The sequence below is a fragment of the Methylomonas sp. LWB genome, from assembly GCF_001856095.1.
Taxonomy (GTDB): Bacteria; Pseudomonadota; Gammaproteobacteria; order Methylococcales; family Methylomonadaceae; genus Methylomonas; species Methylomonas koyamae_A.
Genome location: NZ_MKMC01000012.1, coordinates 285,109 through 342,779 on the forward strand (window position 1 = coordinate 285,109; position 57,671 = coordinate 342,779).

Below are 57,671 nucleotides of genomic sequence, written 5' to 3' on the forward strand. Positions count from 1 at the left end.
GGCCACAGTCCCACTGAAACCGTCGTGGCGATGATGGCCGGTCAAAAGCGCGACACCGGCCTGGATTTGGTCAAGCTGGAACGTATCGCCGATTATTTCAGGGAAGTCCGTAAAAAATACGCGCAATTCGAAGGCAGTTTGAAAGGCGTGGACGGCCGCATCCTGATTTCGCAGGTACCCGGTGGCATGCTGACCAATATGGAAAGTCAATTGAAGGAGCAGGGGGCTTCCGATCGTTTCGACGAGGTACTGCTCGAGATTCCCAAGGTTCGCAAGGATCTCGGTTACATCCCCTTGGTAACGCCAACCTCGCAAATTGTCGGTACTCAGGCCGTGTTGAACGTGTTGTCCGGCGAACGTTACAAAACCATCAGCAAGGAAACCGCCGGGGTATTGAAAGGCGAGTACGGTGCGACGCCCGCGCCTGTCGATAAGGCATTACAGGCCAGAGTGTTGAATGGCGGTGAGCCGATCACGTGCCGGCCGGCCGATTTGTTGGAGCCGGAAATGGATAAGTTGATCGCCGAGGTTAAAGCCAAGGCGGCGGCCGATAACGTCAAATTGGCCGAGAATGTCGAGGAAGATGCGTTGATCGACGGTTTGTTTGCTCAAGTCGGTTGGAAGTTCATTCAAAACCGAGGCAACCCTGCCGCGTTCGAACCTGCTCCCGGCGCCGAGCCCGCGGCTGTCGTTGCCGCAGCGCCGGCACCGGTTTGCTCGGAAGGCCTGGCCGAGAGTTACACCGTCAACGTGGACGGCAAGAATTTCCACGTGGTGGTCGCTCCGGGCGGCGGCGCGGCCGAGATCGTTGTACAGCCGATTGCCAGCAAATTGGTCATCGACGAAAGCGGCCCGATGTTGGCGGCTACCGCGCCCATCGTCAGCGGCAAGGGCGTGGTCGAGTCGCCGCTGGCCGGCGTGGTATTGCGAGTTAATGTCAACGTCGGTTCGCATTTGTCGGAAGGCGACGTGGTGTTGATCATGGAAGCCATGAAAATGGAAACCGAGATTCGCGCCAAGGTGGCCGGCATCGTTAGCGCCGTCAACGTCAGGCAGGGCGACTCGGTGGCGGTCGGCGACATCCTGGTCACGTTGTAAATATTCGTCAGGCCTTTATCGAACCAATCAAGAGCTCCATGGAAAATATCAGACTATTGTGGGAAAACACCGGCATCTATAACGCGACCGGATCGCAGGTCGCTATGATGGCGGTCGGATTTCTATTGCTGTATTTGGCCATTAAAAAAGGGTTTGAACCCCTGTTGTTGCTGCCTATCGGTTTCGGCGCGGTACTGAGCAATATTCCAGCCGCCGGCATGATAGACGAGGGCGGTATCTTGTACTACATGTATTACGGCATTAAAGCCGGCGTGTTTCCGTTGTTGATCTTCATGGGCGTCGGTGCGATGACCGATTTCGGCCCGATGTTGGCCAATCCGAAAACCTTGTTTTTGGGGGCCGCCGCCCAGTTCGGCATCTTCGCCACATTGTTCGGCGCGTTGGCTTTGAATGCGGTCCCAGGCATGCAATTCAGCTTGCGGGAAGCCGCCGCGATCGCGATTATCGGCGGCGCCGACGGTCCGACCGCGATTTACGTAGCGTCTAAATTGGCGCCGGAATTACTCGGTGCCATCGCGGTCGCCGCCTATTCCTACATGGCGCTGGTGCCGTTGATTCAACCGCCGATCATGCGTGCGCTGACCAGTGAAGCCGAACGCCGGATCGAAATGCAGCAATTGCGTAACGTCGGCAAGACCGAAAAAATTGTGTTCCCTTTGATGTTGCTGGTGTTAACCGCCTTCTTGCTGCCGTCGGCCGCGCCGCTGGTCGGAATGTTTTGTCTCGGTAACCTGATGAATGCCTCGGGTGTCGTCGATCGCTTGAGCAAGACCGCCCAGAACGAATTGATTAATATCGTCACGATCTTTTTAGGCTTGTCGGTCGGATCCAAACTCAGCGCCGAAGCCTTTTTGAAAGTCCAGACCTTGGGCATCCTGGGTTTGGGGGCGATCGCGTTCGCGATCGGTACCGCTAGCGGCGTCATCATGGCCAAGATCATGAACCGCTTCAGTAGTACCCCGATCAACCCGTTGATCGGCGCCGCCGGCGTCTCGGCGGTACCCATGGCGGCCAGGGTCGCCAACAAAATCGGTCTGGAAAGCAACCCACATAACTTCTTGCTGATGCACGCAATGGGGCCGAACGTGGCCGGGGTTATCGGCTCGGCGGTTGCGGCCGGCGTCTTGTTGAGTTTGGTGCGTTGATAGTCTGACCAATTTTATGACAGCCGAAGCCGAGGCTCGAAAGCCGAGTGTTCTTTGGCTAACCTCAAGCTACCCGCGCTACCAAAACGATAGTGCATCGGTTTTTCTACGCTACTTGGCCGAAGCGCTTGCCAAACAAAATTTCGATATTCGGGTGTTAGCACCCGATCATCCGGATCAATGTTCATACGACTCCGCCGTTTCCCTCCAGCATTTTCGTTACAGTTTCAATCGACGTAAACAGGCGCTGGCGTACGGTTCTGGCATATTGCCAAATCTGCGAGTTAGACCGACGCTGATTTTTCAGGTGCCTGGGTTCGTCGCGGCGATGTTTTTCCGCGCCGCCAGAGAAATCGTCCGTGATAAACCCACGTTGCTTCATGCCCACTGGATTTTTCCGCAAGGCACACTGGCTGTGGTGTTAGGCAAACTGTTTAAGATCCCGGTGTTAGTCACCGCGCATGGCGCGGATGCGTTCGGATTAACTGGGCCTGGGCTGGCGGCGATAAAGCGCTGGACCGTCCAGCAGGCATCGGCTTGGACTAGCAATACCCAGGCGACGGCCGGAGCAGTGGCTTGCAAGCATTGCGGTGCGGTTATTTTACCGATGGGCATACCCTTCGACTGCTTCGCGGCGGTTTCTAAACCGATAGTGACCGATAAAAGTCATCCCGAAAAATACGTGGTGTTGTTCATCGGTCGCTTAGTCGAAAAGAAGGGCGTGACCGATTTAATCATGGCGTGCGCCCGGCTGCCAAATGAGTTACACGAGCGAGTCGAGCTAAGGATTATTGGTGATGGCGAGGAACGGCAAGCGCTCGAAATGCAAGCCCTACGCTTGGGTATCTCGCACCATGTGACATTTCTCGGACGAATCGCGAACCACGAGTTACCGGACCACTACGCAAATGCCGATATATTTGTTGCCCCGTCGATAGTCGATTCGAGCGGCGATACCGAAGGGCAGGGCGTTATATTGCTGGAAGCCATGGCGGCTGGGGTACCTGTGGTCAGCACCAGAACCGGCGGAATCGGCGAAGTGATCGAACACGCCGTGAATGGTATTTTGGTTGAGCCTAATTGTCCGGAACAATTGGCCGAAGCCCTGACGACCTTGATTCAAGATCGGCAATATCGTCAACGATTGAGTGACGCGGGGAAAATCACCGCGAGTAAATACGATTGGAAAGCGGTTTCCGAGACGTTTGCGACGGTTTACCAGAAACTTGTAAGTGTGGATGCGGTTAGCTAGCCCTCTCCAAGAAAACTTGGGCGATTTTCAAGCTATTAGCGACCACTTGATGCATGTCGTAATAAATATATTGGCCGCAACGGCCGATAAAGGTCATATGCTTCAGTTGTTCCGCTTTAGCTTTATAGCGCTTATATAACTGTTGCGGCTCGCCGGATACCGTCTTAACCGGATAATAGCGCTCGAAACGATTGTCCTCGTCGCGGCACGGCATTTCCTTGGTCAGCAACACCTGTTCGGCGCCTAAATTACAACCAGGATATAAACGCCAGTCGGTTTGCCGGGTATAACATCCGTCATCGGTAAAATTTATGGTGGGTGTCGGTTGATGATGTTTCGCTACCAATTGATGCTCAAACTTGATGGACCGATAAGGCAAGCGCCCGAAACATTCATCGAAATAAACATCGATCGGCATCGAATTGAATACGTGGAAATACTCGTGTTCCATAGCTTTATCGAATTCGCAATTTAAAACAATGGAAATCGCCGGGTGGTCCAATAGCTTTTTGAACAGGCCGATATAACCATCCGCCGGCATAGCCTGAATACTATCGTTAAAGTAATCTGCGTTGTCGTCATAGCGTATCGGCAAACGTTTCAACACTTCGGCCGGTAATTCCGTTAAATCCAAATCCCACATCTTACGCGTGTAACGGCCGAAAAATAACTCGGTTAAATCCGGGCCGAATACGTTTTCCGCTACTTGTCGCGCGTTACTTGGGTTTTCATAGGGAATCCGCAACGAGTTTAAAAACGCTCTGACCGCGCCTTCATTCGCGAAATTTTGCGAATAAACACGGTTAATGGTGGTTCGATTAATCGGCAAAGGCACATAACCCACGTCATCGACCCAGGCCTGAACTTGATGTCGGTAAGGCAACCATTCGGTGAAACGCGACAAGTAATCGAAAATTCGCTGATCGTTGGTATGAAAAATATGCGGACCGTATTGGTGAACCCGTAAATTAAATTCGGGATTAATAGGGTCGTAAGCGTTGCCGGCGATATGGTCGCGTCGGTCGATCACTTTCACGTTAAACCGCCCGCTATCGGCCAACTGCCGTGCAATCACAGCGCCGGCAAACCCGGCGCCAACGATGAGAATATCCGCTATCATGAGTTAATCCATTCGATAAGGCGACGAGCTTGGTCTGCCCAACTCGGAATCGGCAGGCGAACTGTATAGCCGGAGTTCAATAAATAACTAGCCTTGTTGCAGAAGTCGGCCAGATCATCCTGTGTATATAAACATTCCGGGTGATCGCGAAAAACTTGTCCCACCGCGCCGACATTCGTGGCTAAAACCGGCGTTTCGGTGGCGAGAATTTCGTAGGTTTTCTGCGGAAAGGCGTATCGGCCGAACTCGCTATCGCGCAGACAAATCATTGCCAAGTCAAGCGCGCTATAAAAGCCGTTAATTTGACGATGCGCCAATAGACCCAAATAGTGAACTCGCGGATGATTGGGGATAGGGCAGCTAGGGTCAGTTGGTCCGGCCAACACTAAATGAACCGAACTGTCGTTATCGGCTAATTGCAAAAAGCCGGCGTAGAGCAAATCGACACCGCGATTTTTGTCCAGCGAACCGGCTAAGCCAATTAGTTTTGCATGAGCAGGCAAATTCAGGTGTTGCCTGCATAGAGTTTTGTTCTGTGGAAAAAAGTCATTGCCAGCGATCGTGCTTTCCAATGTGATAACGTTGTGATGCTGATATCGCTGCCGGATAAAATTTGAAAGTGGTTCGCTGACACAACTAATGCCTTCGGCGTTTCTTATCGCCAGACGATATAAAGACAAAAGTCCGGGCAATTTTGCCAGCCCGAAACTCTCATAATTATCGTAAAGATCGAGATAATAGGGTATCTTAAAAAGTTTGGCGAATAGAGCGGTTATAACGGCATGAAGACAGTCGGAGCTACCCAATAAAATATCCGGTTTAAATTGCTTAATAAGCAAAAATGTGTTGGCAAAGTACCTCGGCAAACCGGGGACTATTAACCTGCCGGCATCGAAGCCATGCCACTCCAAAGAATTCGAGCTATTATTTATGTGTATAAAATGACCGGAAGTGCAGCGATGGTAGCCAAGACAAATTCCTCGGATATTGTGCCCAATTAATGCTAATTGTTTTGGCAGTTCGTAAAGCCTAGCATAACGGTCGTCGATGACGTCGTTTTGCATATAGTGGCGCTTGCATAGGAAAACAATTCTCATTTAAATTGAGAAATATATTTTCCAGCAAAAAAAATACAGCGATAAATAATAAATGCTGTGTTTTTAATTTTGCTGTTTTTAATGACGCGTGATCCGTTTTCTGTTAAGAGAATAGCAAAGCTAGAAAATAGCATAAATATATTTAACTGATTGCCAACTGCGATAGAAGGCCTAATAATCGATTTTAATAACGCTAACGAAAACTTAGTGGCGGACAAATTGGTGTCTATGACATAATGTATTGTGTTATCGCCAAATGCTGAATAGCTTAGTTGACCATAATTATGATCATAAATTACCAAATAATTGTTATCGGGAATTATATCTGGTTTAAAGTGTGTGGCCGTGGTTGGGATGTAAGCCTGGGAAGGCCATTTTCCTCGAATATCATTTTTAAAATCAGTAATGGCTGATTCAACAGAATAAGAATAATCGACAATCCCCATGTAGTGGTAAAATTCCTGCAGTTCTTCGTAAATTGCTAAAAGCTTGGCTAGGGCACTTTTAGATTTTGAGTATTTGTTGAAAAAATATAACTTATTTCTAACTCTGTAGTAGACCCTCCACGCATTGGATGGCTTGTAGCCATTGAAATGATGCCAAACAACAGAATTTGTGTTGCAGAGTATCATTTTGCCGAAGGACTTTATTCGTGTTGACCATTCTATGTCATCCCAGAAGATAAACATCTCCGGATCGATTTTTCCATAAAGTTTGACATCGGTCATCCTGGCGAGCATGGAGCAAGCAGCGCAGTAATCAACCTCGATAGTGCCGGATGTCGATTTATCTAAATGCCTGGGTTTGCCATGATTGTTTAATGTAATGTTGGCCTTGTTCCAGTTAATATTGCCACCGCATTCTTGAACAATGTCACTGCCGACTATTAATATTTGTGAACCGCAGATGCTGGCATCTGGAGTGCTTTCCAAAGTATTGACCAAATACAATAATGCATCTTTATCGACGATTACATCGTTATCCAGTAGCCAGCAATAGGTATACTCGTTATCTTGTGCGTATTGCAAGCCTATATTAAAGCCGCCGGCTCCTCCGGTATTTTCTGGATTTTTTATGATAATGGTGTCTGGAAAATATTCCGCGATAGCGTCGCTTGTTTGGTCGGTAGAGCAATTATCGACCACAACCACGTCGTAATTTGGATAACTAAGAAGTTTTAATGAGTTTAGCAGCTCCAAAACGAACGCTTTTTTATTCCATGTTACGATGACAATTGCAACTTTAGAGGTCTGCATAATCGTTATTTAGAACTTTTTGATAAATTTTTAAATGTGCCGCCAAGAATAGTTCCTTCGTGTAGCGTTCTTGTACTTTTTGCAGACCGGCAGTACGCCATGCAGCTAATAGTTTCGGATTATTAACGGCATAATTTAAGCCATCGACTAAACCTTGTACATCGCCGGTTTTCGCTAACCAACCTGTTTTGTTGTGTTCGATAATTTCTGGAACTCCGCCAGTTGCAAATGCAATAGCCGGTGTGCCGCAAGCCATGGTTTCAATAGCAACACAACCGAATGAATCAGCAAGTGTTGGGAAAAGAAATACGTCTGCTGCTGCATAATATTGGGCTAAAAGCTGGTCGTTGTATATATAGCCTGTGCTATAGAAGCTCAATCCTTGAAAAAAGTCCAATTGATTTTTATCGGATTTTCCTATCGCTAAAACAAACGGCGGTGGATTCATTTGCTTTAATGCTTCAATAGCTAAATTCGAGCCTTTTCTAGCTTCTGATAAGTTTGTTGCAGTTAATAAAACAATAAACCGATCCTGGGGCAGGCCAAGAATGGTTTTAACTATTCCTCTATCCAATGGTTTATAGATATTTGTATCCACATAGTTAGGAATTACAACCGGGGTAATCTTGAAATCGACGGCCTTCATTGCCTCGGTGGCCAGCCATCTCGACGGAAATATAGGCACAATCGGCCATTGTTGCAATAATCGCCGTTTATACTGTTGCATATAGCCAGTAAAATCAATTGACGTACCCAAAGGTAATAAATCTAATTGTGGGCAATTATTGCAATGATCGTAGTGAGCTTTGCAATCCATGGGATATATACAACCACCTGTAAATGGTGAGCAATCATGGAATGTCCATATAATAGGTTTGCGTTTTACAAGCCAAGAAAGCGCCAAAGGGGAAAATGTAAATGAAATATCATGAAAATGATAAAGATCATAGTCAACCGTTTTACGCTGTAAATGAATCCAAAGCTCTGGGGTGATAAAGTCCGGAAGTCCAATAGTCCTGGATGCTATTGATAAAGCACCTTGTATCAGTGAAAGCCATTGCCCGCCGTGTAGTTTAAACGTGTACCAATCGGAATTAATACCTGGGCGACCAACCCAATGATGTACTTCAAATTTATGATCGTTATTTAGTAATTGAACTAAGCCGCCAGCTATCCGGCTGGCGCCTCCGCCTGTGGCGTCCGATTTACTGATAACAGCAATATTTTTCATAATATAAATATTACAATAGTCAGCGGGGGTTAAAGCTTGCTAAAATATGAATTAATATAGTTGCCCCAGAATTTAATGACATTACCGAGTATAATATGATTCTTCAGGCGATCAATTAAGGATTGAAGGTAAATTTGTCTATGTAGGATATGAATGAAATTGTCGTATTTATTGGTTGCATTTAATATGAAATTATTGTAAATCCATGATGCGAGTTCTTGGTTGGACTTTTCGTTGTCAAAAACGGTTTTTGACTTATTATGAACTCGATAGTTGGATAGTACTTTATTTTCAATAATTGGCGAGGTACGCTTCGTCATTTTCCACCATAAGTCAACATCCATAACATAATGAAGAGAAATGTCAAGATGTCCTATTAACTCCAGCATTTTCCTGTTCCAGAACGTAGATTGCTGCGGGAACCAATTCCCAGTCCAACATAGAAAAGTTTCCTGCGTAACATCTTTCGGCGGATTGCGAAAACCCACACGATTACTTGACTCATCGATAATGTTAGCTATGCCTATTAACCAGTTGGCATCGTTCAAATTAAATTTATCGGCAACGTAAAATAATGTATCGTTTGCAAACGTGTCGTCTGAATTAACCCACGCAATTATGTCGCCGGTACAGGCCTCCAATCCTTTGTTGATAGCGTGGCTTTGGCCTTCATCCTTCTCACTAACCCAGTAGTGTATCCAATTTTCGTATTTTTTTATTATTTCAATTGAATTGTCAGTGCTGCCACCATCAATGACAATATATTCCAAATTTGGGTAGTTTTGTAATAGAATGGAGCGTATTGTTTCTTCAATAAACTTTCCTTGATTTAACGACGGTGTAATAATGCTTATTTTTGGCCACGGACTGTCTTTTGAGCGAGCATCAAGAATAAGTTTAGATTCATGTGTCCATGGCCAACCCTTCTTGTTTTCATTAGGTAGTGGAAGTTCTTTCAGTAGCGCCTTCATCGATATTGATGTGTAATTATTTATGGTCGATAGAGGACGACATTGCATTGTAAGGTCTTGCCGGATTTTTGGTCGGTAAATTCTTGATCAATCGACCAAATACTAAACCCCTCAATTTCAAGATGCTCGATCATTTCTTTCCATAATTTTTGGCCTGAATAAAGTTCGACAAAAGACACCTCCAGCATGACGCCTTGAATAAATGGCAATGTGTTAACGGCACCATTCAACACCTCCCATTCCATACCTTGTGTATCAATTTTCAAGAATATATTATTATTGCTGGTTATATATTTAGATGCTATTGAATCCAAAGTCTGTGTCGTACATTTTTCAGTGCCAATATAGCCTGAGTCTTGAGCTGAGTTTAAATGCAACGCAGTCATTTCTAGTAAGCTGGATGATACCGAGTTACCGGCTATGTTGATATTAAATTCGCCATTGTTATCGCCCAAAGCTGCACGAGGATGGATTAACCAGTCGGAATCGTCTTTAGCATATTCGCGAAGTTTTTCATGTGCTTCCGATAATGGTTCAAAACTGATGATTCTTCCTTTATAACCTGCTTGGCGAAGCGATCTTGCAAATTGACCGATGTTAGCACCGACATCAAATACAGTATCAATGTTGAAATGGAATAGACTTTTGGACAATTTATCCGATGAAGAAATATCTGGTCTGATCCTATGTAAGTCTAAGCCAATAGTATTAAAAGCCAAACGTATTGTTCTTTCGATGGCATATTTGATCATTATAGTTTTATTGGTTGTCATTTTAAGACCAGCATTTACGTCTTTGCTTGAATTCAAGCAATAGATTCTTTAGACTGTTTTCAGATTCAATTTGTTCGCACCGCATCTGGTTAAGACGTTCATACCCAGCTTCTACAAGGGTGGCGCATATTTTTGGATCGGTGCAAGCAATCATGGCATCCGCTAAGTGTTTTGGGTCGTCTGGATTAACATAGATGGCGGCATTTTTGGCCTGGCTCTCCAAATGAGAAGAATAGATTAATGGTTTACCGAGTGTCCACGCTTCAAGTGGCGGTAAATTAGTCGGGCCAAAGTAGGTTGGCATTACCACGGCTAAACATCCTTCGTACAATCCTCTCATATTTTCGGGCGGGACAAAGTCTACAAAATGCACTTGTTTGGTGAGTAAATATTTTTCCACCAAGTTGATAATGTGTTGCTTATTACCTTTATCGGTTCCGGAAAATACGATATTGAATTTTACTCCAATACTATTAAGGTGGCTCAAGGCTTCTAAAATGCGAGCGTGATTTTTATGTGGCCAAAATTGAGCTGGGTAAAAGAAATACCCTTCTTCTAAGTTATAGATTTTTAATACCGAAGCCGTATCAATTGACTGTTCTTTTTTTATGAAAGGAGATGGCGAGAAAGGTGACGATAATATTCTTTTTTTATCTATTCCATATCGTATTTCTATGGAGTTGGATAATTGAATTGAGTCGGTTGTAATTAAAAACGCACGGGACAAGTTTCTTTTAAAGTGGTTTTCTCTGCTAAAAAACTCGTTAGAATATCCTACTTCTGGAAATTCCAACATGTCTCTGTGACACAAGTCGAATACTGTTGATATATAGTTTAATTTTTTCAACGCTCCGGGAGTTGAAGATTGGGTTAAAAAATAAACTAAGTCAACATTGTTATTTATCAGTGTTTTCTCAAACGGAGAGCAGAAGTTGGTATGATCGAGTAAGATTTGGCCAAGAAGACTCCGCGTGGCCCGAAAAACAATTCGGTCAATAAATGAAAGCTTCAATAACTTGGCGCTTAGTCCTAGTTTTTCCAAATGCTCGACGTTATCAAGGTGAACGGTATATATTTCAAAATCAAAATTACCTTCGCCGATCTTGTTCATTTGTAGTATGGCATTTAACGACTGGTTAAACCCTCCGCCTATGGTTATTTTGTCCTCAAGAAAGGCTATTAATTTCATTCGTAATGCTTAGCTAGTAAAATCTGGATTCCAGACCAAGTTTGGCTATCGAGTTCTTTATCATCCATCCAAGAACAACTCATCAACTCCTGGAACTTAGAACTATGAAACGTTAGCAGTTCTGGTAAAAACAAATATCGCATTTTATGAGTTTCGTACAATTGCTCTACTGCACCCGATAACTTGTTTTCGATAAAAATAGTATAGTTAACATCAACTATGTTTTTATTGATATGCATTACGGGCTCCGCAATTCTGGTGATTTTGACGGTTTCATCATCAAAACGCTTAACTCGTACCTCGGGTTGTAGAGTTAATACTGCTGGCCCATACCAAAAATCAAATAAAAAAACACCGCCAGGTTTTAAATGAGATGCTGCTGTTGTAAAAGTATTTTCTAAATTGGTATTTGTAGTTTGGTAATTAATAACATGAAACAGTGAAATTACCGCGTCAAAATATTCTTCTAATCGTACAGTACGCACGTCGGCTTGCAGAAAAGTGAGTCTAGATGAAATTTCTTTTGGTAATTCCGCTTTTCGTATCTCCGCGCGCTTCAGCATACTATCACTTATGTCTACGCCGACTACATTAAAACCCTTTCGTGCTAAATGCACGGCATGGGCTCCGGTACCGCACCCAAGTTCCAGAATGGTTTTTGCCTGTGGCTTATAACGGTGAATATGCGAGACGACATATTCCGCCTCTGCTGCATAATCCTTGTCAATGTAGAGTAAATCATAATAGCGGGCATAACTATCAAAAACGAAGCTCATCGCACGATCTCATAAACTGCCTGTACAACTTCCCGCGCTTGGTCGTCGGTTAAGGCTAATCCACTGGGTAGATAAAACCCATACTTACATAATGTTTCCGCGACTGAATAACTTTCATTGTTGAATAAATTCATCTTTCTGAACACGGGTTGCATATGCATGGGATAAAAAAACGGTCGTGTTCCTATCCCTTTGGTAGAAAGCTGTTTCATGGCATGTGCGGCATCAATCGCCAAAGATTTATCTAATACCACTCCAAACACCCAAAAAATATTTTCGGCATAAGCGGTTTGTACTGGCGGCAATTGTAATCCTTTTACGTCGGATAATAAGTTGCTATAGAGCAGCCCTATTTCGCGTTTGCGTTTGATAAATCCGTCAAGTCGTTCCAATTGCGCAATACCCAGTGCGGCTTGCATATTGGTCATGCGATAGTTCCAACCTAAGCGGTCATGTACGAAACGCTTTGCGGGTTGAAAACATAGATTGCGTAAACTGCGTGCTTGTTCGGCGAGATGGTCGTCGTCCGTGACCACCATACCGCCTTCCCCGGTAGTGATATGCTTATTCGGGTAGAAGCTGAATGTACTGATGTCCCCAAAACTGCCACAAGATTTTTTGCAATATGCCTGTCCAAGGGCCTCGGCGGCATCTTCAATAATCTTGAGTCCATGTTCTTGCGCCAGAGTCTGTAACGGCAGCATATCAACCGGTAAGCCATAAATATGGACAGCCATGATCGCCTTCGTACGCGGTGTGATTTTAGCGGCTACTTGTTTGACATCCATGTTCCACGTTAGGGGATCGCTATCGACTAACACCGGTGTCGCGCCAGACCTAATGATTTGATGAAGGCACGAAATGATGGTAAAAGTTGGAACAATGACTTCATCACCTTTACCAATATTCAGCACTTCGACTGCAATATCAAGTGCCGCTGTACCGTTTGTCACTGCAACGGCATGTTTGCGTCCGATTCGTTTGGCAAACTCCTCTTCAAAACGTTTGACAAAAGGTCCTTCGGACGAAATCCAGCCGGTTTCTATGCATTCCAACAGGTAATTTTTTTCGTTGCCGTCCAGCAATGGCTCGTTAACGGGAATCATTTTACATCTCTCAATTTGATTTGATTCTGGGCGATTGCATCGAAACGTGTTTTGTCCTGATCACCAGCATAAGGTCCTTGTTTTACCTCGATAATTTCTGTCGGCTCGAGCATTTCGAATCCGTGGCCACCGATTGACAATAAAATCACATCCCCAGCTTCCAGGACAGTGCTTTCTATATACACTTGTTGTTCGCTATAAAAATCCACTCGCAATTTGCCGCTCTTGATGAACAATACTTCGTTAGTGTAGTGGACTTCCCGTGTTACGGGGTTGTGTACGTGAGGTGGGATGACGTACCCGGACGGTCGATTCATATAACCGATCTGTTGGGAATAGGTGCCAGGCGTAAAAAATTCGATGCCTTCTTTTTTAAAAGAATGGCGAATGATAACCGCGAGTTCTTGTCCGTTGCTTTCAATCCGATCAATCATATAATTACCTCTTGATATTTATTTGGATGAGACCGCGAATTAAAACCATGCTTAAATCAGGTTCAATAATAATTTGTCTTGTGAACCCAGGCGCGAACTTCCGGATCGATTTGATACGCTTTCTGGTGATAAGCAAAACCTTTTTTATATCCTTCTGTTATGGCTTGATTCAATAAATGCAGTTCGTCGTCATGGCATTTAAAGGCTGGAAGTCTGTCGCGGATAGTCTTAATTGATGCTACTATTTTTCTTGTCAACTTTTCAGGCAGAGAAAGTTTCTGATTAGATTGGTGCGTGCTCCTGAGTTGTGTATATGAGTCCGATATTGCTTGGAGAAATGCGCGTTTCCCAAAGTAGTCTATAGTCATGCGTTCAGGAGGCACGGCATGGTGCACACTTGCTCTGGAATCAAACATGCAAATCAGCCCTTGATTTAGAATAAATTGCGATACATGCGTCTCGCCATCTCCTCGAAATCGAATCAGCTCCTGGGGCATGGCATCTGGATGAAAGCCACCAGCTGCTAGTAATATTTGTTTTCGTATCGAAAAGTTGCATCCCCAAACCAGAAAATGACTGAATTCACGTCGGCCCTCCGGAAGAGAAAGTATGCTTAAAGCCGGAATTGACTGCCCACCGAATAGCGGTTGGTGCCAAAGCTTTTCCAGCCATTTTGGAAGCGGGGCCATGAAAATAGGATAATTGTTCCCTCCCACCATAGCCACACTGGGTTCGGCAAAATTTTCAGCAATGGCTTCCAGCCAGAAAGGTGTGGCTTGTATGTCATCGTCCGCATAGACTAGTATATCGCCCCGCGCTTCCAGTAATCCACGATGGCGAGCTACATGTAGTCCGGGAGCAGGATCAAAAACGTACCGACAATTCTTTAATTGCTGCCGAAATGAATTTGAAATCTGCTTCGTGGCGTCAGTCGATCCGTTATCAATTATTAATATCTCAAATTGTTCGGCGGATAACGTTTGAGACACCAATGACTGTAATGCCAGCTGTAATAAATTAGCGCGATTTCGCGTCGGTATAATGACACTTAGCATAAGGCATATTTGATAGTGCCCCACCACATATTTGGTAAACAACCAAAATTGCCGACTACCGGTTTGACATTTTCTTCAATTACTCTTTGTACGCCTTCCGCCCACCCCCAATCATGAAAGATCACGATAGAGCCAGGCATCAAAAAATGTTTATACGCCTCCCAATCCGCTTTGACTCCTTCGTAAGAATGATCCCCATCAATGAATAACACATCAAGGTGGTTTGTCTGAGTCGCCACCTCTTCAACCATTTCTGTGCTGAAACCTCGCATTGGAATAATGAGGTTTGCATAAGGTGCGATGTTTTTAGTAAATTCAGAAAAAGTATCTCTTAGACCTTCCGTCATTGCGTTGTTATTCCATGTGTCAACGCAATAAATCACGCCACAGTTCGATTTTTTTAATGCGTTGCCGAAACAACAAGCGGATGCGCCGAGATATGATCCGATTTCCAATATAATCGATTTATTTTTTGCTAAATTACTTAGGTATATTTTCTCTTGAGTTGTTAGATGAGATTGAATCCTAAATGCCAAGCTTAACTGAAAATTGGTCAATTTGAGAAACAATTCTTTAACTGACGATGTTATTCTTTTCATTGCTATAGTTAAAATTCGTAGCCTGGACAGCGGTTTATTACGAAATTGTGCGGCGTTTCAAAATGCTTGTCTAGGTAAGCAATAGATAGAACTCTAAACCAAGTTGACAGCATCGATCCTTCGTTTGGTTTGCTAGACATTTGTGAATGTCCATAGGTAAATCTTTCGTATAATCGAAAGACAAAACCACCGTCATCCACTTGATTACATAATATCCAGTTTAATGATTTATATAGCCGAATGTCTATTTCTTTCTTGTGATTTTTGGTAAAAGGTGAAAATCGAATTAGTATATCAATTGAATCCATATCTTCACACGCACTTGAATTTATTTGTACACCAAATCCGCCTAGTTTATTTTGAGTCGCCAATACATGTTCGACCACTAAGGCATGGTGTTGAATTTGAATGCCATCATAGAAGAAAAGTGGAAATAAATGGTAAGCAAATTGAACCACTCTTGATAGCTGGTCGGGATTATTGGTATCAAAATGGCCCCACATGCCGGTTTGCTTGTTGATGCGCGATAGCAGATAGCTTTGAAGGTAATTTACGGCTGCTCGTGCTCTATCGTCGTTCCACGCGTCTCGCTGATACTGCAATAAGCAACCAATATTCATGATTTTATTATCTATGTCATCCGCATGAGTACAGGACTTTGACCATTCATGACTGTCGAGCCATTGTTTTATTCTATCTGCGTCGTAGTAATCTTCGAGAAAATAAAATGGATATTTGGGTTTTCCACCCAAGTTTGTGTAAGCGCTAATCATGTGTAACGCGAGATGTCGACTTCCCCACCAATCGGCGGTTCGATATAATTGTGAATCAACAACAGGGTCGTAAAATAAACCATCATTCGCATCTTGGAAACTATCAAAGTATGCTATCCATTGAGCTTTTTGTTGGGTAGACAAGTCATTCAGTTTCCCAAGCAAGGAAAGCGTCATGCAGGCATACGCAGAGGCATATAGTGTAGGTTTATTACAGGAAGTAGAATATTTATATTGGAAGTTGGTGTCATAGCTTAGGCTTGATATAAAGCTTATTACTGATTCACGGAATGTTTGTCGGTTGAAATCGTCGTTATATGCTTTTTTAGCGTGGACTCGGTGGAAAACTTTTAGCGTTATCAGTAAGCGCGTTGCCCTGTAAATAACATAATTAGCCAAGCGCTTAACGGCTTTTTTAATCACTTTAAATGCCTTTTTGCTACCAATGTCAGGGTGGTTTGAATAAGCCCGCGTCTCTCTACAGCCCAGAGGGATATAAATAATAAAATTATATCGATTAAAATATTTTTTGTTTCATAAGAAGCAATATTCGACCATTGGAGGGCGTGAGCAATTGCGACTAAAGGGAGACAAACTAGACTGATTTTAGCCACATAAGTTACAGTGGGTATTATGTTGAGGTTGACGACTCTTTTGGCCACCCAAAGGTGTGCGCCGCAGGCCGCTAGAGCCAGGGCTAGTCTTGTCCAAATAAATGCTTGTAAGCCGTGCTGAATACTCAAGAAATAGCCAACTATATAAAAAACAAGCGTCAAAGACATGGTAATTGTTTCGTTTGCGGGAGCGCCTACCGCACGATAGGCCTCGCCGTTTGCGCCAATTATCCAGGAGTAACCATGCATCAGGGCCATTACTGAAATTACCAATTCTATTCCTTTCCATTTTTCACTGAATAGCGCGTTTGAGATAAAGGAAGCATTCGTAAATAAAAATACCGCCATGGGAATAGATAAGAAGGTTATAATCTGAATGACTTTGAATAACGTAGTTCTTACGCGTTCTCTATCAGTTTGTATTTCGGAGAAATGGCTATAGAGTACAGGCATTAGCGGTCCGAATATGCATCCATATATCATCGTAACAATCGCGTTTCCAGTTCTGTATAACCCTAATTCATGCGAGCCTAAATACAGGCCGATAATTAACGAGTCGGCCCAGATATAAAACCATGACAGAAGGCCGGTTGTGGCAACCCAGCCACCAAAGTTCGAAAGTTGTTTTACGATGTTTATATCTATACCGACGACAGGTTTCCAATAACTGATTTGCCATATTATTAATACCTGCATTAACTGCCCAACCAATGTGCCGGAAATCAACGCCCAATACCCCTTGCCATGCCATGCCAATGGAATGGAAATAATCGCTGGGATAGCTACAGTGACTAGCCGTACCCAAAACAGATGTTTGAATTGCATGTCTTTCTGTAATAAAGCTATGTGGACGGATGTCAGCGCTGAAAGCATGACTTGTAGCGTCAAGACATCAATGACCAATTCGACTCTTGGGTCGTGGAATATGTTCTCTGAAATCAAATTTGAGAGTGCTAGCAAGGCGCTAGAGACAAGGATGCCGAGAGTGATGTTGATCCAAAACGCGGCATTGGCCGCCTCATTTCTATCTCCTTGGTATTGAATGAGAGCTTTGCTCGTACCGGCTTCCCAAAATATTTGGGAGAAACTGATTACCATTGATGCAGCAGCTACTATACCATAGTCCTCAGGAGTAAGTAATCGAGCAAGTATTACAAATACAATTGGCTGGATTGCTTTAGACGCAATTTCCGACAGAAAAGACCACTTGAGTGCGTGTATTAGTTGCATAGAACTATCGATTCGTGATTTGGCTTTGCCATCTGATAGGTAAACTGTTTGTTGGGCGGAGCAAAGATCTAGAGATTTGCGCAAGCGTAGTATCAGTGATGGAGATTGAGTGATTACGTCAAATGCCACCGTGGTTATTGATGGTTTGATGACCGCCATCTCGCCCCGAGTCGCCAAGGGTTTTATTGGGTGTGATGATGGTTTGTTGTCGGGTCGTCATTCGATCTTGATGATTAACTGGTGGCTTGTTGTTGAACGGTTTTGCGACAGTCTGTCTTAGTTAGTGTGTTCTAAGCTTGGGCGTCGGATAAGTGTAGTAGAAAATTATCCGGGGGCAGCTTATTTTTACTGGTAGCCATCGATTCGAATTTGTTCTGCGCTTAATTCATTTGCTTCTAAGCCAGTATTTCTATTTCCAAGCCAGTGTGAGGTATTAATGTCTGGAAGTCGCTGTCGAAAGTAATCAGTTTATTACAGTGTTGTTCAGCAAATTTAAGGTGAATAACGTCGTTGATACTTTTACAGCAATTTATTGATGAGCATAGTTTGTAAGCTGCATAAACCATGTCAGTGTTGATGGAGCCGGTTGATAGACTTTTGAAAAATTCGATGTTCTTTTGTTGCTGTTCAATCTGTTTTAACTTGGACAGGACAAAAATATATTCTGTAAAAACCAAAGGAGATATGGTGATTTTATTATTTTTTAACGCTGATAAAATTCTCTCGTCAGCGATTTGTTGTCTTGCGCTGTCTTGATTGATAGAGGCATATATCAGAATATTAGTGTCAAAAAATATCACTGTCCGCCTCGTTGCACAGTTTTATAATATCTACTTTATTCTCTACAGGGGGTAAGTTTTTTCTGGTGTTAATTAGCGTCTTGAAATATTCAATTTTGTCTGCTTGAGATGTGTCTATAATGGGGTCTTTTACAAGCACAATGACTTTTGCATGCTTGTTGATTAGTTTTTCATAGTCTTGTAATTCAATATATTTGTTTGTTATTTCTGTCTCAAATTCAATGGCATACATTGTTTGGCCTCATTTTTATCTATAAAGGGCTGTATAATTAGCGGAAATTTAAATAGTTTAACTCTAAGAGGGATTAAACTAAATCAATATGCTGGGTTTTTATTTCAGCTTGTCGTGCTCATCTTATTTCAAGTTATGTTTTTTAACATTGTTTGTGTTGCATTGTAAAATTCGTAGTGAATCATGGGCGATATTTGGTCTTAAACGGTGTGGTTTTGCCTCTGGTTTTATTGGCTTGACCATCGCTTTTTGGCTGAAAACTCGGCACCAAATGCTGTTTGCCGTTACCAATTAAATCGGCTCGCCCCATGTCCTTCAACGCGTCGCGCAGCAATGGCCAGTTTTTGGGGTCGTGGTAGCGAAGAAAAGCCTTATGTAAGCGCCGTTGTTTGATGCTTTTGGGGATGGCGATATCCGGGCTGTTGCGGGCAACTTTGTGCAAGGTGTCTTTACCGGAGTGATACATCGCAGTAGCAATCGACATAGGCGAGGGCAAAAAGGCCTGGACTTGGTCGGCGCGGAATCCGTTGCGTTTTAGCCATAGGGCCAGATTGAGCATGTCCTGGTCGGTGGTGCCGGGATGGGCGGCGATGAAGTAGGGGATCAGATATTGTTCCTTGCCAGCTTCCTTGGAGTATTTGTCGAACATCGCCTTGAAGCGGTCGTAAGTACCCATGCCGGGTTTCATCATCTTCGATAACGGGCCTTGTTCGGTGTGCTCGGGCGCGATTTTTAGATAGCCGCCGACGTGGTGAGTCACCAACTCTTTTACATAGGCCGGGGTTTCGACGGCGATGTCGTAACGCAGACCGGAAGCGATGAAGATTTTTTTGATGCCAGGCAGCGCGCGGGCGCGCCGGTACAGCTTAATTAATGGCGTCTGGTCGGTGTTCAAGTTGTGGCAGATGCCGGGATAAACGCAGGATGGCTTGCGGCAGGACTCCTCGATTTTCGGGTCCTTGCAGGCCAGCCGCCACATGTTGGCGGTTGGTCCGCCCAGGTCGGAAATGTGGCCGGTGAAGTTGGGCGAGGTGTCGCGGATGGCTTCGATTTCGCGAATGATCGAATCTTCCGAACGGTTTTGGATGATGCGGCCTTCGTGTTCGGTGATTGAGCAAAAACTACAGCCGCCGAAACAGCCGCGCATGATCAGCACCGAATGCTGGATCATCTCGAAGGCAGGAATGTTGGCCTTGCCATAAGATCGGTGCGGCAACCGTGAATACGGCAAGTCGAACACGCCGTCCATTTCCGGGGTGGTCAGTGGTAGCGGCGGCGGATTGATCCACACTTCCCGATTGCCGTGGCGTTGGATCAGCGCGCGGGCATTGCCGGGATTGGTTTCGCCGTGCATCACCCGCGAAGCGTGGGCGTACAAAATCGGATCGTCCTTGACCGCGTCGTAATCGGGCAGGCGAATCACGGTTTGCGCGCGGTTTTTGTTGGCGATCGGTTTGAATTGGATGACTTGTTCGTTATCGGCCAGGCTGCTTTCAGCCGCTACCGGTGCCGATTCGCAACTTGGCATCTCCTGATACGGATTTTGGTGCACGATGACCGCGCCGGGCTTGTCGAAATGGGTCGAATCCTTTTCCAGCCAACCTTGCGGCACTTGTTTGACGAAGTGCACGGTGCCGCGGATGCCTTTCAAATCGTGAATGCTCTCGCCTTTAGCCAAGCGATGGGCAATTTCGACGACCTGCCGTTCGGCGTTGCCGTACACCAGCAAATCGGCCTTGGAATCCAGCAAGATCGACTTGCGCACCTTGTCGGACCAATAGTCGTAATGGGCGATGCGGCGCAAACTGGCTTCGATGCCGCCGATGATGATCGGCACGTTTTTATACGCTTCGCGGCAGCGGTGCGCATACACATTGACCGCGCGGTCCGGGCGTTTGCCGGCGGCGCCGTCGGCGGTGTAGGCGTCGTTGGAACGGATTTTCTTGTCCGAGGTATAGCGGTTGACCATCGAGTCCATGTTGCCGCCGGTGACACCGAAAAACAACTTGGGGGGGCCGAGCCTCCGAAAATCGTCGGCACTCTGCCAGTCCGGCTGAGAAATGATGCCGACCCGGAAACCTTGCGCCTCCAGCACCCGGCCGATCACCGCCATGCCGAAGCTGGGATGATCGACATAGGCGTCGCCGGTCACCAATATCACGTCACAGGCATCCCAGCCCAAGGCGTCCATTTCGGCGCGGCTCATCGGCAATTCCGGCGCCGGGCCGAAGCGGTGAGCCCAGTATTTTTTGTAGCCGAACAGGTTGGGGGCGTTGTGTATCACGGTTTGATGATCCGGTTGAAAACGTTGGGATTGTGGCGTTTTAAGTCCAACAGATACGTCGGAAATTCGATTTGATAGCGTTGCTCCAGGTGCTTGGCTCGGTCTATCAAATTTTTTAGAGTGGGTTTCGCGGTTTGATCAGCGAAAGCAAAGCCGATCACGTTGCCGCGGCCGCGCACCGGCAAAAACAGCATCCGCCAGTTGAACACCCGGCCCAGATTCCAACTGACTTGTTGAAACATCGGCTTGTCGGTACCCCAAAGGTTGATGACCAACAGACCGTCGCGGGTCAGCAAGGTTCGGCAGGCGTCGAAAAAGGCTTCGCTACTGACCTCGGGGGCCATGCCGTCGTGGTCATAGGCGTCGATCATGATCAGATCGTGGCATTCGCCATGTTCGCGGGAATATTGTCTGACGTGTTGGGCGCCGCAACCGATTTTAATTTTCAAGCGGGCATCGAAGGGCAGGCTGAAATGGCTGCGCGCCACTTTTAAAACGCTGCCGCGAAACTCGACCACCCGCACCCGGCAGTCGGCAAATTGATGGAGCAGAAACTTGGCGATCGTGCCCCCGCCCAAGCCGATTAGCAGGGTATCCCTGGGCGGCGGCTGAAACAGCAGGCCGGCCATCATCGCGCGAGCGTATAAGGAATGCAGGCGGTCGGGTTCGGCGATCAACATCGAGCTTTGCCGGGCGTGCGAACCGAAATGCAGAGCTCGAACCCCATCGTTATCGACGACTTCGATGATGCCCTCTTCGTCGTGGCTTTGGTGGATAACCAGGCCGTCGTATTTGTACATGTAACGCGGAAACGTTGAAAATCCCCGGTATTTTCCTTGAAAAACCGATAATTGTCTTGCGAATTGTTGCGGGTGACGGAAAGGGCCGGGTGTGCCGACTGATCGCGACCCGAGTCTGGAACCGGACTTTGCGGTAAAAAAAAGTAGCTGAAGTCAGTAGAAAGTCATCGTGGGAGTGCGACAACTTCGTCGCGCCGACGGCGTTACTCATATCGAGGGCGTTTCATGCGAAGAAGAAATACCCAAGACAACGCCACGAATATCGCGTTCCGATGCAAGTTTCTCGGCTTATCCCAAGTGCGCCTTAGAAAAGGCAGGAGAAAGCCGCCGTCAGCGCCGACAACCGGGCTTGTCGAAAGCCGAGCGATCAACCAGCCCGGCGGGTAATTACGGGTGACTTGCTTAGTTAACCCGATAACCTTCTTCCATTAACACTTGCCGGACTGCCGGCCGGGTCAGCATCAGGCGGTAGTGGTTATCGCAACGTTCCGGTAGCTCGATGGCGGTTTTATCGGCCCAGAAACAGGGGTAGAACAAGGCCGCGTCGGCTATGCTGAACTTACCCAGTGCGTAGCCTTCCGTCGGTAAACTGTCGTTCAATACCTCAAATCCGCGCCGGACGATCTCCAGGCCTTGCGCTTTGACCGCGTCGATGTCGGCGGATTGGCTGGCGAATTTTTCCGGCGTAAAAATCCGGGCAAAACCGGCGCCGTGCAGGGTGCCGACCGCGTGTGCCATCAGTTCTATCGCGCGGGCGTCGCCGTCGGCATCGCCCGGCAACAGGCCAGCCTTGGGGTAACGGCGTGCCAGCCAGTAAGCGATTGCGCTGAACTCGGTCAACGTCCCGCCGTCGTCGCGCACCAGCGTCGGAATCGTCCCCTTGGGGTTGATCGCTAGATATTCGGGTTTTAGTTGATCGCCGGCCAACAAATTGACCGGATAGACTTCGAAGATCAGTTCCAATTCTTCCAACAAAATGTGGATACCGGTCGAACACGAGCCGGGGGTCATGTAAAACTTCATGGTTTACTCCGTCGTTAAGGCGAGAAATCGGTTGTTGACGTTGACCGCAAACTCCCGCCATAACTGGGCGATATCGCGTTTCACCACCTCGAGATAATCCCGATCGGGTTTGTGTTCGTCGGGGAAGTTAGACAACGCGCAGGAAGTGCGGTGTTTATCCACGACATAGGCGAGGAATGTCTCGATAAAGCCGTCGAACTCGGCCAGCACCAATTTGGTCAGCGCGGACATGCCCCTATCCAATGGCGTGGGGTCCGGGGCAAACGGCAACGTTTGTAGTACGTTTGCAGCCTGGTCGTAGACTTGCGCCAGCACCGCCAGCACATTGCGTTGAAAACAGCCGTCCCAACGTTGCCGCGATAAATCCGCCGCGAGCAGGCGGTCGTAACTGGATCGGGCGGCGCTTTTAATCTCTGCGGCCTGACGGGCAAAACGCGCCAGACTTTCGGTGTTTACGGGGTGTTCGGTCATCGTGACTCCGGAAGGGTTCAGGTTAATGCGGCGTAGACTCTTTCCGCCGCGACCAGCGCGCCTTCCAGATAGCCGCCGTGCTCGGCGGCGGTTTCGGTGCCGCCGAAATAAAGTTTGTCGGTCCAATGGTCGAGTTGCAACCAACGGTGGCCGTAATCGGGGTGGCCTATCGGCGGCAGCCGGTCCAGCGCGGTGGCGGTATAGGCCTCCATGCTCCAGTCTTGTATCGTCGATCGTAACGGTTCGGCCGCGTCTGGACCGTAGAGCTCGGACAAATGGTGAGTCAGCAAGCCGGGTAACTGAGCGCGATAACGGTCGCGAAATTCTGCCGGAATCCCAAAAAAGCCGAATAGGGCGCCGAATTCGCCCCGCGGGTCTTCGGCGTCGTAAATTTCCGACAAAATCGCGCCGGGGTAGGGCAACACCGCGTTGCCGGACCAGCCCTGTTGGCGCCAAAAGGCGCTCGGATAGGCCACTGCCGCCTTGGCGTGGCCGGCCATCCAGGTTGGGGTGGCCCGGCATGCTTCGAACAAGTCGGCCGACAGGGCCGGAACGAAGGCGATTCGTTCGGCCATCAAACGCGGCGGAACGGTCAAGACCGCGCGTTTGGCTCGGACGGTGTCGGTTCCGTTGACGGTCGAAAAGCTCAGTTCGATGTGATCGTCGCGGTCGACGATTCGCAATAACGCTTGATTCAGGCGGATATCGATGTCGGCGAGCTTGGCTAGCAGCGCATCGATCAATGCGGCGCAGCCGCCTTGAATGCGCCAGGCATCGGCGTGGGTTTGCCGGTCGTGATAGCCGACCGGCACGGTGTCCGCGCTGATTTTATAAAGACTTTGCCCGGCGTCGGCTTGGCGAAATAATGTCAATCCCAGTCGACGGCACAGCGCGGCAATGCGTGGTTGGCTACCGGGCCACAGCCAGGTCGGGCCTAAATCGACCGTTAAATTGTTCGCCAACGGCACCGACAATATGCGTCCGCCGCAGCGGTCGCGGGCTTCGAATACGCCGACCGCGCGGCCTGCGGCGGATAGCCGTTCGGCTAGCGCCAAGCCGGACAATCCGGCGCCGACGATCGCAACCTCCAACAGTTCAGACATCCAACGGAGTCCGGCAACGCAGGCTGTTGTCGGTCCAGGTCGGTAACGGCGGCGCTTCGGTCGAAGGTGTCGGCACGATCAGCTTACGCCGAAATATGTCCCAAACGCCGTCGAAGCGTTGTTGCACTCGTATGCTCCAGCCCCAAACGATCGGCAAATGCACTGGCGTCCAAATGAAATCATCCGGCCGGTCGGGCGCGGCGTTGGCTAGGAAGTACAGCGTGTATTGCTCCAGGACGCTGATAGACGCGACCGGTTGGCCGTCCAATTCGGCGTAAATCGGTTGGCGCACCGACTCGCTGAACTCGAAGCGGCTGGTTTCATCGGCGTTTTGAAAGCCGCACACCGGAATGACTGGCGAAGGCGCACCGGGGTCGTCCAGATATAAAACCGGCCCGGCATTGGCGTTCGCGGTATTCAGCAGATTCAACCTGCCGCCGTCGGCGAAATGGGCGGTGCGGGCCGATTCGACTAGCTGCACCACGCCGAGCTGTGCGCCGTGGCCGCGGGTTTCCCACTCCACCGCAAACCTCGGGGTGATGTTCAACACCGGTAGTTGCTGAATCAGTTTGACCTCGAGTCCTTCCAGAGTAGCCGCGTGCAAGGTCAGGCGGCTGCGTCCGCCGCCGACGTGTGACGCGGCCAACTCCGTCGCGACGCCGACCGGCAGGCGGCCCTCGTCCCAGACGAAGCCGTGAGCAGTGCCTTGGTTCGGAACTATCGGCAGGATCTCGGCTCTGTCCAGGGATAAACGGTAGCCGCCGATCAGGCCATCGATGCCGCCGGCAATGTTCGCAAAATTCGGATTGAGCGGGTAGCGCCGGCCGGGCGAAATCGCCGCCATCGGGTGGATACCGGCTTTCGGCGGTAGTTGGCGTCCAGGCAGCGGAAAAATGTGTTCGCTGGGGTCGGCTGTCGGCTGCGAATGGTTGGTCATGTACTCGGCCATACAAAATCGGGGCCAAGCGTCCCGCTTGTGGCGGCATTGCGCACCGAACGCCGTAACTTGTTGACATGTGGGTAAAATCAGGGAAGGCTTACCGAGGCCGTAAGCCTAAGATATCCGAAGCGGCTTGTGTCGGAGAGACGACAAATCGACTAAGAATTTGTCACGCGCCTGGTTTCGGCACTACGACCGCCGAGTTTTTCGGAAATTAGGCCGACGAATCCGGACGCCGAATGGCGCCGCGCGGCGACGAACTCGCGCCGGTCCGAAAGTCTGGTAGGCTGTCGACTTGATCGAGCACGGGATGCGACGAAGAACCGATTTTTTCCGAGATAATAACCAATAACCGGGGGTGGTCATGACGGGTAAGCAAGTAATCGAAGCGCTGGCGAAATTGTGGTCGGCGGCTTGGGCGTGGTTGCAAGACCATTATCGGGCTTGGAAGCAGCAAGCGCCCGCCGCCGACGGTGATAAGCCTAGGTCGCCTCGCTGGTTTTGGTATGCCTTGGTCGGCGTGCTATTGCTGTCGATACTGGCCGGTGGCGAGCGTATCGAAGGCCGCGAAATTCCCTACAGCCAATTCTTGGCCTTGGTCAACGACAACAAAGTCGAAAAAGCCGTGGTGACGCAACGCTTTATCAACGGTACCCTCAAGACCGAAGACAAGGTTCTGGGCAAGCAGTTTTTTACCGTGCCGCTGTGGGACGACGCCTTGGGAAAGCAACTTCAGGAACACCGGGTCGAATACGTGGTGCGTAGCGGCGACAATTGGCTGAGCAATCTGCTGTTTAACTGGGTGATACCGCTAGCGATTTTCGCCGGAATCTGGATGTGGCTGTTACCGAAAATGACCGGCGGGGCGGGGCGGTCGTTTCTGAACCTCGGCAACAAGGTCAGAATCCAACAAGAAGCGGTCAAAACCACGTTCGAAGACGTGGCCGGCGCCGAAAGCGCCAAACAGGAGCTGAAGGAAACCATCGACTTTTTAAAGTCGCCGGAGAAACTGCAAAAACTGGGCGGCAGGATGCCGAAAGGGGTGCTGTTGGTCGGCGCGCCGGGTACCGGCAAGACGCTGTTGGCCAGGGCGGTGTCCGGCGAGGCGGAGGTGCCGTTTTTTAACATCAGCGCTTCGGAATTCATCGAGCTGTTCGTCGGCATCGGCGCGGCCAGGGTGCGGGATTTGTTCGAGCAGGCCCGCCAAAAAGCGCCTTGCATCATTTTTATCGACGAGCTCGATGCGATCGGCCGCAGTCGCGGTGGACCGATGGCCATGCCCGGCAACGACGAACGCGAACAAACCCTGAACCAGTTATTGACCGAGATGGATGGCTTCGACGCGACTGCCGGCGTCGTGGTGATGGCCGCGACCAATCGGCCGGAAATCCTCGACAAGGCCTTATTGCGCGCCGGACGCTTCGATCGGCAAATCGTCGTCGATAAACCCGATTTGATCGACCGGGTGGCGATCTTGACGCTGCATTGCAAGGCGATGCGTTTGGCCGATGACGTGGATTTGCAGACCGTTGCCAAGCGCACGCCGGGCTTCGTCGGCGCGGACTTGTCGAATATCGCCAACGAAGCGGCCATCCTGGCTGCCCGCGGCGGCCGGGAAACCGTGACGATGGCCGATTTCGAGGCCGCTATCGATCGCGTGATGACCGGTCCGGAAAAGAAAAATCGCATTTTGGGGCCGGACGAAAAACGCCGGGTGGCTTACCACGAGGCTGGGCACGCCCTGGTCGCGGAAAACTTGCCGACCGGCCAGCCGGTGCATAAAATTTCCATTATTCCGCGCGGGGTCTCGGCACTGGGCTTCACATTGCAACTGCCGGTCGAGGAAAAATATCTGTCCACCGAAGCTGAGTTGAAAGATCAGTTGGCCATCCTATTGGCCGGCCGCGCCGCCGAGCAATCGGCGCTGGGTAGCGTTTCGACCGGGGCGCAAAACGACCTGGAGCGCGCCAGCGAAATCGCCCGTAACATGGTGTGCTACTTGGGCATGAGCAAAAAACTGGGACCGAGGATCTACGGCCAACGTCAGCAATTGCAATTTCTGCCCGGCGATGTCGGCGAGCAGCGCAATTACAGCGAAGAGACTGCTCGCGCGGTCGACGCCGAAATCGGCGCATTGCTGGAGGAGGCCGAAAATCGGGCGGCGGCTGTGCTGGCCGGCCGGCGCGCTCAGCTGGACAGACTTGCCGACTTGCTGCAGGAAAAAGAGGTGATCCAGCGCGATGATATGTTGGCGGCGCTGGCCGGTATTTGAATTAGAGGATAGAGCGAGTGAGGCAATGACTGAAATCAATCCGGACGACGGCAGTAAACGGGCAAAAAATATCGCGGCGGTGCTGTATCTGATAGTACTGGTGTTTTTGGTGGGCGGTTCCTATCTCAACCAACCCGCGAGCGAAGGCGTGGAGAAACCCTCCTCGGCCGGCCGCTGATCGCTATCGCCGGCTCGCCGCTCAGTCCGCCGGTCGACATTTAGGCCGCTAGGCTACAGCTGCGGGCCATAAGCCTCGCCGCCGGCCTGTTGCATTTGGGCCGGCAATTGACATTGCCAGGCAACACCAGTACCTTAGCCGGCCTTGTTTAAAACCTCACCAGCACCAGATCAAGAGTCGTTAATGGAAGAATTTCATCGCATCAGCCGCCTACCGCCTTACGTCTTCAACATCGTCAACGAACTGAAAGCCAAAGCCCGAGCGGACGGCGAGGACATTATCGACTTCGGCATGGGCAATCCGGATCAACCGACCCCGCCGCACATCCTGAACAAAATGTTGGAAGTCGCCCAGCGCGACGATACTCACCGTTATTCGGTGTCCAAAGGAATTCCGCGCCTGCGCAAGGCGATTTGCGGTTGGTATAAAAGACGCTTCGACGTGGATTTGGATTTCAATACCGAAGCCATTGTCACGATAGGCTCCAAGGAGGGCTTGTCGCATCTGGCGCTAGCGACCTTGGGTCCCGGCGACGTGGTGTTGGTGCCGAATCCAGCCTATCCGATCCATCCTTATGGCGTCGTCATCGCCGGCGCCGACATTCGGCACGTGCCGCTGACGCCCGGTACCGATTTCTTCGAGGAATTGCACAAAGGCATCGCCGAATGCTGGCCCAAGCCTAAGATGCTGATCCTCAACTTTCCCGGCAATCCGACTTGCCAGTGCGTCGAGCTGGATTTTTTCGAGAAAGTCGTCGCGATTTGTAAGGAACACAATATCTGGATCGTTCACGATATTGCCTACGCCGACATCGTATTCGACGGCTACGTCGCACCGTCGATTCTGCAAGTGGAAGGCGCCAAGGACATCGCGGTCGAGTTTTTCTCGTTGTCTAAAAGTTACAACATGCCCGGCTGGCGGGTCGGCTTCATGTGCGGTAATCCGACCTTGGTCGCGGCATTGACCCGGATCAAATCTTACATGGATTACGGTACCTTTACGCCGATCCAGGTCGCGGCGATTACCGCGCTGGAAGGTCCGCAGGATTGCGTCGCGGAAATCCGCGATATGTACAAGGCGCGCCGAGACGTATTGTGCGACGGCCTGAACGCGATGGGTTGGCATGTGGAAAAACCCAAGGCGACGATGTTCGTCTGGGCCAAGATTCCGGACGCCTATCAAGGCATGGGGTCGATCGAGTTCGCCAAGAAATTGATCATCGATGCCAAGGTGGCGGTATCGCCGGGCATCGGTTTCGGCCAACACGGCGACGATCATATCCGCTTCAGTTTGATCGAGAACGAACATCGCACTCGGCAGGCCTTGCGCAGCATCCGTAATATGCTGAAAAAAGACAACGTTGTATAATCGCCGCCATTTTGGACAAAGTTTAGGAGTCGGATTTGAAGCCGGTTAGAGTGGGTGTACTGGGGTTGGGGACCGTCGGCGGCGGTACCGTCAACGTCTTGAAACGCAACGCGGAAGAAATCGCGCGTCGTGCCGGCCGCGAAATCGTCGTGACCCGCGCCTCGGCGCGGGACCTGAACCGGGCACGCATTTGCGACACCCAAGGCATCGCCCTCACCACCGACCCGTTCGAAATCGTCAACGATCCCGAGATAGACGTCGTCGTCGAATTGATAGGCGGGTACGACCTCGCCAAACAATTGGTTTTGACCGCGATTGCCAACGGTAAGCACGTGGTCACCGCCAACAAGGCCCTGATCGCGCTGCACGGCAACGAGGTATTCGCCGAAGCCGGCAAGAAAGGCGTGATGGTGTTGTTCGAAGCGGCGGTGGCCGGTGGCATTCCTATCATCAAAGCCATCCGCGAAGGCCTGGCCGGCAATCAAATTCAATGGTTGGCCGGCATCATTAACGGCACCGGCAATTTCATCCTGACCGAGATGCGCGACAAAGGTCGCGACTTCGCGGATGTATTGGCCGAAGCGCAAGCCTTGGGTTATGCCGAAGCCGATCCGACTTTCGACGTCGAAGGCATCGACGCCGGCCATAAATTGACGATCTTGGCGTCGATCGCGTTCGGCATCCCGTTGCAGTTCGACAAAGTCTTCACCGAAGGGATTACCAAAATCACCCGCCTCGACGTGGAATACGCCGAGGCCTTGGGCTATCGAATCAAAAATCTGGGTATCGCCCGCAAGACCGAGTCCGGCATCGAATTGCGCGTGCATCCGACGCTGATCCCGAAGCGCCGCTTGATCGCCAACGTGGAGGGTGTCATGAATGCGGTATTGGTTTGCGGCGATGCGGTCGGGCCGACCTTGTATTACGGCGCCGGCGCCGGCGCGGAGCCGACCGCGTCGGCGGTGGTGGCGGATTTGGTGGATGTGGTGCGGGCGATGACCAGCGATCCGGAAAACCGAGTACCGCATCTGGCCTTTCAGGCCGACGCCATCGCCGATATTCCGGTCCTGTCCGCCGACGCGATTCGAACGGCTTACTACCTGCGCTTGACTGCGGAGGACAAGCCCGGCGTGCTGGCCGATGTGACCCGGATTCTAGCCAAATACAACATCAGCATCGAAGCCTTGATTCAAAAAGAGCCGCCGCAAGGCGAAACGTCGGTGGCTATCATCATGCTGACCCAGCAAACCTTGGAAAAAGAAATGAATGCGGCGATCGCCGACATCGAAGCGTTGACCACGGTCAGCGGCAAAGTCGCGCGCATCCGCTTGGAAACCTTAGGATAATCAATGGCACAACACACACGCTACACCGGCTTGATAGAGCATTACCGCGATCGCCTGCCGGTCTCGGACACCACTCGGCTGATCAGCTTGGGCGAGGGCAACACTCCGCTGATTCAATTGCAAAACATCCCCCGCCTGATCGGCAAGGATGTCGATATTTACGTCAAGTTCGAAGGTCTGAATCCAACCGGCTCGTTCAAGGATCGCGGCATGACGATGGCGGTCACCAAAGCTGTCGAAGCCGGTAGCCAGGCCATCATCTGCGCCTCGACCGGCAATACCTCGGCCGCCGCCGCCGCTTACGCGGTGCGGGCCGGCATCAAAGCTTTCGTGTTGATTCCGGAGGGCAAGATCGCGTTGGGTAAATTGGCGCAGACCCTGATGTACGGCGCGCAAATCATCCAGATCAACGGTAATTTCGACGCCGGCATGGCCTTGGTCAAACAAGTCGCCGACCACGCGCCGGTTACCATTGTCAATTCGATCAACCCGTTTCGTTTGGAAGGCCAAAAGACCGCCGCGTTCGAGATTGTCGACGAACTGGGCCGGGCGCCGGACTTTCATTGTCTGCCGGTCGGCAACGCCGGCAACATCACCGCGTATTGGAAGGGTTACAGCGAATACGCCTCCGACAGCGCCGGCCACGCGGCCGTCATCGATAAGCGTCCGGTGATGTGCGGATATCAAGCCGCCGGCGCGGCGCCGTTCGTGGTCGGCAAAATGGTCGACAACCCGGAAACGGTCGCGACCGCGATTCGGATCGGCCACCCGCAATCCTGGGATTTGGCTTGGAACGTCCAAAAAGAATCCGGCGGCTGGTTTGCGTCGTTCGGCGACGAACAAATTCTAGCCGCGCAAAAGATGTTGTCGCAATTCGAAGGCATCTTCTGCGAGCCGGCCTCCGCCACCTCGCTGGCCGGCGCGCTGCACGATATTGGTAGCGGCAAGATTCCGGACGGCAGTACCATCGTCTGTACGCTGACCGGTAACGGCATCAAGGACCCCGATACCGCGATCGCTCAGTGTAAGGACACGCATCCGGTCACGATAGAAGCCACGCTGGATGCCGTAAAAAAAGCGATTCTGGACAACATGTGATCGCCGCCGCGAACTTGGCGAAGCCGGCTTAGCCGGCTTTTTTATTGGAAGACATGTACTTACAGGGCAGCAAGAAAGCGATCGTGCCGCGGCCGGTGCTGGTCAAGCACGGCCATTTCGACGGGATGGACCCGGTGTTGCAGCGCGTCTTCGCCAGTCGCGGCGTGCAGGGTAGCGACGAACTGGATCGCGGTTTGGCGCGTTTGCCGTCGCCGTGGTTGTTGTCCGGTATCAAGTCGATGGTCGAGCACTTGGTGAACGCCGTCGAGCAGCGCTTGGCGATTACGATCGTCGCGGATTTCGATGCCGACGGCGCAACCAGTTGCGCATTGGCGATCAAGGGTTTGGCGTTGATGGGCGCTCGCGGGGTGGATTTCGTCGTGCCCAACCGTTTCGAATTCGGTTACGGCTTGACGCCGGAAATCGTCGAACTGGTCAAACGCCGGAAGCCAGATTTGATCGTCACCGTCGATAACGGCATTTCCAGCATTGCCGGGGTGGCGGCGGCAAAGGCGGCCGGCATTAAAGTGTTGGTGACCGATCATCATTTGCCCGGCCAAGAATTACCGGACGCCGACGCCATCGTTAATCCCAATCTGCCCGACGACAAGTTTCCCAGTCGCCACATCGCCGGGGTCGGTGTGATGTTCTATGTGCTAATGGCCTTGCGGATTCGGCTGCGCGAGCGGCATTGGTTCGAGAAAAACGGCATCGCCGAGCCGAATCTGGCGCAGTTGCTGGATTATGTCGCGCTCGGTACGGTCGCCGACGTCGTTGCGCTGGATCAGGTCAACCGGATACTGGTACACCAGGGTCTGCTGCGGATACGCTCGGGACAATGTCAGCCCGGCATTAAAGCGCTCGCGGAAGTGGCCGGCAAAACGCTGGCCGGCATCCATGCCGCCGATCTTGGCTTTGCGTTGGCGCCGCGCCTGAACGCGGCCGGTCGGATGGACGACATGAGTTTGGGCATTCAATGCCTGTTAACGGAAGACGCCGGTCTGGCCCGCGACATCGCCGAGCAGCTGCACGCCCTGAATCAGGATCGCCGCGACGTCGAAGGCCAGATGAAATCCGAAGCGATGGCCTTGCTGGCCGAGATGAAGGCGCTGGACGACAAGCACGTCCCGGCCGGGGTTTGCTTGTACGACGCCAATTGGCATCAAGGCGTGGTCGGCATTCTGGCTTCGCGGATCAAGGACAGATTGCACCGGCCGGTGATCGCATTCGCGCCGGCCGACCACGGCGACATCAAGGGTTCGGCTCGCTCTATACCCGGCGTGCATATCCGCGACGTGTTGGCCGATGTCGCGGCCGCTCATCCGCAGGTGTTGGAAAAATTCGGCGGTCACGCGATGGCGGCCGGATTGACGATTAAATTGCACGATTACCCGCACTTTGCGTTGGCGTTTGCCGGCGCGGTCGAAGCGCGTCTGGATGCGGTGGATCTCGAACAAAAAGTCTATAGCGACGGCGAACTGGATGAGGCGCACATGACGCTGGCCTTTGCCGAAACTTTGCAACAAGCCGCCGTTTGGGGGCAGGCTTTTCCGGAGCCAGTGTTTAACGGCGTGTTCGATGTCATCCAATGTCGCATTGTCGGGCAGCAGCACCTGAAGCTGGTGCTCAAATTACCGTTCGGCGGCCAATTGTTCGACGCCATCGCGTTTTTTGCCGATAGGCCGGAAAATTGGCTGGGTTGCCGCAAGGTGAATGCGGCCTTTAAACTGGATATCAACGAATTTCGCGGACAACGCAGTCTGCAATTGCTGGTGCATTATTTGGAGAAATGGGAATGAGCGCGGCCGGTTTCGAGCACTGGTTGGACAGCGTACACCGATGGCGCTGGCCGTTGCTGCTGGCGATTCTCGCACTACGGATCGGCTTCTTGGCGTTCAACGGCCTGGATCTGATCGGCGACGAGAGTTATTACTGGGACTGGTCGCGGCGACCGGACTGGTGCTATTACAGCAAACCGCCGATGGTAGCCTGGCTGATAGGCGCTTCCACCTGGTCGTTCGGCGATACCGCTTGGGCGGTAAGGATGCCGGCGGTGTTGCTCGGCACCGGTTTTCTTTACTATCTGCACGCCACGGCCAGGGCGTTTTACGGCACGCGGGCGGCGGCGCTGACGCTGTTGCTGGTATTGGCGACGCCGAACAATGTGCTGGCCAATTTTCTGATGACCATCGATCCGCCGTTATATTGTTTTTGGATCGCCGCGGTTTATTATCTGCGCCGCGCCGTGTTCGACGGTCACCAGCGGGCTTGGCTGTGGGCCGGTTGCGCGACGGCGTTGGCCTTGCTGAGCAAGCAGGCCGCGTTGTTGCAGCCGTTGGCGTTGGCGGTGTTTTTGGGCGCTAGCACGGCGCGGCGCCGGCATTTTCGCGGTGACTTTTGGCGCTATCTGGCGCCGGTCGTTTTGGCCGCGGTGCCTATTCTGGTCTGGAACGACCAGCATGATTGGGTCATGTTCGGTCATAGCAAGAGTCATTTCGGCAACGAGGGTGAATTCGATGCTTGGCGACGCCTGCGCGATGTTCGTGATTTCTGGTTTTACCAACTGTTGCTGTTGAATCCGCTGATGTTTGTTTTGACGCTGGCGACCGCGCTACGCGGGTTGTCCGGATTTCGGCAATGGGATGACGAGCGGCGCTTTCTATGGCTGATGGGGCCGGCCTGGTTGTTGTTGATTTTGGCGCTGAGTTTCGGCCAAAAAGTCCAGGGCAACTGGCCGATGCCGTTTTATTTCACTGGCTTGATTCTAGTGGCCGGCGCCGCGCCGGCTCCCGGCCGCTGGTTGAAAGCCGGCTTGGCGGTCGGCTTGGCGATGGTCTTGCTGACCTATGCGTTACCGGCGGTTTTACAAGCCTTGAATTTGCAAAACTCCAAACTCGATCCGACGAAACGTTTCAAGCAATGGCGGGTGTTGGCGGAGCGTATCGACACCTATCGGACCGAATCCGGCTCGGACCGGCCGGTCTTCGTCACGGTCGGACACCGCTTTTTGGCCAGTCAGCTGGCGTTTTATTTGCCGGACCATCCTCGCGTCTACCGCTATGAAGCCAGCGGCGGCGTGACCTCGCAGTACGAAGTCTGGCCCGGTCCGACTGAACACTTGGGCCAGCCGGCGTTTCTGGTCGCCGACATTCAAGCCGCGCGCTTCGACAAGCGCTGGTCGGACAGCCTGGAAGGCCTGACTTTGCTGGGCGAAGTCGCCGATCCGGCCAAGCCGTCGACAAAATACTATGTTTATCGGGCCGAGAAGTTGAAGGCTTGGCCAGCGCCGCTAACACTGCATCAGGAAGGTCATGCCTCACCGTAAACTCGCCCGCGCCCGATTGGAATTGGCCATTTGGTTTCTGCTCGCGACCACGACGACCTTGGTTTTCTGGTTGACCGATCTGGATTTGACGATCGCCGGTTGGTTTTATCGGCCCGACGACCCGGAACAAGCTTGGCCTTATCGGCATTGGTGGTTGGTTAAGCCGCTCTACGACTACGCGTTTCCGTTTACAGTATGGTCGGGTGTCGCGGCGCTGGCGGTGTATATCTCCAGCCATTTTCACCACTTCACTCGCCGCTTCCGGCGGCGGGCGCTTTACATTCTGTTGGTGATCGCGGTAGGACCGGGCGTGGTCGTCAATTTGATTGTCAAGGATCATTGGGGGCGGCCGCGGCCGGTGCACGTAACCGAGTTCGGCGGCGAGCATCGCTATATTCCGCCCGGCAAGATCGGCGGAACGCCGGACAAGTCTTTCGTCTGCGGTCATTGTTCGGTCGGCTACAGTTTTTTCGTACTGTATTTTCTGTCGCAAAATCACAAGGTAGTTTATCTGCTATTGACCTTGGCGCTGGGTTGGACCTTGGGGTTCACCCGGATGACCGCGGGCGGCCATTTTTTATCGGACATTCTTTGGTCCGGGTATCTGGTGTTTTTGGTGGCGTTCGCGCTGTATTACGGCTGGTTTCTCGAGATTAAATGGTTTCGCCGCCGCGACGGTTAAAATCGGTAAGCGCACTGGGCTTTAGCGCTTGGCTTGATATAATGCCGACTGTTTTTGATTAATTCCTGACGAGAGATTTGCATGATTCAAGGTAGTATCGTTGCTCTGGTAACCCCGATGACGGATGACGGCGCAGTGGATTTCGCCGCTCTGAAGCGCTTGGTGGAGTTTCATATCGAGCAAGGTACCGACGCTTTGGTCGCGGTCGGCACGACCGGCGAATCGGCGACGCTGGACGAAGACGAGCATTGCCGAGTCATCCAGGCAAGCGTCGAATATGTCGCCGGCCGGATACCGGTGATCGCCGGCACCGGCGCCAATTGCACCCGCGAAGCGATCGCGCTGACTCGGCGGGCCAAGGCGGCCGGAGCGGATGCCTGTTTGCTGGTGACGCCTTATTACAATAAACCGACTCAACAAGGCTTGTATCTGCATTACAAAGCCGTCGCGGAAGCTGTCGACATCCCGCAGATCCTTTACAACGTCCCAGGCCGTACCGGTTGCGATTTGTTGCCGGAAACCGTCGGCCGTTTGGCGCAAGTCGAAAACATTGTCGGCGTTAAAGAGGCGACCGGCAAATTGGAAAGAGTCCGGCAAATCCGGGATCTCACCGGTGCCGAGTTTGCGATTTACACCGGCGACGACGCCACCAGTCTGGAATTCTGTCTATTGGGCGGCAACGGCAGCATCACCGTGACCGGCAACGTCGCGCCACGCCTGGTTCACGACATGTTGACGGCCGCGATGCGCGGCGACCGGGCGGCGGCCGAAGCGATAGACGCCAAATTGCAAGGATTGCATGCCAAGCTGTTCATTCAGTCCAATCCGATTCCGGTGAAATGGGCCGTCGCCGAAATGGGCCTGATCGGTACCGGTATTCGTTTGCCGTTGACTTGGCTGACCGAGGATTGTTACGACCCGGTAAGAGCCGCGATGCGGCAGGCGGGTGCGCTTTAACATGCGCGCCATTCGGTTAGGTCGCTGGCTATTGCTGGCGGGTGTGCTGAGCGCGGTGGGCGGTTGCGGTTACGTCAAAAGCCTGTTTCCCGATAAAGAGCGGGATTACCAGTTTACGACAGAGATCCCCGAATTAGTCGTGCCGGACGATTTGAAAAACAAAACCTTTCCGACCCGCGCGCCTGCGGCCACTCGGACCGACACCCCGGCGCCGGTCGCCACGACCGCGTCGGTACCGGTCGAGACGGCGGAGACGAGTTCGTCCGCGGCAGCGGAGCCGGCCGCGGCCAAGCCAAGGGAGCCGGCCGCGAAACCGGAAGTCGCCAAGGCGCCGGTAGAGCCGGCGCCCGGCGTTTCGCCGGCCGAATCCGCCGGCGAACGCCCCCAGCGCCAGGCTAGCGACGGCGTCAGCAGTCTGGAAATCGATCAATCGATTATCCAAGCTTGGTGGTTGGTCAGCAAATCGCTGAGCCGCCAGAAGTTGGAGATCGTCGAACGTAACATGGACAAAGGCTATTTCTTTGTCAAATACGATCCGAATGCGATCAAACCCGAAGACGGCTCTATTCTGGACGAGTTTAATTTCATGTTCGGCGACGATCCCAGCCAGGAACTCGAGTACCGGATCAGCTTGCAGGCCTTATCGGCCGATGCCACCGAAGTGACGGTGCAAGACAGCGAAGGTCGAAGTTTGTCCAATACCGCCGCGACTTCGTTATTGCGCTTGATCACCGACGGTATCAAGCAGGACTTGCCGGCGGATGGCGAGCCGGCCGCGCAACCCTGACGGGTTCGCCCCGCGCCGCCCGCGCGCCTGAATTCACCGTATCCAAACAGCCTCGCGGCCGACGCCGCACCTAATATCGAGTACATGCCCATGTTGACCCTACCCGGTAGCTCCGCACTGTCCCGTTTTCGAATCGAAAAACTACTCAGCGTCTTGCAAGCTCAGCAGCCCCAAGTGACCGCCGTCGCGGCCCGTTATCTGCACTTCGTGCAATTAGCGGCCGATCTGGATACTGACCAACGGGCGATGCTGGAACGCTTGTTGGATTATGGCGATCGTCATGAGGCTTGGCCGGCCGAGCCGATGAATCGGGTTTGCGTCGTACCCAGGCTGGGAACTATTTCGCCATGGTCCAGCAAAGCCTCGGAGATCGCCGAACGCTGCGGATTGACCTCGGTCAAGCGGATTGAGCGCGGTATCGAATACGCGTTCACCACTAGCTCACCGTTTGACGAATCGGACATAGCCGCGTTGACGGCCGCGCTGCACGACAGGATGACCCAGCAAGTCGTCACGAATCTTGCCGAACTGACTCTGTTTGCCGAACACGAACCCAAACCGCTGCAAACCGTGGCGATAATCGAACGCGGCCGTGCCGCGCTGGAGCAAGCCAACGTCGAATTGGGCCTGGCATTGTCGGCAGACGAAATCGATTATCTGACCGACAGTTTCACAAAGCTTGGCCGCAATCCGACCGACGTGGAACTGATGATGTTTGCCCAGGCGAACTCCGAGCATTGCCGCCACAAAATCTTCAATGCCAGTTGGACGATAGACGGCGAAGAACAGGCCAAATCGCTGTTCGCGATGATCCGCAACACCCACAATCTGCATCCGCAAGGCGTACTGTCGGCGTACAAGGATAATGCCTCGGTGCTGGAAGGACCTAGCGCGCAAGTGTTTATTCGCGACGCGCACAGCCATCGTTACGGCTATGTCGAGGAAGCCGCGCATATCTTGATGAAGGTCGAGACCCATAACCACCCGACCGCGATTTCGCCGCACCCCGGCGCCGCGACCGGTTCCGGCGGCGAGATACGCGACGAAGGCGCCACCGGCCGCGGTTCCGCGCCCAAGGCCGGTTTGACCGGCTTTAGCGTGTCCCATTTGAAAATTCCCGGTTTCCCGCAGCCCTGGGAGACCGACCTCGGCAAGCCGGAACGCATCGCCTCGGCGCTCGACATCATGCTGGACGGCCCGATCGGCGGCGCGGCGTTCAACAACGAATTCGGCCGCCCCAACATCGCCGGCTATTTCCGCAGCTTCGAGCAGCCGGCCGAAACCGGTCAAGCCGGACAATATCGCGGCTATCATAAACCGATCATGATCGCCGGCGGCTTGGGTAACATCCGGCCGATGCTGGTCGAAAAGCAAGCGATTCCTGCCGGGGCCTTGATCGTCATTTTGGGTGGCCCGGCGATGTTGATTGGCCTGGGCGGCGGCGCGGCTTCGTCGCAAAGCTCCGGCGCCAGCGCGGCGGAACTGGATTTCGCGTCGGTGCAACGGGAAAACCCGGAGATGCAGCGCCGTTGTCAGGAAGTGATCAACCACTGCAATTCGCTGGGCGAGCGCACTCCGATTGTCTCGATCCACGACATCGGCGCCGGCGGTTTGTCCAACGCGGTGCCGGAGATCATCCACGACTGCGTTCGTGGCGGTCGCTTCGAGCTGCGCAAGGTGCGGAGTGCCGACAAAGGCATGTCGCCGATGCAAATCTGGTGCAACGAGGCCCAGGAACGCTACGTGGTGGCGATCAAACCGGAATCTTTGGATTTGTTCGAATCATTCTGCCAACGCGAGCATTGTTTGTACGCGGTGATCGGCCACGCCACCGACGAAGAACATTTGAGTTTGAGCGACGAATGGTTCGGAACGTCTACACCTATCGATCTGCCGATGTCGGTGCTGTTCGGTAAGCCGCCGAAAATGCATCGCGATGTGCAACGTATCAGTAAAAATCTGCCCGATTTATCGCTGGAACCGGTCGAACTGGCCGAAGCGATCAAGCGCGTGCTGGCATTTCCGGCCGTGGCCGACAAGAGTTTCCTGATCCATATCGGCGACCGTTCGGTGACAGGGTTGGTGGCGCGCGACCAGATGGTCGGTCCTTGGCAGGTACCGTGTGCCGACGTCGCGGTCACGGCGTCCGGTTTTCAAGCTTACACCGGCGAAGCGATGGCGATGGGCGAACGCACGCCGCTGGCGCTGATCGACGGCCCGGCATCCGGCCGGATGGCGATCGGCGAAGCGCTGACCAATATGGCCGCCGCGCGCATTGCCAAACTGAGCGATGTCAAATTATCCGCGAACTGGATGGCGGCTTGCGGCAGCACCGGCGAAGACGCGGCATTGTTCGATACCGTCAGGGCGGTCGGTATGGAATTGTGCCCGGAGCTGGGCATCGCAATTCCGGTTGGCAAGGATTCGCTGTCGATGAAGACGGTCTGGCACGACGGTCAAACGGATAACACCATGACGGCGCCGCTGTCGTTGATCATTACCGCGTTCGCGCCGGTCACGGACATCCGTACCACCTTGACCCCCGAACTGAAGGCCGAAGATAGCGTACTGTTGCTGATAGACTTGGGATTCGGCAAAAATCGTCTCGGCGGCTCGGTTCTGGCTCAGGTTTATTGTCAGCTCGGCAACCAAGCGCCGGATCTGGACGATGCGATGTTGTTCAAACGTTTCTTCGAAACGATCCAAACCTTGAACGACAAAGGCCTGATCTTGGCCTACCACGACCGCGCCGACGGCGGTCTGTTGGCGACAGTCGCCGAAATGCTGTTCGCCGGCCGCCTGGGTGTCGATCTGGATTTGTCCGATTTGCCGGGCGACGCACTGACGGCGTTGTTCAACGAAGAATTAGGCGCGGTGTTGCAGGTCAAAAATAGCGACTATAACCACGTTGCTCGCCTGCTGGACCACGCCGGTCTGGACGATTGCAGCCATGTGGTCGGTCGCGTCGTCGACGGTCAGCAATTGCGGATATTCAAGGCGGGACAACAGCTTTACGGTGCGACGCGCGCCGAATTGCAGCAAACTTGGTCGCAAGTCAGCTACCGGATGCAAGCGCTCCGCGACAATCCGGATTGCGCCGAACAGCAATTTGAACGTATTGCCGATGATGGCGATCCCGGCTTGTCGGCGGTGTTGACCTACGATATCAACGACGATATCAGCGCTCAATTCGTGCATGCCGAGCGCCCCAAAGTCGCCATCTTGCGCGAACAGGGTGTCAATGGCCACGTAGAAATGGCGGCGGCTTTCGACCGTGCCGGCTTTGCCGCGATCGACGTGCACATGACCGACATTATCGCCGGCCGGCTTAGTCTGAGCGACTTCAAGGGTTTAGTGGCCTGCGGCGGCTTTTCTTACGGCGACGTACTCGGCGCCGGCGGCGGTTGGGCGAAATCGATATTGTTCAATCCGAAGGCGCGCGACGAATTCGCCGCCTTCTTCGCCCGCCCGGATACCTTTGGCCTGGGCGTCTGCAACGGCTGTCAGATGATGTCGGGCTTGAAGGACATTATCCCCGGTGCGGCGCATTGGCCGGAGTTCAAACGTAACGTGTCGGAGCAGTTCGAGGCTCGCGTCGCGATGGTCGAAATTGCCGCCTCGCCGTCGATTTTCTTCGACGGCATGGCCGGGTCCAGATTGCCGGTGGTGGTGGCGCACGGCGAGGGTAGGGCGGTGTTTGGCGAACAGGGACCATGTGACGGGCTGGTCGCCGTGCGCTATGTGGACAACGCCGGCCAAGCAACCGAGGCCTTCCCCGCGAATCCGAACGGATCGCCGTTCGGCATTACCGGCCTGACGTCTAGTGACGGTCGCTTCACCATCATGATGCCGCATCCCGAACGCTGCTTTAGAGCGGTGCAGAATTCCTGGCATCCGGCCGACTGGCGCGAAGACGGCGCCTGGTTGCGAATGTTTCGAAATGCGCGGGTTTGGGTCGGCTAGTTTCGGTTGGTTGGGTTCGCTTAGCCGGTTCGGCGCATGTCCGTGACATTGCGGGCGGTCTTGAGCGGCGCCGAAGCCGAGGCTTTGGGCATCGATGTCGCGGTGTTGGCGGCGCGGGGCATCGCCCTGTCGCCCGAGGACGGTATAACGACGGACCATGCCGACATCGTATTATTGGCGGGCGCGGGACTACCGACCCGGATTAGAAGCCTGGCATCCACGTATCCCGATTGCAAGATTGCGGCGGTGATTGCGATGTCGGTCGACGACGCCTTGAGTTGCTTGGCTAGCGGTGCGTTGGGTGTTCTACTGGCGCCGCTGCCGGCCGACCGACTGGCGCGGATTCTGGTTCAGATCGCGGCCGGCGGCTATTTTATCGATCAGCGTATCGCGCAAATGTTGGCCTTGCGTCAGCTAAAAAAAATCCTCGAACCGTTCAGCGCGTTGAGTTCGCGCGAATACGATGTTTTCTGCCTCTTGGCCGACGGTAAATCGCTGGCTGAAATTGCCGTTCAATTGGGTGTCAGTCGTAAGACGGTCTCGAACACGCAGACCCAAATCAAACTTAAGCTCGGACTGTCCGGCCGGCCGGCCATCGTTGCCTGTGCAAAAAGACATGGCCTCGTGGGTTAAATTGGCTATAATTCCCGTAAATCGGGAATTATTCCTTTTTTAACAACCTTTGGGAGGATGTCATGAATAAGTCACAAATTGGAATCGCCGTTGCTTTGCTGATTTTCGCCGGCGCCAGCGCCGCGGCCGACCAAGGCTTGGAAAATTGTTTGCAGGCGGTCAAAAAGGACAAAGCCGGTGAATTGTTGAAGCTGGAAAAACTCAATATTGCCGGCAAAGGCGCTTACGAAGTCGAAGTTCGCGACGCCAATCGGACCGAATGGGAGTTTGTTTGCGATGCCGATAGCGGCAAAATCACCGAACGTGAAACCGAAGTCGCCGATCCTAACACCAGCAGCTTCAAGAAAAACGTCAAGGTTACCGAGGAAGATGCCGCTGCCACGGTACTGAAAGCTCATCCCGGTACTATCCAGGAAGTGGAATACGAAGTCGAGGAAAACGGCGCGTCTTCTTATGAATTCGATGTCGTCGGCGACAAAGGCGTGGAAACTAAAGTCGAAGTCGACGCCGCATCCGGCAAAATCATCGAAACCGCGACCGAAGAGTGGGAAATCGGCGAAGAAGCCGACGAGCTGCGTTAAATTTTCCCGAGCTTAGCGGTTATTGCTCGAACCGCTAAGCTCCGTCTCCTCGGGCTCGGTCGAAGAGTCCGCTTCGTGCCGTTAAATCCAGGCAGTTCGGTTTCATAGCCGCCGGAGGTGTTTAACTCCCGAGCCGGCCTTGTCGCTGGCTTTCAGGTCGCTAACACCAACACTCTCGAAGTATTGCACACCATCATCAGCCGACGATAGGCCAGCGTTTCGCCGACTGATCGCGCCGATTCCTGGGTTTGCGGTTAGACTATCGACCCGAATCAATCTTACGGAACGGAGCATTTCATGAAAATTATCGAATACGCCGGCGTGCTGGTCGCGTCGGCATTGGTGCTGGTCGGCGGCGAAACTCTGGCCGAGACCGGCGTCGCGGCCAAAATCGAGCATGGCGAATACCGCGACTGGCGCTTGTTGGGCGTATCGCTACGCCACGATAAGAACAGTGTGCGCGCCATCGTTGGTAACGATGCCGCCATCGCGGCGGCGCGGGCTGGCAAAACCAAGCCTTGGCCCGACGGGACGGTGATCGCCAAAATCAAATGGGATCAACGAAAACATCCGAATTGGGAAGCCGCCACGGTTCCCGGCGCATTCACCGCCGCCGAAGCGATGGTCAAGGACAGCCGGAAATACTCGAATACCGGCGGTTGGGGATTCGGCATTTGGGAAGGCAAAACCTTGAAGATGCTGGACAGCGACAAATCCGCGACCTGTTTTGCTTGTCATTCGCCGATGAAGGACAGCGATTACGTCTACACGCTGAGCAATTTGCAATAAACACTCATTGGGCGTCGCCGCTCGCCATTAGAGCGGCGACATGCGCCGCCACGCTGGCGCCCAGCGCTCGAGGATCATAGCCGCCCTCCAGGCTGGAAACGATCCGTCCTCGGCAACAGGCGTGGGCAATCTCGCAGAGTTGGTCGGTCAACCATCGGAAATCGGCTTCCAGCAGATTCAAGCCGGCCAGCGGATCGTCGCGGTGAGCGTCGAAGCCGGCCGAAATCAATAGCAATTCAGGCTGGAAGGCCGCGACGGCCGGTAGTAGGGTTTCCCGGTATTGGGTCCGGAACGTCGCGCCGTCGGTTCCCGCAGCAAGCGGGAGATTGATAATATTGCCGACCCCGGTTTCCCGCGCCAATCCGCTACCTGGATAATGCGGCCACTGATGGCTGGATGCATACAACACTTGCGGTTGCGCGTAAAACGCCGCTTGAGTTCCGTTACCGTGATGCACGTCGAAATCGACGATGGCGACGCGCGTCAGCCCGTAATGGGTTCTGGCGTATTCGGCGCCGATCGCGATATTGTTGAATAGGCAGAACCCCATCGGGTAGTCCGGCATTGCGTGGTGGCCTGGTGGACGGATCGCGCAAAAAGCGTTATCCGCTGCACCGCTCAACACCTTGTCGATAGCATCGCACACCGCGCCGACCGCCCGAAATGCCGCCGAACGCGAACCCGCCGACCCGACCGTATCGGCGTCGAACTTTACCAGTCCCTCGGCCGGAACGGCTTCAACGACCTTGGCAATCATGGCCTTTGAGTGAATCAAGGCCAATTTGTCTTCGATGTCGTTCGGTAATGGCGCCGCGACCCGCACCAGTTTGGCGAAGTCCGCTGACGACAGTGCGCTATCGATGGCTAGCAGACGAGCCGCTGTTTCCGGATGGGCGGGACCGGTGTCGTGGTTTAAGCAGTCCGCGTGGCTGTAATAAAGTGTCGTCATTCCGATCTCGTTAGTCCTGGGCCGCGCGTGAACGTTGTCGCGGGATCAATCGCCGGACGATGCCGGTTCGGCATGTGCTCGCAACCAATCGGTGAAGGCCTCGGCCGGGAGCGGCTTGCTGAACAGATAGCCTTGCATTTCGTCGCAGCCCTGCTGGTGCAGGTAGTCCAGTTGTTCGACCGTCTCGACGCCTTCGGCGATGGTCTTCAGGCCCAGACTCTTCGCCAAACTGATCACCGCCGCCACGATGGCTTTATCTTCCTGGTCGCTGGTTAGATCGCGGACGAAGGATTGGTCGATTTTTAATTTGTAAACCTTGAATTTCTTCAAATAGCTCAGCGACGAATAGCCGGTCCCGAAGTCGTCTATCGACATCCGGATGCCGCGCTCGTGAAACTGCGCCATCATCGCGATGACGCCTTGCGGATTGTGCATCGCCACGCCTTCGGTCAATTCCAGTTCCAGGTATTCGGCCGGCAGGCCAACTTCATGCAGAATGTCCGCGACCAATTCGGGCAGTTCAGGCTGTTTGAATTGGGCGGCGGATACGTTCACCGCCATGATGAACGGCGGGAAGCCGGCTTGGCGCCAGCTTTCGGCTTGGCGGGCGGCGGTTCGGATCACCCATTCGCCTATGCTCAGGATCAAGCCGCTCTCTTCGGCCAACGGAATGAATTCGGCCGGCGACACCAAACCCAATTCCGGATGCCGCCAGCGCAACAGGGCTTCGGCGCCGATAAGCCGCCGGCTGCCGGAGGCAATTTGGGGTTGATAGTGCAAGGTCAATTCGTCGCGTTCCAACGCCGATCGTAACGCATTCAACAGTTGCAGATTCCGGGCCGAACTGGCCTGCATTTCCGGCGTGAAGAAACGGGCGCCGTGGCGGCCTTCCTGTTTGGCGCGGTACATTGCGGTATCCGCGCACCGCGATAGCGCTTCCAGGTCGTCGCCGTCGCCGGGATAGATGGCGATCCCGATAGAGGCGGTCAACGTTAAATCGTACTGATCGATCCGGTACGCGGCGGCGATGGTATCCAGCAATTTCTGAGCGACCCAAGCCGCGCCGGTGGCATCGGTGCCCGGCAACAGGAAGATGAACTCGTCGCCGCCCAGACGCGTGATGGTATCTTCGTCTCGCAATACTTGTTTCAGGCGGCCGGCCAATTCAATCAGCAAGGCGTCGCCTATGGTGTGCCCCAAGGTATCGTTAATGTCCTTGAAGTGGTCCAAATCCAGGAACATCAGGGCCAGATGCCCGTTAGTGCGTTTCGCGATGCCGATCGCCAGCTTCAGATGTTCGTTAAGCCTGGCCCGGTTCGGCAAGCCGGTCAACGGATCGAAATTGGCCAGGAAATAAATGTCGTCCTCGGCTTTCTTACGCTCTATCGCCAGCGTCACGAAATCCGCCGCCATTTGCAGCAGTTGCAAATGATAGCGGTCGGGCTCCGCCGGATAACTTCGATAAATTGCGAAGGTACCCAGTACGCGGTTGCCGTTGGCGAGGATGGGTTCCGACCAACAACAGCCCAGGTCGGCATGACGGGCGATGTCGCGGTACGCGGCCCAGTACGGATGAGTTTGAATGTCGGCAACGATGGTGCGTTGGCCGGTGTAAGCGGTATTGCCGCAAGCGCCAACGCCGGCACCGATAGGCAAGCCGTCGACCGCCTGATTATAAAATTCCGGTAAATTGGGCGCGGCCGCTAAGCGCAATTGTTGAGTGGCTTCGTCCAATAGCAGTACCGAGCAACGGCTGTCGGCGATAATGGACTCCAGTTTGGTGACGACATTGATCAATATCGCCGACAGCGGCGCTCCGCTATTCAAGCTCTCCAACATAAAGCCACGAAACTGCTCGGCTTGCTGGTTACGGCGGCGTTCTTCCTCACGGTCGAAGCCCATCAACGCGTAGTCGATATCCATCGCCATTTCCAGCAACAGGTTTCGGGCGTCGTCGTCGAAGGCATTTAATTGGCCTGAATATAAATTAAAACTGCCGATGACCCGGCCGTCGCGATGCAAGGGCAATGCGGCGGACGCTTGGACGTAGCACTCCGTGGCTCGGTCGCGCCAGGTGGCGGTATTGGGATCGTTTTGAAAGTCCTGGCACCAGTAAGGGCGGTCCTCGCGTATCGCAATCCCGGTGGGGCCGCGCCCGCTCGGCAGATTCGGATCGATGCTGATTTCAAGCTGATTCAGATAGTCCATGCTGTCGCCGTAACCGGCAACCGGTTTGACCGTTCGGGCGGATTCGTCCACCAAACCGATCCAGGCCATCGTCATGCCGCCGAACAACACCGCGTCGCGGCAGATGATAGGAAACAATTCTTCCTGATTGGCGCAGCGCACGATGGCTTGATTGCACTGACTCAGCGCCGCGTACAACTGAGTCAGCCGCCGAGCCCGCATTTCGGCTTGAAGCTGCTCGGCCTCCAGGCTGGCCAGCCGACATTGCATGTCGGCCAGCCAGGCAATCACGCTGTTGTCTTGCTTGGCGGTCAGCGGAATCGCGGTTCGAAAGTCGCCGCCGCCGATGCGGACCATATGACTGTGTAGTTCTTCCACCGAAACGCCCAACGCTCGGTTCAGATTGCGGAGCGCAAACAGCAAGGTCAGCACCTGAAGCGCGGCCAGAGCGATTAGACCGATCCGCATCGTCATCGCGGTGGAAATCGCTTCGTTCACGGTTTGTTGGGTACGGTTTTCGACCATTTGGTAGGCGGAGCCGATCGGTTCCATGATCGCCGCCTTGGCTTGGTGGTAGGCCGCATCGTGCACCATTTGGCTAGCTCGCATGCGGGTCGGATCGGCGATCGGCTCCGCCTGATCGACCAGAGCCATCGCGGCCCTTTCGATCGCGGTCAACGCGTCGGAGCGGGTCTTGGCCAAGGCTAGATCGGCCATTTCGGTGTCGCTGAAGCCGGCCGCGCGCATTAAGTCCAGCAATGGCGCGGCTCGGTCTTCGGAAGGTCTTGGCCGTCGATCGTCGGCAAAGACCAAGTCCCAATAGACATTTTGATAGTCGACCGGCCTTGGCGCTTTACCGTCGCGAATATCCAGAATCTCTTGATAGTGTTGCTTGTAAATCGGATGGCCGGTGACCACGTAGCTGCGCGCCATGTGGGTCAGATCATCCGAGGACTGGCGCAATTCGCCAGCCAGTAACACCGATTGAATACGGATGTCGTTGGCTCGGTCTATCGCTTTCTCCGAACGGACGTACAGGGTGAACATCGCGGTAAAGCCAACGAAAACCGCGAATGTCAACCACAGGCTAGTCGTGAAGCCTGGCGAACGCAAAGCCTTAACCACGTTGGCCGCTTCCTCTCAGTCGATAGGCAGCCGTCACTTCGGTGCCGAACACATCAAGACGCGCCGGCGCTAGGGTAGATGATGGGATAGGCATTGGATACCGGAGGCGATGAAAAAGGGCTTGTAAACATTCCAGATTCTAGCAAAAGTTGTTGGTCGATATGGGCAATCGAAATGCGCCGCGCGCGCTCGTGGTTGTAACTTACCACCCTAATAGTAAAATGCGCCGCTTTTGTTAAGAAATGTTAGGTTGCGCCGGTCCTCATCGATAGCTTCGAGCGGCGGCGCGTCAACGCAATTTTCATTCGACAGGCGACGATGAACCCATTTTTTTCAGGCGGCCGATCCGAAGTGGCCGAGCGACGCCGGCCGGCGCAACAGGGGGCGTGGTGAGCACGCGGCCCGATATAGTCCTGGCTAAGCCCGAACATTTGTCCCGACAATGGGCGCAGCGAATCGTTGATCAACACGTGTCGGCGGCCAGAGTCGCCGACGTCTGCGTCGATTCGGTCAATGTCGGTACCTCGACCCGCTGGCGGATTACCGTGCAACACGATGCCCAAGCGGAGGTGCCGTCGCGCTGGTTTATCAAAACGCCGTCGCTGGCCTGGCGTTCCAGGCTGATCACCGCCCTGCCTCGGTTGTTGCACAAGGAAGTCAGTTTTTATAAGGCGCTGGCGCCGTCCTTGCCGGTGAGATTGCCTAAAATCCTGGCCGCCCAAACGCGCTGGGGCGGCAGTACGCTGGTGATGGCGGATCTGGCCGAGTTCGGCCACAGGGCCGGTCAATCCGGCGAGGCCTTGACGGCGGAACAGGCCGTGCAAGTCGTCGACAATCTGGCGCGTTTTCACGGACGATTTTGGGGGAACGCCCATTTGCTGCGGGAGCACCGCTGGCTCAACGGCTTCAGTCAGCAAATCGAGCATCAAATGGGTACGGTTCTGGCGGTACCGCTGATGAAGCGGGGACTGCGGAGGGCCGGCGGATTGGTGCCGACCCGCTTGCACGGCACAGCGCTGAACTATGCCCGGAATCGCCGCCGGATTACGCAATCCCTCAGCAGCGGCACCAAAACCCTGATTCACCACGATTGTCATCCAGGCAACTTGTTCTGGACCTCGTCGGGTCCGGGGTTCCTCGACTGGCAGTTGGTCAGGGCCGGCGAAGGGATAGGCGATCTGGCCTACTTTATGGCGACCGCGCTGACTCCCGAAGTGCGACGCGCGCACGAACGGTCATTATTGCAGCGCTATCTCGGCGCGCTGTCCGAACAAGGCATCGATCAGCTCGACGAATCGGGCTTGCTGCGACGCTATCGTGCCCATCTACTCTATCCTTTCGAAGCGATGGTCGTGACCTTGGCGATCGGCGGTCTGATGGACGCCGAACCCAATCTGGAAATGATCCGCCGGGCATCCGCCGCCGTCGACGACCACGACAGTTACGCCGCGCTGGACTTGCGCTAGGCCACGTCCCGTGTAAGCCGTTTGACCTCGCTGACCACTTGTCCGCTCGCCAGACGGGTGGTCAACCAATCGCCGACCGCCAGATCCGCGGCCGATTTAATGATTGCCGTTTCGCCATGACGTTGGACGATCGCGTAGCCGCGCTGCAAGGTTGCCAGCGGGCTAACCGCGTGCAGGGTGGCGCCTGCCGCCGCTTGGCGTTGGGCCAGGTCCGCCAGTTTACGGTTCATCGCCGCAGCCAGCCGTTGCTCCAGAAAATCCAAGCGATTCCGGTAGCGTTCCAATGCGGCGGTGGGCTGGGCCTGTTTCAGGCGAGCCTCGATTTGCAACCAGTGTTGACGCTGCTGGCTAAGCCGGCGCTGCTGAGCGTGGGCCAGACGGCGCTCCAGTTCGTCCAAGCGTTGGGCGTTGCGATGAAGTTTTTCGCCGGGGTGTTGAGCCTGCAAGGCTTTTTCGCGCCAAGCCAGCTGTTGCCGAGAGCTGCTCAGTTTCAGTTGCATTAGTCGCGTCAAGCGCCGTTCCGCGTCGGTAAAGGCATATAGCCAAGCGGCTTGTTCCGGTACGGCGTGTTCGGCGGCGGCCGACGGTGTCGGTGCGCGCAGGTCGGCAACGAAGTCGGCGATTGTAACGTCGGTTTCATGGCCGACGCCGACGATCACCGGCAAGCGGCTGGCGGCGATCGCCCGAGCCACGCGTTCTTCGTTGAACGCCCACAAATCCTCCAGCGAACCGCCGCCGCGCGCCAGAATCACAAGGTCCACCGCCGCATCGCGATTGGCCGCCGCCAGTGCGGCGCTGATTTCGAATTGCGCGGCCTCGCCTTGCACCGCGACCGGATAAATCACCACCGGAATCGCCGGAAAGCGCCGCTTCAGGACCGTCAGGATGTCGCGGATTGCCGCGCCGCTCGGCGAAGTGATAACGCCTATCCGGGCTGGAATTAGCGGCAATACTTGTTTACGGTCGCTGTCGAACAAACCCTCCGCGGACAGCTTGACTTTCAATTGTTCGAAAGCCTGCCGCAACGCACCTTCGCCAGCCGCCTCCATCCGTTCGACGACCAGTTGGTAATCGCCGCGCGGCTCGTACAGGCTGACTTGGGCGGACACCAGCACTTGCAGACCGTTGGCCGGCTTGAACCGCAGCGTCGATTGCTGGCCCTTGAACATCGCGCAGCGTACCTGGGCCTGCGCGTCTTTTAACGTGAAATAGGCGTGACCCGAAGCCGGCAGGCTGAGGTTGGATATTTCGCCCTGTACCTGTACGGTTAGGAAATGCTGCGCTAGCAAGCGCTTGGCTTCGCGGTTGAGCTGGCTGACGGTAAAAACGGACGGATTGGCCATCGGAATTTAGGTGGGTATAACGGAACCGGCATTTTAAAGCGAATCGTGAATTGGCGCCGAGAACGTACTGGGAGTTTGCCGGTCGGCTGAGCTAGAATGCGGTTTTGAATTCGCGCCAGCATCGGGAAATCGGGAAGCCAGTCATGCATGTACATCAATTAAGTCGTTGGGAGCATCCGCACAACTTCGCCAGAATCAACCGTAAGGGTGAGCGGCGGACCAAATGGGTGTTGTTGTTGACGTTTACGACGATGTTGGTTGAGATCGGCGCGGGCATGCAATTTCATTCGATCGCGTTGCAGGCCGATGGTTGGCACATGGCAACCCATGTGGTCGCTTTCATGATCACCATCTTTGCCTATCGTTACACCCGATTGCACCAATTCGACAATACCTTTGCGTTCAGTCCGGCGAAAGTTGGGGTGCTCGGGGGGTTTGCCAGTTCGATCGCGTTGGCGATGGTGGCCTTGGCGATGACCGCCGAGTCGGTCGAAAGGCTGATGATGCCGCAAACGATACGCTTCGACGAAGCCATTATCGTGGCTGCGGTGGGGCTGGTTATCAACTTGCTAAGCGCTTTGTTGCTCCGCGATCACCACGATCACCACCACGGCCCTCGTCACGCCGAGCATGGCCACGATCATGACGATCACGATCACGACCACCGCCATTCTCACGATCACCACCAAGACCATAATCTACGGGCCGCCTATCTGCATGTGATGGCCGACGCGTTGACGTCGGTGCTAGCGATGGTCGCGCTGCTCGCCGGCAAATACTACGGTTGGGTCTGGCTGGATGCGGCGATGGGCTTCGTCGGCGCGTTGGTCATCCTGATTTGGTCTTACGGACTGGTCGGCGAGACGGCGCCGGTGTTGCTGGATCAGAGTATGGCAACCGGTTTTTTGGACAGTATTCGCGGTGAACTGGAGGCCGACGGCGAAACTAAGGTCAGCGATCTGCACGTTTGGCGACTCAGCGCCAATCATTGCGCGGCCATTGTCGGCGTCGTCACGCAATTCCCTCAGTCGCCAGCATATTACAAAACCCGCTTGGCCGGCTTCTCCCAATTGGACCATGTCACGGTCGAAGTCAATCGCTGTAACGGTCGGGATTGCGACGCAGAATGATGGCGTCGGCGGCCACGAATTCGATGCCGCAGTCATAACGGTCCGCCAACCAAGTCAAGGTGTCTCGAGAATAAAAGCCGACATGGGTGAGATCGTTCTTATAGTGCCAGCGCGCGAAGGCGGCGGCGTCAATGACCAGTTTGGTCATCAGTCCCAGATAGCCGCCAGGCCTTAACATGCCGAATATTCGTTCGAACTCCTCTGCCGGCCGCCGAAAATGTTCGACCACTTCGGTGCAGACAATGAAATCGTATTGGCGTAACAACAAGGCCGGGTGCGCGGCGTAAATCGGATCGTATAGCTTCACCGCGTGGCCGGCTTCGCTTAGCATTGCCGCCAAGGCCGGACCGGGGCCGCAGCCGAAGTCCAGGCCGCTAGCGCCGGGCGCCAAGCGTTCTTGCAACGGCGCGGCCAAGCGCGACAGGAAACAACGATAACCGGGGTCGTCCGTTTGGTTCCGATGCAAATCGTAAATCGCTTTCTCGGCATCCTGCGACAAATGCTGGCTGACAGGCACGTAGACCAGGCGACATCGACCGCAACGCCGATAGTCGCGGTTACGGTCGCGATGAAATTCGGCGGAATGAGCGGCGCCGCAAAGCGGGCAGGGAATATCTGGCATAAATGGTATTGGTTTTGCTTGACGGTCAGCAAATATACTGTAGAATGCGCCGCTCTTAACAGCGGAGCGGTAGTTCAGTTGGTCAGAATACCGGCCTGTCACGCCGGGGGTCGCGGGTTCGAGCCCCGTCCGCTCCGCCAACTTCGTTTTTCAGTAGGCCGTTTAGGCTATCCGCCGGTTGTTTTCAAACCGCGATTCATTCCGTATCATTAGCTTTCCCCTAATAACAGCAGGAGAATTGTGATGAGCAGTTTGAGTTCATTCAGTCAACGCGGTTTATTCGACGAGTTGTTTCGGGATATTAGTCCCGGCTATCTGGTGCGGCCGTTGCACGGCGATCCCCTGCCTAGCCAGATCAAAGTCGACATTAAGGAAAATCCGAACGAATTCATCGTCGAAGCCGAACTGGCCGGCGCCAGCAAGGACAACATCCACGTCCGCATCGAAGGTAACGTGGTCGGTATCAGCGCCGACATCAGTCAGATCGACAGTCAGTCCAACGAAGATAAGCTTCTGCGCAGCGAACGCTATTACGGTCAGGTTTCGCGCAGCTTTCAGTTGCCGGTCGATATCGATCAGACCGCCAGCAAGGCCAAATACGATAACGGCGTATTGACACTGACCCTGGTAAAAAGCAAGGCCAAGAGCGGCCAGCGCTTGACGGTAGAGTGATCTAAGCAGTGCGGTCTAGCTCGCGATAGTGGCGCCAGATAATTTTGAACGTGACGGTCAGGGTCGGATCGTCGCGTTCGACCCGTTCGCTGACGGCGTCGGACGTTAGCCAGATGCCGTCGTCGATTTCGGTTTCCGCCAACTGGAATGGACCGTCGTGACGGCAACGGTACACCTGGATGAATTCCATACCCAAGTCCGGTGTCGGCGCTAATTTGAACAGTGCTTGCAGATCGGCGTTGACGCCCAATTCTTCCATCAGCTCGCGCGGCGCGGCGGTTTCGTAGTCCTCGCCGGCATCGACATGGCCGGCCGCCGAACTGTCCCAGAGTCCCTTGTTCAAGTCTTTCAACATCGAGCGTTTTTGCAAAAACAGCTCGCCTTGTCGGTTAAAGACTAAAATATGCACCGCGCGGTGGCGTAGCCCTTGGGCGTGAATCACACCGCGCGGTAAATGGTCGACGACTTGGTCGTCCTGGTCGACAACCGCCAGTAATTCGTGATGCATGACTCGATTCCCAATCCAAGGTCGTGTATGTTAAAGGTTTTTTGACGCTGCCGCAGGGTAAACATGGCTAGAAGAAGCGAACACAGTCAGGAGCAAATCAAGGAAATGGTTTTGGCCGCCGCCGAAACCATCGTCGTGGAGGACGGCTTCAATGCGTTGACGGTCAGAAAAATCGCGATGGAGATAGGCTACACGGTTGGCAGCATTTACATGGTGTTCGCCAATATGAGCGATCTGATCATTCACCTGAAAGCGAGGACACTGGACGAGTTGGCCGAGCATCTGGCGGCCTGTCCGGCCGACGGCGATCCTGGCGAACGTTTGATGAAACTGGCGGATATTTACTTGGATTTCGCCGCCAAGCATTTCAACCGCTGGCGGATGATATTCGATATGCAGAGCGAAGAAGCGCCACCGGATTGGTATCAACAAAAAATCGAGTATATGTTCGATATCGTCGAAAGCTTGATACGGCAACTGCATGCCGGTACCGACGCGGAATCCGAGCGGCGAGCGGCGCGCGCGTTGTGGAGTGGGGTCCACGGCATCAGTATATTGGCGCTGACCGGGCATGGCCAACCGTCCGGGATCGACTCGGCCCGGGCGTCGGTGTCGCTGTTGGTGTCGACGTTTATTCGGGGTTGGCGGGTGGCGTAGTCTCAGGCAAATGCCGGACCACGACGAAGGTAGCAGCCATCAACAAGCCACCGAGCACGATCAGGGCAATGGCCGGCTGGTTTGCTTCGGCCGCCGCGGCGGTATAACCGCCGACAGCGATCAACATCGCCAGGTTCTGAAAGAAATTCTGCATCGCCACCGCGCCGCCGCTGCCGATGCCTTGCTGACCGATTTCCTGCAAAGCCGCGTTGATCGGGACAATGAACATCCCACCGGCGGTACCCATTAAAAACAACACCGCGCGTGCCGGCCAAACTGCGTCGGTAAAGCTCAAGGCTACGATCAGCAAACCCATCGCGTATGCCGGCAGTCTGGCTCGGCGCAGATGTTCCAGCGGAATCAGGCGCGGTACCAAGGCCGCGCCGGCAACGATGCCTATTGCCAAAAACAAGGTCAAATCGGCGATGTCGCTGGCGTTATGCATCAGCAATACCGCCGGCGCCCAGGCGATGACGATCACCCGTACCGCGGCGGCGGCAGCCCAGAATAGCGAAGCGCCGAGAACCGCGAAACGCGAACGCGGCGACGCCAGAAACTCGCGGACCTCGCGGAAAAACAGCAAGATCTTCGACCCCTCCGGAATCGGCTTGCGCAGCCCGGTCGGCAAAAACAGCGTGGTCGCGGCCGAGACCATAAACAGCGCGATCGTCGAGGTCAGCGCCCAATACACCGAATAATCGGCCAGTCTGGCGCCGACCGTCATACCGGTCAGAATCGCCAATATCGTCGAACCTTCTATCCAGCTGTTGGCTTTGACCAAACGGGCGTGGCCAGCCAGTTCCGGCAATATCCCGTATTTGGCGGGGCTGTATAGCGCCGCGCCAACTCCGACCAGACAATAGGCCAGCAGCGGTTCGACCTGCAATAACAGTAAACCGGCTCCGCCAGCCTTAATCAGATTGGCAACGATCAGGATTCTGGCCTTGGGATGTCGGTCGGCGAGGCCGCCGACCCAGGGCGCCAGCACCACGAACGCTACCAGAAACACACTTTGCAGCGCCGGCACATACCACGGCGGCGGATGGTCGGCTTGCATTACCATCGCGATAACGGTAAACAAGATGGCGTTGTCGGCGAACGCGGACAAAAATTGGGCGACCAACAGCGGGTAGATAGATTTATTCATGACCTTGGGGCGTTAGGATTAAGTCGCTAGGGTCAGGCGTCGTCGCCGTCGTCGGTGTTTGCGGCGTTTAACCACTCGGCTGCCAATTGGGTCGCGCCGGGGTAATCGGTTTTGCCGGTTCCCAATATCGGAATGTGTTCGACGATCATGACTTTTTTCGGCAGATTGATTGCCGCCACGCCGGGCGAGGCGGCCGCTAGGGCCTTGGGCGTCGCCAGCTTGACGTTGGTCAGCAATACCAGTTGCTCGCCTTTTTTCGGATCGGGCAGGGCGACCACGGCATGATGGCCGTCCGGCCAGGCTTGTCCGGCCAGTTGCTCGACCGCCGTTAGCGACACCATCTCGCCGCTAATTTTGGCGAAACGTTTGCTGCGCCCTTGAATGTGGATGAAGCCTTCGTCGTCCACTTGCACGATGTCGCCGGTATCGTACCAACCGTCGCCGTAGACCGAGGCCGGTGGTACCAGGATGCCGGGATTGGTCGGTAGCAGATAGCCTTTCATGATGTTGGGGCCGCTGACATGCAGTTTACCGCCGTGCTCTATGCCTTCCACCGGCTCCAGCTTGTAGAGCATGTCGGGCATGAAACGGCCGACACTACCGGCTTTGTAGTCCATAGGCGTGTTGACCGAGGTCACCGGCGCGGTTTCGGTGGCGCCGTAGCCTTCCAATATCCGAATGCCGAATTTGTCCATCCACAAATGGCGGGTGCTTTCCTGCAATTTTTCGGCGCCGGCCACGACGTAACGCATGTTATAGAAATCATAGGCGTGGGCTTTCTTGGCATAAGCCGCCAAAAAGGTATTGGTGCCGAACATGATGGTCGCGCCGATGTCGTAGGCGATTTCCGGAATCACGCTGTAATGCAGCGGCGACGGATAGAAAAATGTAGTCATCCCGTTCAACACCGGCAGCATGGTGCCGACCGTGAAACCGAAGGAATGAAACATCGGCAGAAAATTCAACACCACGTCTTGCGGATTGAAATTGATCCTGGCCTTTAACTGTTTGTGATTGGCGATAATATTGCCGTGCGACAACACAACGCCTTTCGGCTCGCCCTCGGAACCGGACGTAAACAGGACCACGGCGGCATCGTCCGGACTGCAGCGGCGGTGATCGTACCAATAGTCGGCGGTCTTGGCTTGGATAAAACCGATGATTTTGGCAAAGGCATTCACGCCGGCCGCCAAATCTTCCAAATACACCAGATTCACCTGCTCGGACAAAACCTGTGCTTCGGTTTGCAAGTGGGCCAGTTCGATAAAGCGCCGCGAGCTAACCACGGTTTTGACGACCCCGGTCCGGCACGCCGACTTCATACCCGTCGCGCCGATTGAGTAATTCAACATCGCCGGAACTCGGCCATACAGTTGTAAACCTAGAATCACGCACAGGGTTTTTGCCGAATTCGGCAGCAGTACACCCACCTGATCGCCGCTGGCGCTGATATTGCGCAACAGTTTGCCGACAATAATGCTACGGGTCACCAAAGCATCGTAATTCAGCGGTTTGCGATCCAGGTCTTCGGCTACCCGATGTTTACCACCGTGTATCGTTCTGGCCTCCAACAACGCCGAAAAAATGGTTTGCCGGTAGTGACTGCTGGCGAACATCATCTCGGTCATGATGTCGGCTAAAATATGGCCGCTGTATTTTCGGCGGGCTTTGCCGGTCACCGCGCCGTGGGTGTCTATCCGGGTCGGCGGCAGAATTTGCAGCGTGATGCGCGGAAACCAGCGCAAGCGCACGATATTGCGTAGCTTGGAAAAATGGGTGTACTCGGCGCCGTCGATTCGGATCGGCAAAATCGTCGCGCCGGATTTGTCGGCGACCATACCGGTACCGTCGTAGATTTTCATCAGCGAGCCGGTCACGGTGATACGGCCTTCCGGAAAAATGACCGTGCGGGTGTCGTTTTGCAAATGATGAATCAGCGCCTTCAACGACAGCGGATGGGTTGGGTCCATCGGAAAGACCGTCGATAACCTTAAAAACGGTTTCAGCCACCATTGTTGGGAAATTTGGGTATTGATCGCGAAAGTGATGTCGTCCGGCAAAAACACGCCAAGTAACAACGGATCGAGAAAAGAAGTGTGATTGGAGATAATCAGCACCCGTTTGCCGGCTTGGGCGTAGTGCTCCAAACCATTGACCTTCACCTTGAAGACCAGCGTCATTAGCCAGCGTAAAACAATCTTTAACATAGATATCCTCCCGTGCGCGCATATTAGCAGACAGTCAGCGAATTGCCGGGCGCCAATATATTACAGAATTAAACAATGTTCAATTATTAACGTAATCGCCTCCCTTCGTCAGTTCGGAATGAGCGAGGCTTAGAGTCGACGGTGTGAGGCTAGCGGTCGGTCCGGCGCGGCCGGTGGCGCTTGGTTACGCTTAAAAACAGCATTGCCCGACAGGACCTTAAGGATGCGGAGCTTGATTACCTGGACCGCTAGGTCGAACAACTCAGCAATCCAGCTTTAGAACTCG

At 53.6% G+C, this 57,671-nt stretch carries 50 protein-coding genes and 1 tRNA gene (1 of these 51 running past the window's edge); 22 read left to right on the plus strand and 29 right to left on the minus strand.

The window, feature by feature from the left end; translation table 11 throughout:
- The 3 genes in view from oadA to BJL95_RS07245 are tightly spaced (at most 38 nt apart) and all read left to right on the plus strand, a layout consistent with a single transcriptional unit that may run on beyond the window.
- On the plus strand, positions 1 to 1,098 hold the 3' portion of the coding sequence (gene oadA, locus BJL95_RS07235; RefSeq protein WP_071156661.1) for a sodium-extruding oxaloacetate decarboxylase subunit alpha. 723 nt of this gene lie to the left of the window's left edge; 1,098 of the gene's 1,821 nt are visible here — the last part of the coding sequence; its start codon lies beyond the left edge, outside the window; its stop codon occupies positions 1,096 to 1,098.
- 38 nt (positions 1,099 to 1,136) lie between these two features.
- Positions 1,137 to 2,264 carry a sodium ion-translocating decarboxylase subunit beta gene (locus BJL95_RS07240; RefSeq protein WP_071156663.1) on the plus strand — a complete coding sequence of 376 codons (1,128 nt, stop codon included), beginning with the start codon at positions 1,137 to 1,139 and terminating at the stop codon, positions 2,262 to 2,264.
- A gap of 16 nt (positions 2,265 to 2,280) precedes the next feature.
- Positions 2,281 to 3,516 carry a glycosyltransferase gene (locus BJL95_RS07245; RefSeq protein WP_071156665.1) on the plus strand — a complete coding sequence of 412 codons (1,236 nt, stop codon included), beginning with the start codon at positions 2,281 to 2,283 and terminating at the stop codon, positions 3,514 to 3,516.
- Here the strand turns inward: BJL95_RS07245 and BJL95_RS07250 are convergent.
- The 22 genes from BJL95_RS07250 to BJL95_RS07355 form a co-directional block, all read right to left on the minus strand.
- Complete coding sequence (locus BJL95_RS07250; protein ID WP_071156667.1) at positions 3,509 to 4,636, minus strand: FAD-dependent oxidoreductase; 1,128 nt, start codon at positions 4,634 to 4,636, stop codon at positions 3,509 to 3,511. The genes BJL95_RS07245 and BJL95_RS07250 overlap by 8 nt on opposite strands.
- Positions 4,633 to 5,700 carry a glycosyltransferase gene (locus BJL95_RS07255; protein WP_175463661.1) on the minus strand — a complete coding sequence of 356 codons (1,068 nt, stop codon included), beginning with the start codon at positions 5,698 to 5,700 and terminating at the stop codon, positions 4,633 to 4,635. Before BJL95_RS07255 ends, BJL95_RS07250 begins: the two co-directional genes overlap by 4 nt.
- Before the next feature lie 29 nt (positions 5,701 to 5,729).
- On the minus strand, positions 5,730 to 6,989 hold the full coding sequence (locus BJL95_RS07260) for a glycosyltransferase family 2 protein (protein WP_071156670.1): 1,260 nt from the start codon (positions 6,987 to 6,989) through the stop codon (positions 5,730 to 5,732).
- A complete protein-coding gene (locus BJL95_RS23755; protein WP_083385754.1) occupies positions 6,976 to 8,220 on the minus strand; it encodes a glycosyltransferase in 1,245 nt (414 codons plus the stop codon). The genes BJL95_RS07260 and BJL95_RS23755 overlap by 14 nt, the downstream gene beginning before the upstream one ends.
- 29 nt (positions 8,221 to 8,249) lie before the next feature.
- A complete protein-coding gene (locus BJL95_RS07270) occupies positions 8,250 to 9,191 on the minus strand; it encodes a glycosyltransferase family 2 protein (RefSeq protein WP_071156674.1) in 942 nt (313 codons plus the stop codon).
- Positions 9,192 to 9,211: 20 nt separating this feature from the next.
- Positions 9,212 to 10,000: an FkbM family methyltransferase gene (locus BJL95_RS07275; protein ID WP_254786715.1), complete on the minus strand. Its 789-nt coding sequence runs from the start codon at positions 9,998 to 10,000 to the stop codon at positions 9,212 to 9,214.
- Positions 9,966 to 11,153 carry a glycosyltransferase gene (locus BJL95_RS07280; RefSeq protein ID WP_071156677.1) on the minus strand — a complete coding sequence of 396 codons (1,188 nt, stop codon included), beginning with the start codon at positions 11,151 to 11,153 and terminating at the stop codon, positions 9,966 to 9,968. The genes BJL95_RS07275 and BJL95_RS07280 overlap by 35 nt, the downstream gene beginning before the upstream one ends.
- Positions 11,150 to 11,929: a class I SAM-dependent methyltransferase gene (locus BJL95_RS07285; protein ID WP_071156679.1), complete on the minus strand. Its 780-nt coding sequence runs from the start codon at positions 11,927 to 11,929 to the stop codon at positions 11,150 to 11,152. The genes BJL95_RS07280 and BJL95_RS07285 overlap by 4 nt, the downstream gene beginning before the upstream one ends.
- On the minus strand, positions 11,926 to 13,035 hold the full coding sequence (locus BJL95_RS07290; protein ID WP_071156681.1) for a DegT/DnrJ/EryC1/StrS aminotransferase family protein: 1,110 nt from the start codon (positions 13,033 to 13,035) through the stop codon (positions 11,926 to 11,928). Before BJL95_RS07290 ends, BJL95_RS07285 begins: the two co-directional genes overlap by 4 nt.
- Positions 13,032 to 13,469 (minus strand): hypothetical protein, encoded by a 438-nt coding sequence (locus BJL95_RS07295; protein WP_071156683.1) that lies wholly within the window; start codon positions 13,467 to 13,469, stop codon positions 13,032 to 13,034. Before BJL95_RS07295 ends, BJL95_RS07290 begins: the two co-directional genes overlap by 4 nt.
- Before the next feature lie 62 nt (positions 13,470 to 13,531).
- Positions 13,532 to 14,566 (minus strand): glycosyltransferase family 2 protein, encoded by a 1,035-nt coding sequence (locus BJL95_RS07300; RefSeq protein WP_139306162.1) that lies wholly within the window; start codon positions 14,564 to 14,566, stop codon positions 13,532 to 13,534.
- Complete coding sequence (locus BJL95_RS23760; protein ID WP_083385758.1) at positions 14,518 to 15,123, minus strand: class I SAM-dependent methyltransferase; 606 nt, start codon at positions 15,121 to 15,123, stop codon at positions 14,518 to 14,520. Before BJL95_RS23760 ends, BJL95_RS07300 begins: the two co-directional genes overlap by 49 nt.
- An 8-nt stretch (positions 15,124 to 15,131) precedes the next feature.
- Entirely contained in the window at positions 15,132 to 16,319 is a 1,188-nt protein-coding gene (locus BJL95_RS24520) for a hypothetical protein (RefSeq protein WP_139306163.1), read from the minus strand.
- Positions 16,316 to 17,899 carry a lipopolysaccharide biosynthesis protein gene (locus BJL95_RS07315; RefSeq protein ID WP_083385760.1) on the minus strand — a complete coding sequence of 528 codons (1,584 nt, stop codon included), beginning with the start codon at positions 17,897 to 17,899 and terminating at the stop codon, positions 16,316 to 16,318. Before BJL95_RS07315 ends, BJL95_RS24520 begins: the two co-directional genes overlap by 4 nt.
- 236 nt (positions 17,900 to 18,135) lie before the next feature.
- The gene (locus BJL95_RS07320; protein WP_071156693.1) at positions 18,136 to 18,540 is read right to left on the minus strand and encodes a type II toxin-antitoxin system VapC family toxin; all 405 of its coding nucleotides are present in this window, start codon (positions 18,538 to 18,540) and stop codon (positions 18,136 to 18,138) included.
- Positions 18,527 to 18,772, minus strand: coding sequence for a hypothetical protein (locus tag BJL95_RS07325; RefSeq protein ID WP_071156695.1), 246 nt, complete (start codon positions 18,770 to 18,772; stop codon positions 18,527 to 18,529). Before BJL95_RS07325 ends, BJL95_RS07320 begins: the two co-directional genes overlap by 14 nt.
- Before the next feature lie 181 nt (positions 18,773 to 18,953).
- Complete coding sequence (locus BJL95_RS07330; protein WP_071156697.1) at positions 18,954 to 21,056, minus strand: YgiQ family radical SAM protein; 2,103 nt, start codon at positions 21,054 to 21,056, stop codon at positions 18,954 to 18,956.
- Entirely contained in the window at positions 21,053 to 21,856 is an 804-nt protein-coding gene (locus BJL95_RS07335; RefSeq protein ID WP_071156699.1) for a spermine synthase, read from the minus strand. The genes BJL95_RS07330 and BJL95_RS07335 overlap by 4 nt, the downstream gene beginning before the upstream one ends.
- Before the next feature lie 402 nt (positions 21,857 to 22,258).
- On the minus strand, positions 22,259 to 22,879 hold the full coding sequence (locus tag BJL95_RS07340; protein WP_071156701.1) for a glutathione S-transferase family protein: 621 nt from the start codon (positions 22,877 to 22,879) through the stop codon (positions 22,259 to 22,261).
- 3 nt (positions 22,880 to 22,882) lie between these two features.
- Positions 22,883 to 23,350 carry a hypothetical protein gene (locus tag BJL95_RS07345; RefSeq protein ID WP_064029692.1) on the minus strand — a complete coding sequence of 156 codons (468 nt, stop codon included), beginning with the start codon at positions 23,348 to 23,350 and terminating at the stop codon, positions 22,883 to 22,885.
- A 17-nt stretch (positions 23,351 to 23,367) separates the two neighbouring features.
- The gene (locus tag BJL95_RS07350; RefSeq protein ID WP_071156703.1) at positions 23,368 to 24,453 is read right to left on the minus strand and encodes an NAD(P)/FAD-dependent oxidoreductase; all 1,086 of its coding nucleotides are present in this window, start codon (positions 24,451 to 24,453) and stop codon (positions 23,368 to 23,370) included.
- Positions 24,446 to 25,390 (minus strand): hypothetical protein, encoded by a 945-nt coding sequence (locus tag BJL95_RS07355; RefSeq protein ID WP_071157055.1) that lies wholly within the window; start codon positions 25,388 to 25,390, stop codon positions 24,446 to 24,448. Before BJL95_RS07355 ends, BJL95_RS07350 begins: the two co-directional genes overlap by 8 nt.
- A gap of 367 nt (positions 25,391 to 25,757) precedes the next feature.
- Between BJL95_RS07355 and ftsH the strand changes: the two genes are divergently transcribed.
- The 14 genes from ftsH (at position 25,758) to BJL95_RS07420 (ending at position 43,372) form a co-directional block, all read left to right on the plus strand.
- Entirely contained in the window at positions 25,758 to 27,665 is a 1,908-nt protein-coding gene (ftsH, locus tag BJL95_RS07360; protein WP_071156705.1) for an ATP-dependent zinc metalloprotease FtsH, read from the plus strand.
- 25 nt (positions 27,666 to 27,690) lie between these two features.
- Positions 27,691 to 27,843: a hypothetical protein gene (locus BJL95_RS25080; RefSeq protein WP_175463662.1), complete on the plus strand. Its 153-nt coding sequence runs from the start codon at positions 27,691 to 27,693 to the stop codon at positions 27,841 to 27,843.
- A 183-nt stretch (positions 27,844 to 28,026) separates the two neighbouring features.
- Positions 28,027 to 29,211, plus strand: a complete 1,185-nt coding sequence (gene alaC, locus BJL95_RS07365; RefSeq protein ID WP_064029686.1) for an alanine transaminase — start codon at positions 28,027 to 28,029, stop codon at positions 29,209 to 29,211.
- A gap of 35 nt (positions 29,212 to 29,246) precedes the next feature.
- Entirely contained in the window at positions 29,247 to 30,557 is a 1,311-nt protein-coding gene (locus BJL95_RS07370) for a homoserine dehydrogenase (protein ID WP_071156707.1), read from the plus strand.
- Between the two features lie 3 nt (positions 30,558 to 30,560).
- The gene (gene thrC, locus BJL95_RS07375; RefSeq protein WP_064029682.1) at positions 30,561 to 31,655 is read left to right on the plus strand and encodes a threonine synthase; all 1,095 of its coding nucleotides are present in this window, start codon (positions 30,561 to 30,563) and stop codon (positions 31,653 to 31,655) included.
- A 53-nt stretch (positions 31,656 to 31,708) separates the two neighbouring features.
- A complete protein-coding gene (recJ, locus tag BJL95_RS07380) occupies positions 31,709 to 33,454 on the plus strand; it encodes a single-stranded-DNA-specific exonuclease RecJ (protein WP_083385762.1) in 1,746 nt (581 codons plus the stop codon).
- The gene (locus BJL95_RS07385; RefSeq protein ID WP_071156709.1) at positions 33,451 to 34,980 is read left to right on the plus strand and encodes a glycosyltransferase family 39 protein; all 1,530 of its coding nucleotides are present in this window, start codon (positions 33,451 to 33,453) and stop codon (positions 34,978 to 34,980) included. The genes recJ and BJL95_RS07385 overlap by 4 nt, the downstream gene beginning before the upstream one ends.
- Positions 34,967 to 35,662 (plus strand): phosphatase PAP2 family protein, encoded by a 696-nt coding sequence (locus tag BJL95_RS07390; RefSeq protein WP_064029678.1) that lies wholly within the window; start codon positions 34,967 to 34,969, stop codon positions 35,660 to 35,662. Before BJL95_RS07385 ends, BJL95_RS07390 begins: the two co-directional genes overlap by 14 nt.
- 81 nt (positions 35,663 to 35,743) lie before the next feature.
- The gene (gene dapA / locus BJL95_RS07395; RefSeq protein ID WP_064029676.1) at positions 35,744 to 36,619 is read left to right on the plus strand and encodes a 4-hydroxy-tetrahydrodipicolinate synthase; all 876 of its coding nucleotides are present in this window, start codon (positions 35,744 to 35,746) and stop codon (positions 36,617 to 36,619) included.
- 1 nt (position 36,620) lies between these two features.
- A complete protein-coding gene (gene bamC, locus BJL95_RS07400; RefSeq protein ID WP_071156711.1) occupies positions 36,621 to 37,406 on the plus strand; it encodes an outer membrane protein assembly factor BamC in 786 nt (261 codons plus the stop codon).
- 90 nt (positions 37,407 to 37,496) lie between these two features.
- On the plus strand, positions 37,497 to 41,369 hold the full coding sequence (gene purL / locus BJL95_RS07405) for a phosphoribosylformylglycinamidine synthase (RefSeq protein ID WP_071156713.1): 3,873 nt from the start codon (positions 37,497 to 37,499) through the stop codon (positions 41,367 to 41,369).
- A gap of 36 nt (positions 41,370 to 41,405) precedes the next feature.
- Positions 41,406 to 42,002: a response regulator transcription factor gene (locus BJL95_RS07410; RefSeq protein ID WP_071156715.1), complete on the plus strand. Its 597-nt coding sequence runs from the start codon at positions 41,406 to 41,408 to the stop codon at positions 42,000 to 42,002.
- 62 nt (positions 42,003 to 42,064) lie between these two features.
- On the plus strand, positions 42,065 to 42,583 hold the full coding sequence (locus BJL95_RS07415) for a PepSY domain-containing protein (protein ID WP_071156717.1): 519 nt from the start codon (positions 42,065 to 42,067) through the stop codon (positions 42,581 to 42,583).
- A 297-nt stretch (positions 42,584 to 42,880) separates the two neighbouring features.
- Positions 42,881 to 43,372, plus strand: a complete 492-nt coding sequence (locus tag BJL95_RS07420; protein WP_064024993.1) for a cytochrome P460 family protein — start codon at positions 42,881 to 42,883, stop codon at positions 43,370 to 43,372.
- A 4-nt stretch (positions 43,373 to 43,376) separates the two neighbouring features.
- Here BJL95_RS07420 and BJL95_RS07425 read toward each other — a convergent pair whose 3' ends face one another.
- Both BJL95_RS07425 and BJL95_RS07430 read right to left on the minus strand, forming a co-directional pair.
- The gene (locus BJL95_RS07425; protein ID WP_071156719.1) at positions 43,377 to 44,321 is read right to left on the minus strand and encodes a histone deacetylase family protein; all 945 of its coding nucleotides are present in this window, start codon (positions 44,319 to 44,321) and stop codon (positions 43,377 to 43,379) included.
- Between the two features lie 45 nt (positions 44,322 to 44,366).
- Positions 44,367 to 47,633: an EAL domain-containing protein gene (locus BJL95_RS07430; protein WP_071156721.1), complete on the minus strand. Its 3,267-nt coding sequence runs from the start codon at positions 47,631 to 47,633 to the stop codon at positions 44,367 to 44,369.
- A 389-nt stretch (positions 47,634 to 48,022) separates the two neighbouring features.
- On the opposite strand from BJL95_RS07430, the gene BJL95_RS07435 reads away from it, so the two are divergent.
- Entirely contained in the window at positions 48,023 to 49,099 is a 1,077-nt protein-coding gene (locus BJL95_RS07435) for an ecdysteroid 22-kinase family protein (protein ID WP_231883543.1), read from the plus strand.
- Here BJL95_RS07435 and xseA read toward each other — a convergent pair.
- Positions 49,096 to 50,442, minus strand: coding sequence for an exodeoxyribonuclease VII large subunit (gene xseA / locus BJL95_RS07440; RefSeq protein WP_071156723.1), 1,347 nt, complete (start codon positions 50,440 to 50,442; stop codon positions 49,096 to 49,098). The genes BJL95_RS07435 and xseA overlap by 4 nt on opposite strands.
- 143 nt (positions 50,443 to 50,585) lie before the next feature.
- Between xseA and dmeF the strand changes: the two genes are divergently transcribed.
- Positions 50,586 to 51,572 carry a CDF family Co(II)/Ni(II) efflux transporter DmeF gene (gene dmeF, locus BJL95_RS07445; protein ID WP_071156725.1) on the plus strand — a complete coding sequence of 329 codons (987 nt, stop codon included), beginning with the start codon at positions 50,586 to 50,588 and terminating at the stop codon, positions 51,570 to 51,572.
- Here dmeF and BJL95_RS07450 read toward each other — a convergent pair.
- Complete coding sequence (locus BJL95_RS07450) at positions 51,535 to 52,194, minus strand: class I SAM-dependent methyltransferase (RefSeq protein WP_071156727.1); 660 nt, start codon at positions 52,192 to 52,194, stop codon at positions 51,535 to 51,537. The two genes, dmeF and BJL95_RS07450, sit on opposite strands and share 38 nt — an antisense overlap.
- Before the next feature lie 63 nt (positions 52,195 to 52,257).
- On the opposite strand from BJL95_RS07450, the gene BJL95_RS07455 reads away from it, so the two are divergent.
- Together BJL95_RS07455 and BJL95_RS07460 are read left to right on the plus strand one after the other, a co-directional pair.
- A tRNA-Asp gene (locus tag BJL95_RS07455) sits at positions 52,258 to 52,334 on the plus strand.
- A gap of 103 nt (positions 52,335 to 52,437) precedes the next feature.
- Entirely contained in the window at positions 52,438 to 52,866 is a 429-nt protein-coding gene (locus BJL95_RS07460) for an Hsp20/alpha crystallin family protein (RefSeq protein ID WP_175463663.1), read from the plus strand.
- Between the two features lies 1 nt (position 52,867).
- Here the strand turns inward: BJL95_RS07460 and BJL95_RS07465 are convergent, their stop codons facing one another.
- Positions 52,868 to 53,374: an NUDIX domain-containing protein gene (locus tag BJL95_RS07465; protein ID WP_071156729.1), complete on the minus strand. Its 507-nt coding sequence runs from the start codon at positions 53,372 to 53,374 to the stop codon at positions 52,868 to 52,870.
- 63 nt (positions 53,375 to 53,437) lie between these two features.
- Here BJL95_RS07465 and BJL95_RS07470 point away from each other — a divergent pair, with 63 nt between their 5' ends.
- On the plus strand, positions 53,438 to 54,031 hold the full coding sequence (locus BJL95_RS07470; protein WP_071156731.1) for a TetR/AcrR family transcriptional regulator: 594 nt from the start codon (positions 53,438 to 53,440) through the stop codon (positions 54,029 to 54,031).
- Here the strand turns inward: BJL95_RS07470 and lplT are convergent.
- Both lplT and BJL95_RS07480 read right to left on the minus strand, forming a co-directional pair.
- Positions 54,006 to 55,178, minus strand: a complete 1,173-nt coding sequence (gene lplT, locus BJL95_RS07475) for a lysophospholipid transporter LplT (protein WP_071156733.1) — start codon at positions 55,176 to 55,178, stop codon at positions 54,006 to 54,008. The genes BJL95_RS07470 and lplT overlap by 26 nt on opposite strands.
- A 32-nt stretch (positions 55,179 to 55,210) precedes the next feature.
- Entirely contained in the window at positions 55,211 to 57,385 is a 2,175-nt protein-coding gene (locus tag BJL95_RS07480) for an AMP-binding protein (protein ID WP_071156735.1), read from the minus strand.
- Positions 57,386 to 57,671 lie beyond the last annotated feature (286 nt).

What these genes read in the sequence shown, in the direction of transcription:
- BJL95_RS07480 (WP_071156735.1), bottom strand. Translation starts at nt 57,385, where the DNA reads ATGTTAAAGATTGTTTTACGCTGGCTAATGACGCTGGTCTTCAAGGTG.
- bamC (WP_071156711.1), top strand. Translation starts at nt 36,621, where the DNA reads ATGCGCGCCATTCGGTTAGGTCGCTGGCTATTGCTGGCGGGTGTGCTG.
- BJL95_RS07420 (WP_064024993.1), top strand. Translation starts at nt 42,881, where the DNA reads ATGAAAATTATCGAATACGCCGGCGTGCTGGTCGCGTCGGCATTGGTG.
- BJL95_RS07240 (WP_071156663.1), top strand. Translation starts at nt 1,137, where the DNA reads ATGGAAAATATCAGACTATTGTGGGAAAACACCGGCATCTATAACGCG.
- BJL95_RS07345 (WP_064029692.1), bottom strand. Translation starts at nt 23,350, where the DNA reads ATGACCGAACACCCCGTAAACACCGAAAGTCTGGCGCGTTTTGCCCGT.
- BJL95_RS23755 (WP_083385754.1), bottom strand. Translation starts at nt 8,220, where the DNA reads ATGAAAAATATTGCTGTTATCAGTAAATCGGACGCCACAGGCGGAGGC.
- BJL95_RS07280 (WP_071156677.1), bottom strand. Translation starts at nt 11,153, where the DNA reads ATGAAATTAATAGCCTTTCTTGAGGACAAAATAACCATAGGCGGAGGG.
- BJL95_RS07260 (WP_071156670.1), bottom strand. Translation starts at nt 6,989, where the DNA reads ATGCAGACCTCTAAAGTTGCAATTGTCATCGTAACATGGAATAAAAAA.
- BJL95_RS07290 (WP_071156681.1), bottom strand. Translation starts at nt 13,035, where the DNA reads ATGATTCCCGTTAACGAGCCATTGCTGGACGGCAACGAAAAAAATTAC.
- recJ (WP_083385762.1), top strand. Translation starts at nt 31,709, where the DNA reads ATGTACTTACAGGGCAGCAAGAAAGCGATCGTGCCGCGGCCGGTGCTG.
- BJL95_RS07450 (WP_071156727.1), bottom strand. Translation starts at nt 52,194, where the DNA reads ATGCCAGATATTCCCTGCCCGCTTTGCGGCGCCGCTCATTCCGCCGAA.
- BJL95_RS07385 (WP_071156709.1), top strand. Translation starts at nt 33,451, where the DNA reads ATGAGCGCGGCCGGTTTCGAGCACTGGTTGGACAGCGTACACCGATGG.
- BJL95_RS07460 (WP_175463663.1), top strand. Translation starts at nt 52,438, where the DNA reads ATGAGCAGTTTGAGTTCATTCAGTCAACGCGGTTTATTCGACGAGTTG.
- BJL95_RS07315 (WP_083385760.1), bottom strand. Translation starts at nt 17,899, where the DNA reads ATGGCGGTCATCAAACCATCAATAACCACGGTGGCATTTGACGTAATC.
- BJL95_RS07295 (WP_071156683.1), bottom strand. Translation starts at nt 13,469, where the DNA reads ATGATTGATCGGATTGAAAGCAACGGACAAGAACTCGCGGTTATCATT.
- thrC (WP_064029682.1), top strand. Translation starts at nt 30,561, where the DNA reads ATGGCACAACACACACGCTACACCGGCTTGATAGAGCATTACCGCGAT.
- xseA (WP_071156723.1), bottom strand. Translation starts at nt 50,442, where the DNA reads ATGGCCAATCCGTCCGTTTTTACCGTCAGCCAGCTCAACCGCGAAGCC.
- BJL95_RS07415 (WP_071156717.1), top strand. Translation starts at nt 42,065, where the DNA reads ATGAATAAGTCACAAATTGGAATCGCCGTTGCTTTGCTGATTTTCGCC.
- purL (WP_071156713.1), top strand. Translation starts at nt 37,497, where the DNA reads ATGTTGACCCTACCCGGTAGCTCCGCACTGTCCCGTTTTCGAATCGAA.
- alaC (WP_064029686.1), top strand. Translation starts at nt 28,027, where the DNA reads ATGGAAGAATTTCATCGCATCAGCCGCCTACCGCCTTACGTCTTCAAC.
- dmeF (WP_071156725.1), top strand. Translation starts at nt 50,586, where the DNA reads ATGCATGTACATCAATTAAGTCGTTGGGAGCATCCGCACAACTTCGCC.
- BJL95_RS07245 (WP_071156665.1), top strand. Translation starts at nt 2,281, where the DNA reads ATGACAGCCGAAGCCGAGGCTCGAAAGCCGAGTGTTCTTTGGCTAACC.
- BJL95_RS07465 (WP_071156729.1), bottom strand. Translation starts at nt 53,374, where the DNA reads ATGCATCACGAATTACTGGCGGTTGTCGACCAGGACGACCAAGTCGTC.
- BJL95_RS23760 (WP_083385758.1), bottom strand. Translation starts at nt 15,123, where the DNA reads ATGAAAAGAATAACATCGTCAGTTAAAGAATTGTTTCTCAAATTGACC.
- BJL95_RS07355 (WP_071157055.1), bottom strand. Translation starts at nt 25,390, where the DNA reads ATGACCAACCATTCGCAGCCGACAGCCGACCCCAGCGAACACATTTTT.
- BJL95_RS07335 (WP_071156699.1), bottom strand. Translation starts at nt 21,856, where the DNA reads ATGTACAAATACGACGGCCTGGTTATCCACCAAAGCCACGACGAAGAG.
- BJL95_RS07270 (WP_071156674.1), bottom strand. Translation starts at nt 9,191, where the DNA reads ATGAAGGCGCTACTGAAAGAACTTCCACTACCTAATGAAAACAAGAAG.
- lplT (WP_071156733.1), bottom strand. Translation starts at nt 55,178, where the DNA reads ATGAATAAATCTATCTACCCGCTGTTGGTCGCCCAATTTTTGTCCGCG.
- ftsH (WP_071156705.1), top strand. Translation starts at nt 25,758, where the DNA reads ATGACGGGTAAGCAAGTAATCGAAGCGCTGGCGAAATTGTGGTCGGCG.
- BJL95_RS07425 (WP_071156719.1), bottom strand. Translation starts at nt 44,321, where the DNA reads ATGACGACACTTTATTACAGCCACGCGGACTGCTTAAACCACGACACC.
- dapA (WP_064029676.1), top strand. Translation starts at nt 35,744, where the DNA reads ATGATTCAAGGTAGTATCGTTGCTCTGGTAACCCCGATGACGGATGAC.
- BJL95_RS07325 (WP_071156695.1), bottom strand. Translation starts at nt 18,772, where the DNA reads ATGTATGCCATTGAATTTGAGACAGAAATAACAAACAAATATATTGAA.
- BJL95_RS25080 (WP_175463662.1), top strand. Translation starts at nt 27,691, where the DNA reads ATGACTGAAATCAATCCGGACGACGGCAGTAAACGGGCAAAAAATATC.
- BJL95_RS07255 (WP_175463661.1), bottom strand. Translation starts at nt 5,700, where the DNA reads ATGCAAAACGACGTCATCGACGACCGTTATGCTAGGCTTTACGAACTG.
- BJL95_RS07410 (WP_071156715.1), top strand. Translation starts at nt 41,406, where the DNA reads ATGTCCGTGACATTGCGGGCGGTCTTGAGCGGCGCCGAAGCCGAGGCT.
- BJL95_RS07390 (WP_064029678.1), top strand. Translation starts at nt 34,967, where the DNA reads ATGCCTCACCGTAAACTCGCCCGCGCCCGATTGGAATTGGCCATTTGG.
- BJL95_RS07285 (WP_071156679.1), bottom strand. Translation starts at nt 11,929, where the DNA reads ATGAGCTTCGTTTTTGATAGTTATGCCCGCTATTATGATTTACTCTAC.
- BJL95_RS07350 (WP_071156703.1), bottom strand. Translation starts at nt 24,453, where the DNA reads ATGTCTGAACTGTTGGAGGTTGCGATCGTCGGCGCCGGATTGTCCGGC.
- BJL95_RS07340 (WP_071156701.1), bottom strand. Translation starts at nt 22,879, where the DNA reads ATGAAGTTTTACATGACCCCCGGCTCGTGTTCGACCGGTATCCACATT.
- BJL95_RS07470 (WP_071156731.1), top strand. Translation starts at nt 53,438, where the DNA reads ATGGCTAGAAGAAGCGAACACAGTCAGGAGCAAATCAAGGAAATGGTT.
- BJL95_RS07250 (WP_071156667.1), bottom strand. Translation starts at nt 4,636, where the DNA reads ATGATAGCGGATATTCTCATCGTTGGCGCCGGGTTTGCCGGCGCTGTG.